Annotated in this window: 43 protein-coding genes and 1 pseudogene; 34 read left to right on the top strand and 10 right to left on the bottom strand. The window is 39.9% G+C overall.

Annotated elements, in window-relative coordinates:
- Nucleotides 1-466 precede the first annotated feature (466 nt).
- The 5 genes from CUU66_RS25120 (at nt 467) to CUU66_RS21525 (ending at nt 4,787) form a co-directional block, all read left to right on the top strand.
- Complete coding sequence (locus CUU66_RS25120) at nt 467-616, top strand: hypothetical protein (protein WP_257968099.1); 150 nt, start codon at nt 467-469, stop codon at nt 614-616.
- Between the two features lie 41 nt (nt 617-657).
- Entirely contained in the window at nt 658-1,014 is a 357-nt protein-coding gene (locus CUU66_RS21540; protein WP_257968098.1) for a hypothetical protein, read from the top strand.
- Nucleotides 1,015-1,184: 170 nt separating this feature from the next.
- Complete coding sequence (locus tag CUU66_RS21535; RefSeq protein ID WP_101645448.1) at nt 1,185-1,466, top strand: hypothetical protein; 282 nt, start codon at nt 1,185-1,187, stop codon at nt 1,464-1,466.
- Nucleotides 1,467-2,028: 562 nt separating this feature from the next.
- A complete protein-coding gene (gene brnQ / locus CUU66_RS21530; protein ID WP_101645447.1) occupies nt 2,029-3,369 on the top strand; it encodes a branched-chain amino acid transport system II carrier protein in 1,341 nt (446 codons plus the stop codon).
- A gap of 56 nt (nt 3,370-3,425) precedes the next feature.
- Nucleotides 3,426-4,787, top strand: coding sequence for an amino acid permease (locus CUU66_RS21525; protein ID WP_101645446.1), 1,362 nt, complete (start codon nt 3,426-3,428; stop codon nt 4,785-4,787).
- Nucleotides 4,788-5,368: 581 nt separating this feature from the next.
- Here the strand turns inward: CUU66_RS21525 and CUU66_RS21520 are convergent.
- On the bottom strand, nt 5,369-6,403 hold the full coding sequence (locus CUU66_RS21520; RefSeq protein WP_101645445.1) for a threonine aldolase family protein: 1,035 nt from the start codon (nt 6,401-6,403) through the stop codon (nt 5,369-5,371).
- Nucleotides 6,404-6,874: 471 nt separating this feature from the next.
- On the opposite strand from CUU66_RS21520, the gene CUU66_RS21515 reads away from it, so the two are divergent.
- From CUU66_RS21515 to CUU66_RS21500, 3 genes are all read left to right on the top strand, one after another.
- Nucleotides 6,875-7,519, top strand: coding sequence for a DsbA family oxidoreductase (locus tag CUU66_RS21515; RefSeq protein WP_101645452.1), 645 nt, complete (start codon nt 6,875-6,877; stop codon nt 7,517-7,519).
- A gap of 987 nt (nt 7,520-8,506) precedes the next feature.
- On the top strand, nt 8,507-8,848 hold the full coding sequence (locus CUU66_RS21505; RefSeq protein ID WP_101645443.1) for a hypothetical protein: 342 nt from the start codon (nt 8,507-8,509) through the stop codon (nt 8,846-8,848).
- A gap of 416 nt (nt 8,849-9,264) precedes the next feature.
- Nucleotides 9,265-10,704: a glycoside hydrolase family 1 protein gene (locus CUU66_RS21500; RefSeq protein ID WP_308302523.1), complete on the top strand. Its 1,440-nt coding sequence runs from the start codon at nt 9,265-9,267 to the stop codon at nt 10,702-10,704.
- A 60-nt stretch (nt 10,705-10,764) separates the two neighbouring features.
- Here the strand turns inward: CUU66_RS21500 and CUU66_RS21495 are convergent, their stop codons facing one another.
- Nucleotides 10,765-11,202 (bottom strand): Rrf2 family transcriptional regulator, encoded by a 438-nt coding sequence (locus CUU66_RS21495; RefSeq protein ID WP_101645441.1) that lies wholly within the window; start codon nt 11,200-11,202, stop codon nt 10,765-10,767.
- A 215-nt stretch (nt 11,203-11,417) separates the two neighbouring features.
- Here CUU66_RS21495 and CUU66_RS21490 point away from each other — a divergent pair, with 215 nt between their 5' ends.
- From CUU66_RS21490 to CUU66_RS21455, 8 genes are all read left to right on the top strand, one after another.
- Nucleotides 11,418-12,290, top strand: a complete 873-nt coding sequence (locus tag CUU66_RS21490; RefSeq protein ID WP_101645440.1) for an SDR family oxidoreductase — start codon at nt 11,418-11,420, stop codon at nt 12,288-12,290.
- A gap of 122 nt (nt 12,291-12,412) precedes the next feature.
- Nucleotides 12,413-13,021, top strand: a complete 609-nt coding sequence (locus CUU66_RS21485) for a transglutaminase-like domain-containing protein (RefSeq protein ID WP_101645439.1) — start codon at nt 12,413-12,415, stop codon at nt 13,019-13,021.
- Nucleotides 13,022-13,154: 133 nt separating this feature from the next.
- Nucleotides 13,155-13,904, top strand: coding sequence for a flavin monoamine oxidase family protein (locus tag CUU66_RS21480; RefSeq protein ID WP_101645438.1), 750 nt, complete (start codon nt 13,155-13,157; stop codon nt 13,902-13,904).
- A 1,133-nt stretch (nt 13,905-15,037) separates the two neighbouring features.
- Nucleotides 15,038-15,412 carry a PaaI family thioesterase gene (locus CUU66_RS21475; RefSeq protein WP_101645437.1) on the top strand — a complete coding sequence of 125 codons (375 nt, stop codon included), beginning with the start codon at nt 15,038-15,040 and terminating at the stop codon, nt 15,410-15,412.
- A gap of 157 nt (nt 15,413-15,569) precedes the next feature.
- Nucleotides 15,570-16,016, top strand: coding sequence for an SRPBCC family protein (locus tag CUU66_RS21470; protein ID WP_180955386.1), 447 nt, complete (start codon nt 15,570-15,572; stop codon nt 16,014-16,016).
- A gap of 854 nt (nt 16,017-16,870) precedes the next feature.
- Nucleotides 16,871-17,746: a DMT family transporter gene (locus tag CUU66_RS21465; RefSeq protein WP_101645435.1), complete on the top strand. Its 876-nt coding sequence runs from the start codon at nt 16,871-16,873 to the stop codon at nt 17,744-17,746.
- A gap of 217 nt (nt 17,747-17,963) precedes the next feature.
- Nucleotides 17,964-18,974, top strand: coding sequence for a DUF3231 family protein (locus tag CUU66_RS21460; RefSeq protein WP_101645434.1), 1,011 nt, complete (start codon nt 17,964-17,966; stop codon nt 18,972-18,974).
- A gap of 248 nt (nt 18,975-19,222) precedes the next feature.
- Nucleotides 19,223-20,254 (top strand): STAS domain-containing protein, encoded by a 1,032-nt coding sequence (locus CUU66_RS21455; protein ID WP_101645433.1) that lies wholly within the window; start codon nt 19,223-19,225, stop codon nt 20,252-20,254.
- 811 nt (nt 20,255-21,065) lie between these two features.
- On the opposite strand, the gene CUU66_RS21450 is transcribed toward CUU66_RS21455, so the two are convergent.
- The gene (locus tag CUU66_RS21450) at nt 21,066-21,251 is read right to left on the bottom strand and encodes a hypothetical protein (RefSeq protein ID WP_101645432.1); all 186 of its coding nucleotides are present in this window, start codon (nt 21,249-21,251) and stop codon (nt 21,066-21,068) included.
- A 157-nt stretch (nt 21,252-21,408) separates the two neighbouring features.
- Entirely contained in the window at nt 21,409-22,104 is a 696-nt protein-coding gene (locus CUU66_RS21445) for a Na-translocating system protein MpsC family protein (RefSeq protein ID WP_101645431.1), read from the bottom strand.
- Nucleotides 22,105-22,426: 322 nt separating this feature from the next.
- On the opposite strand from CUU66_RS21445, the gene CUU66_RS21440 reads away from it, so the two are divergent.
- On the top strand, nt 22,427-23,125 hold the full coding sequence (locus CUU66_RS21440; RefSeq protein WP_257968097.1) for a DUF2294 domain-containing protein: 699 nt from the start codon (nt 22,427-22,429) through the stop codon (nt 23,123-23,125).
- A gap of 196 nt (nt 23,126-23,321) precedes the next feature.
- A complete protein-coding gene (locus CUU66_RS21435) occupies nt 23,322-23,720 on the top strand; it encodes an anti-sigma regulatory factor (RefSeq protein WP_101645430.1) in 399 nt (132 codons plus the stop codon).
- Between the two features lie 138 nt (nt 23,721-23,858).
- Here CUU66_RS21435 and CUU66_RS21430 read toward each other — a convergent pair whose 3' ends face one another.
- Nucleotides 23,859-24,689 (bottom strand): STAS domain-containing protein, encoded by an 831-nt coding sequence (locus tag CUU66_RS21430; protein ID WP_101645429.1) that lies wholly within the window; start codon nt 24,687-24,689, stop codon nt 23,859-23,861.
- 405 nt (nt 24,690-25,094) lie between these two features.
- On the opposite strand from CUU66_RS21430, the gene CUU66_RS21425 reads away from it, so the two are divergent.
- Entirely contained in the window at nt 25,095-25,874 is a 780-nt protein-coding gene (locus CUU66_RS21425) for a Cof-type HAD-IIB family hydrolase (protein WP_101645450.1), read from the top strand.
- Between the two features lie 68 nt (nt 25,875-25,942).
- On the opposite strand, the gene CUU66_RS21420 is transcribed toward CUU66_RS21425, so the two are convergent.
- Nucleotides 25,943-26,122 (bottom strand): aspartyl-phosphate phosphatase Spo0E family protein, encoded by a 180-nt coding sequence (locus CUU66_RS21420; RefSeq protein WP_101645428.1) that lies wholly within the window; start codon nt 26,120-26,122, stop codon nt 25,943-25,945.
- Between the two features lie 413 nt (nt 26,123-26,535).
- Between CUU66_RS21420 and CUU66_RS21415 the strand changes: the two genes are divergently transcribed.
- Together CUU66_RS21415 and CUU66_RS21410 are read left to right on the top strand one after the other, a co-directional pair.
- Nucleotides 26,536-26,973, top strand: a complete 438-nt coding sequence (locus tag CUU66_RS21415) for a MarR family winged helix-turn-helix transcriptional regulator (protein WP_101645427.1) — start codon at nt 26,536-26,538, stop codon at nt 26,971-26,973.
- A 57-nt stretch (nt 26,974-27,030) separates the two neighbouring features.
- Nucleotides 27,031-27,792 (top strand): TerC family protein, encoded by a 762-nt coding sequence (locus CUU66_RS21410; protein ID WP_101645426.1) that lies wholly within the window; start codon nt 27,031-27,033, stop codon nt 27,790-27,792.
- A gap of 164 nt (nt 27,793-27,956) precedes the next feature.
- On the opposite strand, the gene CUU66_RS21405 is transcribed toward CUU66_RS21410, so the two are convergent.
- Nucleotides 27,957-28,295 carry a YmaF family protein gene (locus tag CUU66_RS21405; RefSeq protein WP_101645425.1) on the bottom strand — a complete coding sequence of 113 codons (339 nt, stop codon included), beginning with the start codon at nt 28,293-28,295 and terminating at the stop codon, nt 27,957-27,959.
- A gap of 1,080 nt (nt 28,296-29,375) precedes the next feature.
- Between CUU66_RS21405 and CUU66_RS21400 the strand changes: the two genes are divergently transcribed.
- From CUU66_RS21400 to CUU66_RS21355, 8 genes and pseudogenes are all read left to right on the top strand, one after another.
- On the top strand, nt 29,376-30,125 hold the full coding sequence (locus tag CUU66_RS21400) for a TerC family protein (protein WP_101645424.1): 750 nt from the start codon (nt 29,376-29,378) through the stop codon (nt 30,123-30,125).
- Nucleotides 30,126-30,243: 118 nt separating this feature from the next.
- Nucleotides 30,244-31,080, top strand: a pseudogene (locus CUU66_RS25115) (ATP-dependent DNA ligase).
- A gap of 689 nt (nt 31,081-31,769) precedes the next feature.
- Nucleotides 31,770-33,095, top strand: coding sequence for a M14 family zinc carboxypeptidase (locus CUU66_RS21385; protein ID WP_101645421.1), 1,326 nt, complete (start codon nt 31,770-31,772; stop codon nt 33,093-33,095).
- 308 nt (nt 33,096-33,403) lie between these two features.
- Entirely contained in the window at nt 33,404-34,162 is a 759-nt protein-coding gene (gene larB, locus CUU66_RS21380; protein WP_101645449.1) for a nickel pincer cofactor biosynthesis protein LarB, read from the top strand.
- Nucleotides 34,159-35,163 carry a LarC family nickel insertion protein gene (locus CUU66_RS21375; RefSeq protein WP_101645420.1) on the top strand — a complete coding sequence of 335 codons (1,005 nt, stop codon included), beginning with the start codon at nt 34,159-34,161 and terminating at the stop codon, nt 35,161-35,163. The genes larB and CUU66_RS21375 overlap by 4 nt, the downstream gene beginning before the upstream one ends.
- Nucleotides 35,164-35,493: 330 nt before the next feature.
- Complete coding sequence (larC, locus tag CUU66_RS21365; RefSeq protein ID WP_101645418.1) at nt 35,494-35,964, top strand: nickel insertion protein; 471 nt, start codon at nt 35,494-35,496, stop codon at nt 35,962-35,964.
- Between the two features lie 249 nt (nt 35,965-36,213).
- A complete protein-coding gene (gene larE / locus CUU66_RS21360) occupies nt 36,214-37,026 on the top strand; it encodes an ATP-dependent sacrificial sulfur transferase LarE (protein ID WP_101645417.1) in 813 nt (270 codons plus the stop codon).
- A gap of 146 nt (nt 37,027-37,172) precedes the next feature.
- Nucleotides 37,173-37,844: a LysE family transporter gene (locus CUU66_RS21355; RefSeq protein ID WP_101645416.1), complete on the top strand. Its 672-nt coding sequence runs from the start codon at nt 37,173-37,175 to the stop codon at nt 37,842-37,844.
- Nucleotides 37,845-37,937: 93 nt separating this feature from the next.
- On the opposite strand, the gene CUU66_RS21350 is transcribed toward CUU66_RS21355, so the two are convergent.
- Nucleotides 37,938-39,038, bottom strand: a complete 1,101-nt coding sequence (locus CUU66_RS21350) for a CdaR family transcriptional regulator (protein ID WP_101645415.1) — start codon at nt 39,036-39,038, stop codon at nt 37,938-37,940.
- A gap of 147 nt (nt 39,039-39,185) precedes the next feature.
- On the opposite strand from CUU66_RS21350, the gene CUU66_RS21345 reads away from it, so the two are divergent.
- The 4 genes from CUU66_RS21345 to CUU66_RS21330 all read left to right on the top strand — a co-directional run bounded on the left by CUU66_RS21345 (nt 39,186) and on the right by CUU66_RS21330 (nt 44,250).
- Complete coding sequence (locus CUU66_RS21345; RefSeq protein WP_101645414.1) at nt 39,186-40,352, top strand: glycerate kinase; 1,167 nt, start codon at nt 39,186-39,188, stop codon at nt 40,350-40,352.
- Between the two features lie 25 nt (nt 40,353-40,377).
- Complete coding sequence (locus CUU66_RS21340) at nt 40,378-41,349, top strand: 2-keto-3-deoxygluconate permease (RefSeq protein ID WP_101645413.1); 972 nt, start codon at nt 40,378-40,380, stop codon at nt 41,347-41,349.
- A 128-nt stretch (nt 41,350-41,477) separates the two neighbouring features.
- The gene (gene larA, locus CUU66_RS21335) at nt 41,478-42,761 is read left to right on the top strand and encodes a nickel-dependent lactate racemase (RefSeq protein ID WP_101645412.1); all 1,284 of its coding nucleotides are present in this window, start codon (nt 41,478-41,480) and stop codon (nt 42,759-42,761) included.
- A gap of 628 nt (nt 42,762-43,389) precedes the next feature.
- The gene (locus CUU66_RS21330; RefSeq protein ID WP_101645411.1) at nt 43,390-44,250 is read left to right on the top strand and encodes a LysM peptidoglycan-binding domain-containing protein; all 861 of its coding nucleotides are present in this window, start codon (nt 43,390-43,392) and stop codon (nt 44,248-44,250) included.
- A 227-nt stretch (nt 44,251-44,477) separates the two neighbouring features.
- Here the strand turns inward: CUU66_RS21330 and CUU66_RS21325 are convergent, their stop codons facing one another.
- Both CUU66_RS21325 and CUU66_RS21320 read right to left on the bottom strand, forming a co-directional pair.
- On the bottom strand, nt 44,478-45,095 hold the full coding sequence (locus CUU66_RS21325; RefSeq protein WP_101645410.1) for an FMN-binding negative transcriptional regulator: 618 nt from the start codon (nt 45,093-45,095) through the stop codon (nt 44,478-44,480).
- A gap of 326 nt (nt 45,096-45,421) precedes the next feature.
- Entirely contained in the window at nt 45,422-46,705 is a 1,284-nt protein-coding gene (locus CUU66_RS21320) for a sensor histidine kinase (RefSeq protein WP_101645409.1), read from the bottom strand.
- 338 nt (nt 46,706-47,043) lie between these two features.
- Here CUU66_RS21320 and CUU66_RS21315 point away from each other — a divergent pair, with 338 nt between their 5' ends.
- On the top strand, nt 47,044-47,424 hold the full coding sequence (locus CUU66_RS21315) for a hypothetical protein (RefSeq protein WP_101645408.1): 381 nt from the start codon (nt 47,044-47,046) through the stop codon (nt 47,422-47,424).
- Nucleotides 47,425-47,615: the final 191 nt, after the last annotated feature.

The following is a 47,615-nucleotide window of genomic DNA, read 5'->3' as shown; positions in this document are numbered from 1 at the left end:
TAGATGAAGGACAAAATAGAGTCCAAGGGCAGCGGAAAAGTCCTTCATAGGGGAAATGAAGGACAAAATGTAGTCCAAGGGCAGCAGAAAAGTCCTTCATAAGGGAGATGAAGAACAAAAAAGAGCCAAAGGGCAGCGGAAAAGTCCTTCATAGAGGAGATGAAGGACAAAATAGAGTCCAAGGGCAGCAGAAAAGTCCTTCATAGAGTAGATGAAGGACAAAATAGAGTCCAAGGGCAGCAGAAAAGTCTTTCATGACGGAATCCATGACATATATAGGTAAATAGAGTAAAGAAGGAAGTTCTCTCACCAGCGATATGAACTCCTTTGATAGAAAACTCTGCTAAAGAGTCGCCGCAGCGCCAAAGGAAACGGACTATTCAGTTAATTCTGGTTACTTTATCCTTATTTTGTTATCATGAGTTTAATAAAGCTCTGTAAGCGCTCCTGAAAGAGGGGAAATGTTTTGAAAAAGGTACTGTTACTGGGTGATTCAATTCGTATGGGGTATGAACCTTTTGTGAGAGAGGCCCTTGAAGGCAAAGCTGAAGTGACTGCGCCAGAAGAGAATGCCGATTTGCAAAATATACCTTATGGGGAGTCAATCTGTGGCTGAAAGAATTAGGAAAGCCTGATATTGTTCACTGGAATAATGGATTGTGGGACCTGCATCATGAAGCACCAATGATAGAGGCGTTAACACCGTTAAATGAATACCTTGAAACACTTGAACGGATTGTTAATGAATTGAAACGGACAGGTGCGAAAATTATTTTTGCGTCAACAACAAGCGTAGCAGAGGATGCCATTGGAAGAAGCAATACGGAGATTGCTCTGTACAATAAAGAAACGATTAAATTAATGCATCAGTTAGGTGTTGAGATCAATGATTTACACAAAGTCATCCAAGCTGATTTGTCAGCTAATCTATCTGAGGACAAGCTGCACTTAAATAATCGTGGCAGCCAGTTATGTGCGGCAGCTGTTGTAGATAAAATTAAAAAATACCTTTAAATCCTAATAGTCAGTGCTGTAAATGGCCTTTTGAAGGTCCTTTTTTTTCTTCTATTAAATAATGTACATATAGGAAGGCTCTTTAATCTTGGATAATGATATTTGCATAACAAGATAAGAATAGTGGTTTAGTAAAATAGTGGTCATATAAAAGAGGGGGAAGGTGAAATATGAAAACATTTAGTATATGGTCAATAGCCTTTATGGCGTTAGGTCTACTTTCGCTTGGAGTAAATTGGATAATGGAAGGATATTTTGAACCGATCATCCTAATAGGAAGTGTCTTTCTGTTATTAGGAGCTGTATGTAGTTTTATTGCCATTGCTAAAGGTGAGAAAACCAGTATTAAATATATACCCCTTGTTTCTTTTTTTATCATTCTATTGGTAGTAACTTGGTCTGATCCATTTCAAGTGATCCGTATGCTGACCTGGTTTAAAAATATAACTTAACTACTGTATAATTTTCGAAATGACGAATTCCAATAATTTACATTTTAAATAAAGGTATTTTTTTATAAAATATAGGTAGGATACCAATGTCCCGGTATCCTGCGCAGGAGGGGGATACCGAATTTTCGGTATCCCTTTTTTCATCTTTTTATTACAACTCAGGTAATGTTAAACTTTCAATAGCTCTCAGGGCGATGACTTTAAAGCAGCTGCCAAATGAAAAACCTCGTATGAATTCTGTAAATAGGTGCCTCGATCCTAAAAGGATGAAGGCATCTTTTTTCGTTCGGCCCAATTTGTATTGCTAAAAAAAGAGCATGCTAAGAAATATAGTTTTTTAGAAAAGCAAGTGAATTGTTGTAATTTCCTTAAATTTCCAGAAAAAAGTTTCAGCCTATGTAAACGTTACCTTAGCTCGAGGCATGTTATAATAAATTCTTTGTTGCAAGACAACTCACACTATTATGTATTTAAGGGTTAAAGACCGGATGAGTATGTCTGAAATTTTACTATTTTCTACAAGTGCCGTTATTTATCGTTGTTGTTTATGGGAGGTTTTATTATGGAAAATAAAGTACCGTTTTCCTTTGTAGTCATTATTGGCTTAATGCTGTTCGCTCTATTTTTTGGGGCTGGTAATTTAATTTTTCCTGCAATGCTTGGTCAATCGTCAGGAACGAATATTTGGTCAGCTAATGCAGGGTTTTTACTTACTGGAGTCGGGCTGCCGCTGCTTGGTGTATTGGCATTTGGCTTTTCTGGCAAGGAAGATTTGCAGTCCTTGGCAAGCCGTGTACATCCCGTTTTTGGCGTGGTATTTACAACCATTCTCTATTTAGCGATTGGGCCGTTATTTGCGATTCCGCGGACAGGAAGTGTTTCGTTTGAAATCGGTGTTAAACCGTTTATATCAGAAAATGCCAGTACTTTTCCTTTACTAGTATTTACACTGATCTTTTTTGGAATAACATGTTTCTTATCACTTAATCCGGCTAAAGTGGTCGATATTGTAGGGAAATTCCTGACCCCGATTAAATTAACGTTTATCGGAATATTAGTAGTTGTTGCCGTTGTTCATCCGATTGGGGCACTTCAGGCACCGATCGATAATTATACAAAACATGCTTTTACCAATGGTTTTCAAGAAGGGTATTTAACCATGGATACCCTGGCGTCATTTGTGTTTGGGATTATCATCATTAATGCCATCAAGGAAAAGGGGGCGAAAACTAAAAAACAAGTCATGACAGTCTGCTTGAAAGCCGTTGGAATAGCCGCTGTCATCCTTGCAGCTATTTATTCTGCTCTGACTTATCTGGGAGCTTCCAGTGTAGAAAAGCTTGGTTACTTAGAAAATGGGGGTGAAGTATTAGCACAGGTTTCCGATTACTATTTCGGGACGTACGGAGGGGTTTTTCTTGGGCTGATCATCACAGTAGCCTGCCTCACAACCAGTGTCGGCCTTATTACTTCATGTGCTGCTTATTTTCATAAACTATTTCCGCGTCTTTCTTATAAGACACTTGCCATCAGTTTATGTGTATTTAGTGCAGTAATCGCCAATATAGGATTAACTCATTTAATCGCTTTTTCTGTACCCGTTTTGACAATCCTATATCCAATAGCCATCGTGCTGATTGTCTTAACTTTCTTACATTCCTTATTTCAAGGCAGGCCTGAAGTATATCAAGGAAGTATATTATTGACGTTCGTCATAAGTCTGGTTCAAAGCCTAAAGAGTTTTGATCACACCCTTTCAGTGATTGATCAGTTCTTCGTTCGAAGTCTCCCAATGTACGACGTAGGGCTGGGCTGGGTTATTGCCGCATTGGCAGGCGGTTTTATTGGCTATGCAGCCAGTTTGATTAAAAATAAAGAAGGATTAATTTGGACAAAATCTTAGGAATAGCTGTAAGAACCTGAAAAAGAGACATCCGAGAAAGAGAGAGTGATGGACAAATGAACCAGGAAGAAACGTTAACGAGAGGATTAAAGAATAGGCACGTACAGCTTATCGCGATCGGAGGAGCAATCGGGACAGGTCTGTTCCTTGGGGCAGGGAAGTCCATTCAATTAGCGGGCCCTTCCATTCTCTTTGCCTATACAATCACGGGCATTATCTTATTTTTCATTATGCGGGCTTTAGGGGAAATATTATTAAGTAATTTAAACTACCATTCTTTTGTCGATTTTGTTCAAGATTACTTAGGCGATTTAACGGCATTTGTCACAGGGTGGACATACTGGTTCTGCTGGATCTCTATCGCTATGGCGGATTTAACCGCGATCGGTCTTTATATGCAATTTTGGTTCCCAGCAGTTCCACAGTGGATGCCAGGGTTAATTGCTGTCGTTATTTTGCTTATCATGAATCTTGCCACAGTAAAGCTTTTTGGAGAAATGGAATTCTGGTTTGCCTTAATTAAGATCATCGCAATCCTTGCGCTGATAATCGTAGGTATATATATGATTGTAAAAGGCTTTTCTACGGATGCAGGCACTGCAAGCTTTTCGAATTTATGGGAGCATGGTGGGATGTTTCCTCATGGCATGTATGGCTTTGTATTATCCTTCCAGATGGTTGTGTTTGCCTTTGTGGGAATAGAGCTTGTCGGACTTACAGCGGGAGAAACGGAAGATCCGGAAAATGTCCTGCCAAAAGCAATTAATAATATTCCCTTAAGGGTTTTCATCTTTTACATCGGGGCACTGCTAGTTATTATAAGCATCTATCCGTGGAATGCGGTCAATCCAAGCAAAAGTCCGTTTGTACAAGTATTCCTTGCTGCAGGAATTGCAGCCGCCTCTGGAATTGTCAATTTTGTAGTTCTGACATCTGCAGCATCGGCTTGCAACAGTGCGATATTCAGTACCAGCAGAATGGTGTTTTCACTGGCAAAAGATCACTATGCACCTGTTTCTTTTAGCAGGCTTAATCGTAAAAAGGTGCCTTCGAATGCGTTGTATTTCTCCATTGTTGTCATTTTGATTGCCGTACTTTTAAACTATGTGATGCCTGAAGGAGTATTTACTCTCATAACTAGTATTTCGACCGTTTGCTTTATCTTTATTTGGGCAGTTATCGTTCTAAGCCATTTAAAATACCGGAGAACCAGACCGGAGTTAGCCAGGAAAAATAAATTCAAGCTTCCTCTGTATCCTTTTTCCAATTACCTGATTCTTGTCTTTTTAGTTTTTGTCCTTGTTGTGCTGGGCTTGGCAGATGATACGCGCATAGCCTTATTTATAACCCCGGTATGGTTTATTTTAATAGTCGCAGCCTATTACATAAGAAATAAAAAAATCCAAAGTGAAATTTAATGGCTCTATTCTAAAAAAATGTTATTTTTTACTAAGTTCTGTGAACCTTTTCTATTGTTAAACAGGTTTGATTGGAACGTAAGGTGCGAGACTCCTTGATCCAGCTACAAGCTGAGACCCTCGAGTCATAAGCCAATCCGTCTATGGGGAGAAAAGCACTCCCCACAGCCGGCTCGTCTTATGCTTGGCTAACGCATAAGTGCGACTAGGCTTCTGTCTTCACTGTCGTTCGCCAATCAGCAAGTCTTCTTTATCGGGTCTCTGCCTGCCAATTTGTTTAGAATTTTATATCAATTGGGATTATCACTAAGCGTTTAATATTTATATGTTGGGCAGGCACCGCTTTCCGCTTTTCTGTACGGGAGCAGCGGGACAGGTGAGAACCCACAGGCGAAGCCGAGGAGGCTCAGCGCCCGCCCCGCGGAAAGCGAGCATCCTCACGTTCCAATCAACCCCCTTGTTCAATAACAACAAAGTTTACGAAAACAGCCAAATTAATAAGTATTCTGATAAAGGGGAAACTCCAAGCATAAAAAAATCATTGGGTAATGGTTCCCAATGATTTTTTTACTGTTGGAGTATTATATAGTCTTAATATCTTCTAAGAGCCTTTCAACATGTTCCCTTTTCGTAGCCCAGCTGGTACAAAAGCGAACAACACTGTATGTAGAATCGATCTTTTCCCATAAAGAAAAAGAATACTTTTTACCTAATTCAAGCAGGACGTCATTTGGCAGAATTGGAAACTGCTGATTCGTTGTAGAATCATAACGCAGGGAATATCCTCTCTTAACGAATGCTTCGCGTATCATCATGGCCAGTTCGACGGCATGATGGGAGATATCATAGTATAAACCATCTTCAAATAAAGTTTCGAATTGGATCCCTAATAATCTGCCCTTTGCCATTAATCCACCTCTTTGCTTGATCATATACCGGAAGTCCTTTTTCAGAGCATCATTTGTGATGACGACTGCTTCACCAAACAATGCCCCAACTTTCGTTCCGCCTATATAAAAAACGTCACAGAGCCGTGCTAGATCAGCAAGGGATAAATCGCTGTCCTTTGCAGCCAGACCATATCCCATTCTGGCGCCGTCGAGCATAAGGGGCAGGCCGCATTCCCTGCAAACCTTGCTTAAAGATTCCAATTCGGCCCTGCTATAAGTGGTACCATTTTCTGTCGGGTGAGAGATATAAATCATACCTGGCTGAACGATATGCTCATGTGTGGCATCATTCCAATGTGCCTCATATACTTCTTTCACCTGTTCTGCGGAAATTTTGCCATCATTACTCGGCAGGATAAGCACCTTATGACCGGTGGCTTCAATCGCTCCTGTTTCATGCCCGGCAATATGACCCGTATCAGCTGATACGACTCCCTGATGGGGCCTCAGGACAGACGCAATTATCGTCGTATTCGTTTGTGTCCCGCCGACTAAGAAATGGACATCTGCTTCAGGAGCATCACATGCTTGTCTGATATATTCTCTTGCCTTTTCACAATGTTCATCTGTTCCATACCCGGGGGTCTGTTCTTCATTTGTTTCCATTAATCGGTTCAGAATCCGATTATGGCAGCCCTCAGTATAATCATTCTCAAATCGAATCATTCTGTTTCCACTCCAAACTATCCGTATTTCTCCTGAGTTTCTTTTTCTCTCATATTCTTAGCCTGTGCTAAAAACGAACCTTTCTAGTGAACCAACAACACTAATCTAACCGTTTTTCGCATACTATTTATCTGATAGATTAATATCTACTATACCAAGTTATCTCTTAGTAAATCCATCCCCATTGTTATACAAATAATAGTTAATAATGATTAGATTAGCTGGGAGTTTCCCATTTTCTAGCTGAATTCTAAGGTGGATGGAACAAAGGGAAGGAAAGAGGACATATTGATTAAGTCATGGCTGTGCGCGGCCTAAGATTTATTTTTTGCCTATTAAGAAAGACACATTTACAATAGAACAAAATAATAAATCCGCCTTTTGATAAAACTATGACAGTTATTGTGTAAGGCGCCGGATTTAATACGATATGAGGAGAGGCTCACTCAAATCATGATTGGAGAGTTTGATGTGACAGTAAAGATAAAGGTTTATTCAGATTATGTATGTCCGTTTTGTTTCTTGGCCGAGCAGCCGCTTGCAGAGGCCATCAAAGGAAAAGATGCAGTAGTGGAATGGATGCCCTATGAACTGCGGCCTTATCCTAATGAAACGTTAAAGCCTGAAGGGCATTACCTGCAAAGTACTTGGAAACAGTCGGTATATCCAATGGCTGACCGAATGGGGATTCATATTGTCCTTCCAAAAGTATCACCTCAGCCATATACTCATCTTGCTTTTGAGGGCTATCAATATGCCAAAGAAAAAGGAAAAGGCAGCGAATACAATGACCGGATGCTTCGTGCTTTCTTTCAGGAAGAGCAGGATATTGGTGATATAGAAGTATTAACCAAATTGGCTGGTGAAGTGGGATTAGATGAAACCGAGTACCGTCAAGCACTTGAAACCAGAAGGTACAAAGAGGCCCACCAGAAGGCATTAGAACATGCCTATAATGAAGCAGATATCACTGCTGTACCTACATTCATTATTGGGGACACCAAAATTTCAGGAATTAGATCCAAAGCGACTCTGGAACAAATCATAAACGAAGAGATAAACAGACAGGACAGAGATTTTCCTGAAGGAATGGCCTGTGGTGTGGACGGCTGTTAGTCCGGCTGCCAAGATAAGGAAAATGAAGCCTCTGTAAAGGGTTATTCAGCTTGTGGGGAAAATAATTCTATCTGTACAGTGGTTCCTTTGGAATAGAGAAGTCTCGTTTCAATTTTAAATGAACAGGTTCCTTTCTTTCTAGATTATTACGAATGTAGTATCTCTTAACCGGTTCTACTCCCCACGGGAACTTATGATGATTCAGCACGATCTGCAAAAACAGCGGGAAAATAGTGGTCCATATTTTACCGGAAAATAGGTGTTTTTTTGCTGATAGAACCCTATCTTCCTTACATGTTTGCATCTTGACTACCCAACTCTGGAAAAACAGGCGTTTTGAAACAGGTTTTGTCTTATATGTAAGAGATTAGATAACTACAAATTGGTTTATGCTTACCTTTTATGGATATATGCTTATGTTTTGAAGGTGTATGCTTAAGTTTTCATAGTTTATGATTATCGCTCTGTTTCCAATGCTTAAGTTTGGTGCTTTATGCTTAACCCGGAGGCATTATGCTTATCCGTAACCCGTTATGCGTTTCTTTTCTGGAATATGCTGGGAGTGGAGTGATAATCCCTATTTCATGGCAGCGCCTTGATCATTTTCGGGAAGAAGACCAGGGAGACTCGGCAAAACCATGAACGAAACCGGATAATCGGTACCACGCTGGACCGATTTCTCGTATATCAGGACAGTATCAACTGCCAAGACTATCTGGACAGCCCGATCAGCCCCTTTCTAAAGGGGCTATTTTTTGTGGTTTTTTCTTTTCATTCATTAGCAAGGCTTTCTATAAAAACACACTGCTGCTATATCACTCCATACGTTTGCTTAGCTTACATTATGCTCTAAGTGGGGATGTACTTTTAACGTGGTCCAAAACTACTCTTAAAAAGCTTCTTTATTGAAAAATCCTCACATTTCACAGAACTATTTGCAGGATATGTAACAAAAAAATCGAAGAGGTATGTAAAAGGGGGATGTGAATGTTTATATCCGTTACCAGGATGCGATTAAAGAGAAAGAGAAATCTGCCTGCTTTTATTTGGTATACGCTAAGATCCGTAAGTCAATCTAAGAAAGCACCAGGCCTTTTGCATTCGAGTTTAGATAAAGAAGGATGGCATACGTACTGGACATTAACTCTATGGGAAAACAAAGACGATATGAAAATGTACAGGAACAAGGGTAACCATTTGAAAGCTATGAAAATTTCCAGAAAGATTGCAAGTGAACTAGAATCCTTGAATTGGGAAGGAGATCATCATCCTTCGTGGAGCGAATGTAAGGAACGGTTACATATTAAATATGGAAGAAAACAGAGTTAATACAAAGTTAGGTAATGTAATTTACAATGAGGGGAGCGGTTCACTTGAAACAGGCATTATTAGTTACTGTCTGGCAGGCAAACCTAAATTCGCATGAGACTCCATGCTTATTTAGGTTTTTTGTTTAAATTGGATTAACTTTTTTAAAGAAACTGTTGTGAGCGCCCTATTTTGCCTGCCGCATAAAACGGGATTCAGCCACTTAAAACCTTTGTTCAGCCACATAAAACCTTAATTTAGCCACATAAGATGCTGATTGGGCCACATAAAACAATAGTGCAGCCACATAAGATGCCCATTAAGCCACATAAAACCTGTTAGGCGGCTGCATATTTAAAAGTTTTGCTGGCATTTCAAATTAACTAAATCTTTTGAAAGAGAAAAACAAACTTATTACACGAATGGAGGAAAAGAAATTGAAACAAAAAACGTACAAGTTTCCAGCAGGTTTTTTATGGGGCGGTGCCACGGCGGCGAATCAAATGGAAGGCGGATTTCACGAAGGCAATAAGGGGCTTAATATTGCTGATGTGCTTCCAGGAGGCAAGGAGCGTCTTAAAATTCTAGCAGAACCAGGGTTCAACTTTGAAATTGATCCGGACAAGTATTATCCAAACCATGAAGGCATCGACTTTTATCACCGCTATAAAGAAGACATTGCTCTATTTGCAGAAATAGGGTTCAAAGCATTTCGTTTGTCCATAGCCTGGACCCGTATTTTCCCGAATGGCGACGAGCTCGAGCCGAATGAGGAAGGCCTTGCCTTTTATGATCGGGTATTCGACGAATTGCACAAACATGGGATCGAACCGGTTGTCACGATTTCCCATTATGAAATGCCATTAAATCTTGTTAAGGAATACGGCGGCTGGAGGGACCGGAAAGTGGTTACCTTCTTTGAAAGATATGTTGCCGCCATCTTCAATCGTTATAAGAACAAAGTTAAGTATTGGATGACCTTTAACGAAATTAACAGCGGCCTGGCATTTCCCATTATGAGCCTCGGTTTCTCCATTGAAAAGGAAGAAGATAAATTCAAACCGACTTTTCAGGCATTCCACCACCAATTTGTTGCAAGTGCAATGGCAGTTAAGCTTGGCCATGAAATCATCCCTGATTCGAAAATTGGGTGCATGATCATTTTTGCACCCACTTATTCGTTTGACTCTAATCCCGAGAATGTGATGCATGCCCTTCAGGAAGAGCGATTATTTAACAACTTCTGCGGCGACGTACAGGTTCGCGGTGAGTATCCGGCATTCATCAACCGCTATTTTAAAGAACACAATATTGAGCTCGACATCGAAGAAGGCGACCTTGCCCTGTTTAAGGAACATACAGTAGACTATATCGGATTCAGCTACTACATGTCCCGCACTGAGAAAAAGGAAAAAACACCAGAAGAAATCGGGGAGGGGAACATGATTGGCGGTGTGAAAAACCCGTTCCTTCAAGCAAGTGACTGGGGCTGGGAAATCGACCCTGAGGGACTGCGTATCGCTCTGAACAAACTGTATGACCGCTACCAAATTCCATTATTCGTTGTAGAAAACGGACTCGGGGCTTATGATAAGGTTGAAGAAGACGGATCGATACATGATGATTACCGCATTGATTATCTTCGTGAGCATATCAAAGCAATGGGTGAAGCGGTCGAGGATGGTGTTGGTCTTATGGGATATACTGCCTGGGGCTGTATCGACCTGGTCAGTGCTTCTTCCGGGGAATATTCAAAACGCTATGGGTTCATTTATGTGGACAAGCATGATGATGGGAGCGGAACAATGGATCGGAGCAGAAAAAAATCATTCTTTTGGTATAAAGATGTTATTTCATCTAATGGAGAACGGGTATGATCAATTAATGTAGAAATAGGGTGCCCAAACGTTCATGTTGGGGCACCCTATTTCACAATTTTAGTTTGTACACGAGTCTTTATCATGGATTCCCTTCACAACGTCCTCGATCGTAACACTGTCTAATACCTTTTCCATGGCGGCTTGAGCCGCTGAAAAAAGCGGGAGGATCGTTTCCTGGATATTCCTCCCAACAGGGCATTCCGGATTAGGATTACCATGTATACTGAATAGTTCTTTATCCTGGACTACATTCACGGCTTTATAGACATCAAGCAATGTAATATCTGTTATATTCCTTGCCGATTTTGCTCCTGCGACTCCTGGATGAACTTCAATTAATCCTGCTTTTTTAAGCATCCCCATGATTTTTCTGATTACAGCTGGATTGGTGTTCACGCTGTCTGCTAAATATTCCGACGAGCTTACCCCATCTTTATTAAGCTCAATAAGAGTTAGTATATGAATACCCACAGCAAAGCGGCTGCTTATGGACATAAAATAGTCACCTTCTTTGTTTCAAACTTAATAATTTCCTGATTATCTCATGTAATCAATTTGGCTACAAGTCTTATTATACCGCTAATTTCCTTCAAAATCGCATAAAAGTGATTTATTTTTTTAGTTGACAAAAAGCAAAGAAGTAATTAATATGATTACAAGTAATTAAATAAGTTACAAGTAAAAATGATGGACTACTGGAGGAATGAACTATGAAAATATTAGTCACAGGTGCGACTGGAAAACTGGGATCTAAAGTGGTAGAAGCATTATTAAAAACTGTACCGGCAAGCCAGCTTGCTGTCAGCGTTCGTAACCCTGAGAAAGCAGTGGGGTTACAGGAGCGTGGAGTGGAAGTCCGGCAGGGAGATTTTGACCATCCTGAAACATTGGATGCTGCTTTTGCAGGCATCGACCGCTTATTAATCATATCAGCGGATGGTGACAATGAAACGAGAATCCGTCAGCACACGGATGCAGTAGCAGCAGCGGAACGTGCCGGAGTAAAATTCATTGCTTATACAAGCTTAGGAAACGCAAGTGAAAGTAACCTGTTCCTGGCCCCGCCGCACCGTGCTGCGGAGGATGCTATCTTGAAAACGGGAATTCCCTACTCCTTTTTACGCAATAACTGGTATTTAGAGAATGAAATATCAAGTATACAAGGTGTAATTGCTGGCGCGCCTTGGATAACATCTGCCGGTTCTGGCAAAGCAGGGTGGGCTCTTCAGCAGGAATATGCAGAAGCGGCAGCGGCTGTTCTTACAGGAAACGGCCATGAAAATACGGTTTATGAACTTTCCGGCAAATTGCTGACTCAGGAAGAACTGGTTTCTGCTCTCAAGCTTGTTTTAGGAAAAGAAGTTTCTTTTCAGCAGGTGGATGATACTGCCTATGCGGAAATCATGAAAGGTGCAGGAGTACCGGATTTTATCATTCCGATGCTTGTAGAAATCCAGAAGGGTATTCGTGAAGGTGAATTGGAGGTCGAAAGCAGTGACTTTGAAAAACTGCTCGGACGTCCACTGACACCCATCCGTGAGGCACTGAGCCAAATCGTAAATCAAATCTCTCAAAACAAATAAACACATTAAAAAGCTGAGGCATAATGCTTCAGCTTTTGTTATGATATCCGATATAGGAATAAGTAATTGAAGGATCAATTGATGTTCCTAGGTGTGAATAACTGGTGAGAGGGATGCAGACGATGAACATGATTTGCGAGTCTCGTACATTGAAAGAGTATGTAACTGAATTAGAAGAAGTTAATTATTCTCACCCTAAAATCCTGGCAAAAGCAGGTGAAATTTTCACCCCTTCTCAAACACAAGTTGAAAAAGCCAAAACAGCATTCGAATTTGTACGTGATGAAATATCGCATTCCTGGGATATTCAGTCTACCCGGGTTACATGCAAGGCTTCGGACGTATTAACCTATAAAGAAGGAATCTGCTACGCAAAATCTCACTTGTTGGCGGCTTTATTGCGATCCCAAGGCATACCAGCGGGTTTTTGCTATCAACGGTTAATGTTATTTGATACGCCTGAAGAAGGCTACTGTATACACGCTTTGAATGCTGTATTCTTTAGCTCGCTTAATAAATGGGTAAGGCTGGATGCCCGGGGAAATAAAACGGGCATTAATGCCCAATTTTCGTTATACGAAGAAAAATTGGCGTTCCCAATAAAAGAGGATTATGGCGAAAGAGACTATGGGATGATCTATGTAAAACCACATCCCATTACAACAGCTGTATTAAATAGGCATGCCAATGCATTAGATATGTATAAAAGGCATTTACCGGAAAATTTATAGGAGCTTCAACATGCCTGGACAGGCAATAAATGAATAGGAACTATGTCTTTTCGACATCATTCATTAACATATATGCCTCCTCTTTTAAATATCTTTGAACAAGAAATGCAGATATGGAGTAGGAGGCTGCAGGATGATAACAATGAGCCAAATGCTTGGAATGATCAGGAATGGTCTCCCTAAGCCTGTGTATCCAAAGAAAGTCGTCATTGTGGGGGCAGGTATTTCGGGCTTAGTGGCCGCTTCCTTATTAAAAATGGCAGGACATTCTGTTCAGCTAATTGAAGGAAGTGACCGGGTTGGAGGCAGGATTTTCACACTCAGGAGACCATTTGTAGAGAATCAATTCTTGGAAGCCGGGCCTATGAGAATTCCAAACAGTCATCATCTGACACTAGAGTATATAAAAAAATATAAATTGACTGTCTCAGGGTTTATCAATAGTACGCCAAACGATCTGTATTATGTTAATGGAGTAAAAACACGCCTAAAACACATAGGTGTAAACCCAGATATCCTCAGGTTTCCTACTCAGGGCTGGGAAAAGGGGAAAACTCCGATAGAGTTAATAAAAATGGTCACAAAACCCATACAAGATTTCTTACGCCTGAATCCTGATGAAAATTGGAAGATCCTTGAAAAGAACTTTGATATATATTCATTTGAACTTTTTCTTAGATATAATCCGGTTGAGCGTTCGCTTTCAATAGGAGCGGTAGACATGCTGGAAGTCCTTTTAGCCTTAGAGGGTTTTCCCGAACTGTCCTTTCTGCACATTTTCAGGGAACTCCAATATCTCTTTGATCCAAATATGAAATTCTATGAAATAGCTGGAGGTTTAGATCGCCTCCCACATGCTTTCCTGCCGGAGCTTGCTATATAAGGAGGAATAGAATCAGGAATCAGAGCTGCCTTCGAAGTAAATAATGTCCCTTAATCTTTAGAGAGTTGCACCACAAAGAACGTAAATCATTTTATTCACTGTATTTTTGGTAAAATAGTCTGATTATTTAGTAAAATATATGTGCTATAATGTATGTCATACCTAATATATTAGGTGTAACAATCACTCAAGGAGGTTCTACTTAATGAAAACGAAGAAGAATGTACTTGAACGAGCGTTGAAGAAATTAAACAAAAATGAACTCAAGGAATCCACGCTGACCTATGGGACTATTTCAAAAGTGAAGATTTGACCTTAAACCATTAAATGTTCTGTAGCCTAGGCTTACCGCTCAGGCTATTCAAATGTATGGAAGGCTGCCGGGGCAGTCTTTTTTTTAGGCTCTTTTCTAAAAAGATTGTTGTTTTTTTAATAATTTCTGCGAACAAACTCTATTGTTAAACAGGTTGATTGGAACGTAAGGTGCGAGACTCCTTGATCCAGCTACAAGCTGAGACCCTCGAGTCATAAGCCGATCCGTCCATGGGGAGAAAAGCACTCCCCACAGCCCGCTCGTCTTATGCTTGTCGGGTCTCTGCCTACCAATTTGTTTAGAATTTTATATCTATTGGGATTTTCACTGAGCGTTTAATATCTATATGTTGGGCAGGCACCGCTTTCCGCTTTTCTGTGCGGGAGCAGCGGGAAAGGTGAGACCCCACAGGCGAAGCCGAGGAGGCTCAGCGCCCGCCCCTAAGGTCCGCGAGCATCCTCACGTTCCAATCAATCCCGTGTTCAATAACAACAAAGTTTGTGAAAACAGCCTTTTTTTATAAGCAAAGCTAAACTTGGCTGTTAATCTCCATTTCAGGCACTCACTTTCCCCGCAAGAGTCTCTCCTATCTGTTCCATTCAACATAGTGCTAAAATCAACAATGAACGCTAACATAGCTTTTATAAGGAAGCATTCTACCTGTAATATTTAGTGCAGGTGAATAAGAAGGATTTTGTAAGAGGATATCGTATTAGTTAATGTAGTAACTGAATATGTATGAACGGCTGCAGCTTGATTCAGATTTATAAGAATACACGATTTGGCAGCTTAGAAAAACAACATATAAAAGAGGTGACCTATGTTTATAAAGCAGCCATTTGACGAGTTTTTAGGTTTTGAATACAAGAAAATCGATGAAGACCATGTGCAGCTTCGATTGCCCATTCAAGATTTATTCTTAAATAGTGCCGGGGTGGTACACGGCGGTATCATTTCATCATTGGCAGATGTGGCCATGTCTAATTTGATTCCTGCTGATGCAAACGGTATACAACAAGCATTAACTGTCGATCTGAATGTTTCCTTTTTAAAAGCTGTAACAGGCTCATACTTGATTGCAGAGGCACACATTGAAAAACAGGGCAGGACATTAATTCATACGGATTGTTCGATTTTTAATGACAAACAGGAGTTGGTTGCTAAATCTAAAGCAATTCTATTTCGTAAACATTGAATAATCTAAAAGGAAGACAAAGTACGTGAATGTTCCTCTCTGAAACGATGGAGTAATGGGTGATCAAATAAGGAGTGGGTCTTACTGCATTTAAGATGTAGACACTTTTTAAAGTGATTTCCCGAGAATAAAATGAAATAAAGTCGAGAGGATGATAATGAATATGTCTATTACCCTTCCTGATCTTTCAACAAGACCATTTTCCCTCACAATAGAGCGAGCAATGAAATGCTCACGAGAAATCTTGTTCCAAGCATGGACGAAACACTTCGACCAGTGGTTTGCTGTACCCGGCAGCGTAATTATGCAGGGAGAAACCAATACGGCCTTCTTCTTTGAGACTTCTTTTGAAGGAAAACGTCATCCTCATTATGGCAGGTTCTTAAGGATAGAGAAAGACCAGCTTGTAGAAATCACTTGGGTTACCGGGGCAGGCGGGACAATGGGAGCTGAAACAGTTGTCACAGTCGAATTTGAGGCAGATGGTGCTGGAACTCTTCTGCGTCTTACGCACGCGGGGTTTCAAGATGACATTTCCCGGAACCAGCACAAAGAAGCTTGGCCGATGGTTCTTGAACATTTAGACAAGTGTATGATGAAATAGGATGGAACTGCATTTGTCTAAAAGCATCCATAAGTTCAAGAGGTTTTTGTTTCCTGTCATCCTTATGTTTGTTGGCTATACTAATATCTTTAACAACTGGGAACTTCCACTTTTGGCTTCAGTGAACTTGAAGATTTCGGGAGACTTTTGATTGTACTTGGCATAAGTGCTTGTGAAAGTGCTATTGTGACAGCATTTCTTTGGTGGGTAATACAATCTGGGAAGGAATTTCCAAAATAGCAAAATATATATTTATCTAAACAGATCTATAATTAAGGTCCATTATACTTTCCCGGGAATATCAACATAATCGTTTAACAGAGCATCTATATAAAAAAATCAATATTCCTAAGCACTTTGCTTTTGAATATTGACTACAATTTTTTTATTAAGTTTACAGCCGCACTGTTTGCATTCTAAATTCTTTTTGGATAAGCTCAAACAATTTGTACAATAAAATCTCTTCACCCAGAAACACCTCCTTTTTAATGATGCATTTATTGTAACTCTTAAATGTTTTCTCAGTATATGATTTATGTAAAGCTTCTTAATAAATGATCATCTCAAAAAGCGAGGTTTGCATGGTAGGTTCAATTAAAGGTAATGTGCATGACCGAAAGAAGCGTATAAGTAAGAATAGAAACGAAGGGGCATAGTCCTATGTAAACCAACAGACTGACTAATCAACATGTTGATTTCTGGAACTTTTTTCAAAGAGAGGTGAAACATATGTATTTGGCTCCATTATTTGAAAATGATGTACCTGAAGCTCTCTAGTGCCCTAGTGGAGTGAAGGTGACAACTCTCTCCGTTTGGGACAGTTTTGACCTAATGAATAAACGGAGGGTATAAAAATGAAAAAGTCTTGGATAGGTTCTATATATTTAGCTTTGGCTGCAAGCATTTGGGGTGGCATGTACGTTGTTGTAAAGGTGGTAGTTGCGGTCATACCACCGCTGGAACTCGTGTGGATGCGTTATGTGGTAGCAATAGCCACCCTATTGATTATCGGCTTAATTACCCGGCAAAAATGGTACATTCATAAACGGGATTTCCTGATCATTATTCTTATTGGGGTTATTGGAAATGTGATTTCCATTGTGACTCAGGAAACAGGTACAATGCTTACGTCCGCACAAATGGGAGCAATCATAACTTCTTCTACGCCAGCTTTTATGGCTATTTTTGCTCGTATACTGCTTAAAGAACGGTTTACCTTGAAAAAGGGATTCTCTGTTTGTTTAGCAACAGTGGGAGTTTTTCTCATTGTTGGAGTGGATCAAGTGAATTTTTCTAGTAAAATCGGTGGAATATCATTGGTTATCGCTGCTTTGACATGGGCCTTGATGTCGATTCTTGTAAAGCGTGTACCCACTGACTATTCGCAGATTGTGGTTACCACTTATTCGATATTAGTAGCGCTGATTGTATTAACACCTATTGTATGGGGGCGGTTACATTCCATTGATATGTCCCGATCAGCGGATCCGGTTATCTGGGGCGGAGTTTTGTATTTGGGAATTTTCTCCACAGCAGGCGGGTTTCTGCTATGGAACCGAGGGCTGCAGCTGGTTAATGCCGCCAGCGGAGGTCTATTTTTCTTCTTTCAGCCCGTGGTGGGAACATTGCTGGGATGGCTTATTCTTGGAGAGAAAATCGGGTTGTCATTCTGGGTGGGTTCCATGTTAATTCTATTGGGTGTTTTTATAGCCATCAACGAGAATAAATAGTTATTTTATGTCCTCAGCAATTGAAAATGGAAGGTCACAAGATGAGGCTGCTTTAGCAGCCCTTTTTTCGATTTTGATTTTGAAATATCTGTTCAAGGATTCAAAAATAAATGGCGTAATTTTTTCTTCAGGCTAATTGGCCAGACTTTTTCCTCATATAGATATGAGTAAATGGTTATAATACCTCTAACATCCATAACTCAGAGGAGGTATTTACATGGAAGCAAATAACCATCGCACCAAATTGACCATGTCTGAATTAGGCAACCTTTGGTCGCAATACATGAATGATACAATGGCAGTATGCGTCCTGCGTTACTTTTTGTCCAATGTACAAGACGAAAAAATCAAGGAAATACTTGCATTTGCACTTGGATTATCTGAACTTCACATAAACAAGATCAAACAGTTTTTATCTGATGATGAATACTCTATTCCCGTAGGGTTTACCGATGAAGATGTGAATCCTTCGGCACCGCCATTGTTCAGTGATACATTCTTTGCCTTTTATTTACATATTATGGCGATACACGGTTTAACTAGATATTCGGGATCATTCGGAAGCACTATGCGGGAGGACCAGAGAAACTACCTTAGTGAGTGTATAACCGAAACGCTCGATTTGTACAATAGATCAACCGCTCTTCTTCTGGAAAAAGGCATCATAAGCAAACCACCGACTCTTAATGGTGATTATAAACCAGAGTCCGTGAAAAAGGAAAATTGGCTTACAGGCTGGTTTAGTACCAAGCGGCCGATTAATGCGATTGAATTAGGTGGAGTGTATCTTAGTCTGCAAAAAACAATGATGAAAGAGGTTCTCCAATTAGGCTTCAGTCAGGTTGCACAATCCAAGGAGGTCAGAGAGTTCTTACAGCGTGGTTTGAAACTTTGCCGCAAACATAATACTGTTCTTTCATCTTTTTTACAAGAGGAGGATTTACACGCTCCGCGCTCATTTGCATCTGAAATTACAAAATCTACCATTCCACCTTTTTCAGATAAGCTGATGCTTAATCATGTCAGTCTGCTGATCGCGTTTACGATTGGTTTCTATGGGGAATCTCTCTCGGTTTGCCAAAGACGTGACTTGTCTGTTTCCTACGCACGAATGGCAACAGAAGTAGGATTATATGCTGAAGATGGAGCAAATATATTAATTGAAAATGGATGGATGGAACAGCCGCCTTTGGCGATTGACCATCAAAAATTGGCAAGAGAACAGTGATGTATGGGCTTTCTAGCCTAATCGTCTACTGAAAATATAACTGTTAAAAATTGATCCTATCTGTTAAAGCCGTTAATTTTTAACGGTTTTTTTGTATGTCTTTATACTTGGTCTGTTTTATATGCTGGAATCTTAACTTGTCAGGTTACCAAATCAAAAAAATAGTATCTTTCCCTTATATTTTGTAAAATAAGCATAAGTGTAAGTATAAGCAAAGAATAAATTCTGTTACAAATGAGGTTAAATAGATGTCTAAAAACAATGTCAAGATCCAGGTGAGTAACAATGAATTCATCTGGGATTCAGAAAAAGGTTTATTTTCTTTTGACGGGGCTCCTGCACTTCTATTCTGGGACTCTGCAATTGAACTATTCTTAAAGACGATAGAAGAAGTTTCAGGCAGTGATGTCTCAAAAACCGTATTCGAGGCTACTGGATATCGTATGGGTCATCTGGTTAGTTCCTATTATCAGGGTAGAAATGATCTTGAACAACTGCTTAGTGAATACAGTCATATTTACAGAAATGCAGGCTGGGGTAACGTCGAAATTCCTTTTTATTCCTTTGATGAAAAAAGAGCACTAATTCGATTAACGAACAGCTGGGAGCATCGGATCTTTAATAATACCAGCAAGGAAAATGCAGGTGTCGTATTGCCTAGTCACTGGGCGGGAGTGTTTACCGGTTTATTTAAACAGAATGTTTGGTATAAAGTGAATAAAAGCCAGCTAAATGGTCATGAGTATGATGAGATTGAAATCTTTCCTTCAGATACTACAGCTGCAAGTAATATTCATGAATTATCCAGGCAAAAAGAGCAGGAAAATATCCTGGAGCTGGAACGGAAAGTAAAAGAAAGGACGGAAGAGCTGTCCTCACTTGTAATGGAACTCTCTTCTCCTGTTATACCGGTTTTAGAAGGAATATTGGTAATCCCCTTGGTGGGAAGGTTCAATGAGGAACGTTTATCTATTATGATTGAAAGAGCCCTGTCTGAATTATCTACTCAAAAGGCTGGATTCCTTCTCATTGATGTAACGGGTCTTTCGCATTTCGATACTTATACCATCCATGGTATGCAGCGATTAATCCGGGCCATCCGGCTGCTGGGCGGGGAATGCTACCTTGTTGGCATTTCTGCCGAACTCAGCATTCAGATTATAAATTCTAATCTAATCGACATGGCAGGCATTAACACATTTTCGAACCTGCAAAAAGGTGTAGAATTTGCGATAGGCGAAAACGGCTATGAACTAGTAAGAAAAACGCAACAATCGTAAGCTGCCATACTGGCAGTTTTTTTATTTGGACCAACTGTTACAGGTTTTAAACTGTTTCCAGCAAATCAATATCTGGGCTTTGATATTAAACTATGTTTTTACGAACCTACAGTACAGTCAAAGTTATTTAATATGAAATGATTGACAAGATCAATAGAAGAGAAAATAATCCGCAAATTCAGTGGCTTTTTTACTTTTACATAGGCTCTGTTAAATGAGGTGTTGATTTTCGCTGCAGGGACTCGCTTCCCACAGGGCGGTCCGGGAGCCTTCTCGGCGTTTATGGCCTGTGGGGTCTCCCTTGACCCGCTTTTCCCGCAGGAGTCTTGCCTATCGGCTACAATCAAAATTTTCAAAATCAATAATGAAATTTAAGATAAACTTTACATAAATCGTCCATCCGAAGCTATGGCATTATCATATCGGGGTCTTCATAATCCAAATGGAAACCCCTCAAAGACCAGTTTGAGGTCTGGATAACCCGGATGAAGAACTTTTCTCAATCCAAGATACCAGTTTGGGGTCTTCATAACCCCGATGAAGGACTTTTCACAACCCCAAAGACCGGTTTAGGTTCTTCATAACCCGTATGAAGAACTTTTCTCAATCCAAAAGGCCACTCCAGGGTCTTCATAACCCCGATGAAGGACTTTTCTCAACCCTAAAGACCGTTTTAGGTCCTTCATAACCCCGATGAAGGACTTTTCTCAACCCCGAAGACCGGTTTAGGTCCTTCATAATCCCGATGAAGAACTTTTCTCAACCCCAAAGACCGGTTTAGGTCCTTCATAACCCGGATGAAGAATTCTTCTCAACCGAGGAACAAATCTTCTGTTATTTCTTTAACGCCATTAATGCTCTTTTTTTCATTAATTACTTCAATTAGTAAGTAAATATCTATTAAAATTTCCTCTTTATAGTAATGATTATCACAAGCAAGATAATCTTGCATCAGCCTGCTAAGTTCTTTTAGGAATAATTCTTGGTCATTTTGCATGTAAAAAATCCTTTCATGGAATGTTTGAATACGACTGGGGGAGAATGGTAAGATTTCACTGCCAATTTTCGACAAATAAAAAACCGGAAGAATAGGGGGTGCCTATTCTTCCGGTTTATGTCTGGCACAAACAGAATGTCCAGTTCAATACTACCGTCTATGCATTTGGTTGTAATATGAGTGTTATGACACTGTTATCTAATTTAAAGTCCCAATCAACAAAACTGTCGAGAATGGCGGCGTTAAGGATAGAAGGGAAGTGAGTATTGTTGTGAAGCATACCTCCTTCCAGCTGCCTTTTGGCAACTCGTAAAGTTTCATCAAATCCAAGAGTGACCAGCTGCTTCTCAATAGGTACCAATATACCTTTTCTTAAAATAACCAGGGCTCGAGGGCTAAGCAGATAAGAATATATTTCGTCTGGTGCTTTTTCTGCTTGTTCACTGATCATGTTAATTTCTTGTTCAATTTGGTCTTTTTGTTTGTAGTTGTACTGTGAAAGTTCTTCAGAATTAAAGCTGTCAGTGGTAACCCCGACAAAAATTCCAGTTTCTTTGGGCAAATTCCAGTCATAATAGATATGATGTATGTCCATATCTGTGATTCCTTTCATTTGCCCCCGTATTTCAGAATCAATTGTTTTCATTAAGACTTCGCGTGTAGTTTTAACGGTTAGCTCCTGATCTTGTTCAAGAAGAATCTGTTCCATAGGAGAGATAAAACCGCGAACATATATTAAGATATAAGGTTTAGAAACAGTTACGTATATTGAATGTGGACCTTTACCAAACTTATCACGCAGCAACTTTCCTAAGTTATTTGCTAACTTTGTCTGCTGTGCTTTTATATCCATATTCTCACCCTTTTGAAGAAAGAAGCAACGTATCTTCTTTCCTTTTTAGATTTTATCATTTTTATGTAAGAAGATAAATAGGTAATGTTTATATACATTTTTCCTCAATTTGAATAATACAAACTGCTTTTTGTTATAAATTGACGGTTTTAAAACATGTACTGAACATTAATTTCAAATTTTATCCTCATATAGAAGGAATTATGTTACTACTTGAAGAATAAAGAATATAAAGTTATTTATATCTGTATATCATATTCTAGTTAATGAAGTGCAAATAGGGAACGTAGATACATTGCTAGGTTCTTAAAGGATGACGTTCATGTTAATGGAGAAACAGAAGAAGGAAAAGGAATTAGGAAGTTTTGTGGGCCGATTGCTTCGTGAACATTTTGGCAAAGGGCCGGGGGCAGTATATGCTACCATTTCAAATCCCTATATTACAATATATTTAAAAGATTTTCTTACTCCTGTAGAGAATAAATTATTAAACAAAGATCAAAGCAGTTACGTGCAAAAAATCAGAGACATGTTAATGGAAACGTTAATTAACGATATCAAGACATTTATTATGGCGAACACCGGGATTGAAATTGAAGAATTCTATTATGACTGGAATTTGGAAACTCAGTCGGGAATGTTTATCGGTATAAGTTCTAAAGAAGGTGTCAATGTTCTCGGCAGTACGTATCCCAACCAAAAAGAAGTGCATAAAGAAATGATACTGGTGAGTGAGGAAGCGGAAAAGAAACCCGGAGAAGTTTATTCTTATTTATTAAACCCGAGGACTTTAGTCATAGTTCGAGATGAAATACTTATTAGCATTGAAAAAGAACTAATATTTTTAGAATTTCAAGAAACCCTTACCTTAGCAAAAAGAAACCTTGAAAAGCGATTATTACAAAATCACAAAAAACAATTTGAATCTTATTTAAATGCTAAGCTTGAAAATACATTTGTTACGTGGAATTTCGAACTAGACAAAAGTGAGACTGTTTTTATACTACAGCCCCGCAAATAACGGCACGAATGTTCCAGGCGATAGGATTGGACGTAGGCCAAAAAGAAGACCCTATTCTTCTTTTTGGCTTTTTTATTGAAGTTTTTAAATTACAAAGTCAAAATTATTTTTTTGGAGGATTTCATGAAAATATATCAAGTAAATAAACGGTTTCTGTTAATAAGAAAATCTTATTATTTTACGGTTGAAATAGAATATGAAAAAAATTTTATTTATTGATATTCAAAATGAAGGTGACCTTGTATTAGCCCGAAAGATGGGCAGAGAATTATCCAAGTCCCTCCATTTTACTTCTGTTAATCAAGCCAAAGTCATTACAGCCATTTCTGAATTAGGGAGAAATATGTATTATTATGCAGGTTCAGGCTCCTTTGTCTTTGAGATCCTCGGTAAGAATCCCAAAGTAGGAATAAAAATTACCGCCACGGATAACGGTCCGGGAATCGAGAATATTAACAAGGCATTAGAACCAGGATATACTACCTCTGGAGGTCTCGGAGTGGGTTTGTCTGGGGTAAATAAATTAATGGATGAATTTTTTATAGAGTCAGCTGTGGGGACAGGGACATCTATAACCGTTACTAAATGGCAATAATGCTGCGCCGTACAATTTAATACACACACTCCATGTATGGGTCTATAAAAGATTTGGGGATACCGATTTTTTTGGTATTCCCTTTTACTTTAGAGCGCTTATACTTTGTAGATAGAAAAAACATCCTAACTAGGATGCTCAGGCATTTCTCTTTTCAATCATTTTAATGGCTTTATGCAGACTTGCGAAGGTTGATACACCTTCAAGTTTTATTCCCAGGTGGACCATCGTTTGTGAAATTTCTGGTCTTATACCCGTCATTATGGGAACGACTCCTACCAATTTAAGTGCGTCCATTACCTGGAAAATATGATTTGCAACCATCGTATCTATGATTGGCACCCCTGATAAATCAATAATAATATAACTTAACTGTAGATCGGATGCACCCCGCATGGCTTTATCCATCAATTCCTGGGACCTCTTGGTATCAATATCTCCGACAAGAGGAAGGACCCCAACTTCATCCGAAATCTGGATTACTGGAATGGAAAGCTCCAAAGCAGTTGCCTCTGCCGCAAGCAATCTTGTAGAGAAAGTTCCGGAATAAGACATACTGAGCCAATGAACGGCCCGATCCAAAACGGAGTCAAACTGTGATATGATTTTATAAAATTCTTCAAGGGAAAACTCATATTTTATAGCCTCGTCTTTAATGATTTCACCAATTGTGTCTCTGTAAAAACGAACCTCCTCGATGGCTAAATCCAGCGGTAAATCTAAATTGACCAATAGGTTGACACTATCGGTTCCCCAGTTCTTTAAATGTTGATAGGTTAAATCTATATCATCACAGATGGATTGAGCAAAAATACGAATGATATTCTCCCGCCAATTCCGTAATGAAATATCGACGTTTCCGCTATAAATGGCTGAATCAGCATGATATCTTTGCTGTGCCAGTTCTGCTGTCTGAGACTCTATTTTTTGAGAAATTGTTTTTAAATTAGGATTAATAACAGTCTTCATGATGCACCTCCTGGATTTTCTAGTTTATACTCTTAGAAATATCATAGCAAGAAAAAGCCTCGAACGAAATGACTGAAAAAGGTCGAATCATGGAAAATTTAAGAGATAGGATCAAGGGGATGAAGGATAAAAAGGTATTGTATGATACTAAAAACACTAAGGGATGAGGGGAAATAATCAGTAGAGATCAGCAATAGTCAGCAGTAAAAGACGAGACGAGGAAACTTTATTGGGACATATTAAATCGTAGTTTTGTTCCGCTATTTTAAAGGGGGTAAAGGCAGAAAACACAATTTCCGTTCAAATCTACTCCATCATGATATAATAGGAAAATTAAATGAAAGAGGAACCCTATGCGGAACTTCATTGAAACATTTTAATACATCTATGAAAGTAGGAATAATCGTGACAAACCAAAGTGTAATATTTTTTGATATTGACGGAACATTGCTGAACCATGAGAAAGAATTGCCTCTTTCAACAAAGAAGGCAATATTTAAACTAAAAGAAGAGGGACATATAATAGCAATAGCAACAGGGCGAGCCCCATTTATGTTTGAGGATTTGCGGAGAGAATTAGATATTAACACGTTTATCAGCTATAACGGCCAATACGTCGTTTTGAATGGAGAAGTATTATATACCAATCCGCTGAACATATCATCACTTGAGAAATTGACAGAGGCAGCACTGCTTAATAACCATCCGGTTGTTTTCATGGACCACGAGGATATGAGAGCTAACGTACCAGAGCATGAATACATAAAGGAAAGCATTGATACATTGAAAATAGGACGTTTCCCTACTCATGATGCACTTTATTACAAAGGGCGGGACCTGTATCAGTCACTTCTATTTTGTCCAGTAGGGGCCGAGAATCAATACGAACGGGATTTTAAAGACTTTGACTTTATCAGATGGCACCCCGTTTCAGTGGATGTTCTGCCCAGAGGAGGATCAAAAGCAAAAGGTATTGAAAAGATAGCTGAAAAACTTGGGATTCCTGAAGAAAACCTATTTGCCTTTGGAGATGGATTGAATGATATGGAAATGCTCTTAACTGTAAAGAATAGTGTGGCCATGGGGAATGCAGAAAAAAAGGTAAAAGAAGCCGCTAGATACGTGACAAAATCTGTTGAAGATGACGGGATCTATCATGGTCTTCAAATGGTTGGCCTGCTGTAACCAAATATTTTTTATCCCGTAAAATAGTAAAAACCACGCAGAACTAAAGCGTGGTTTTTTTGTATTCATTAACAGCTTTTTTTGACCACTTCATATTTATTTAGACAAGCATCAAGCTGCTGACTGATTCTGATTGTATTAGAACTCAGGAGTCCCTCTTTTATGCCGGTATGAATGAGCTCAACCCGAAGTTGATCCATTCTCTCATGTATTTCAGCGGCAGTGCTGCAAACACATTGGTAATTCATATAAAAATCTCCCTTTTCAAATTGTTACCAAGCAGCAGTATCTCTCCAATTAATACAGTCCTGTATATTTTCATTTTCATTCCTTATATCGGTTAAAAAGAAATACATTAAAGTCGTATTTTTAGGGAATAGAAACAGCTAAAATAAGTCTTTGGTTTAATAAGCAATGAACTGTCATCCAAATTTCTACCTGATTTTGTATAAACATATTTCAGCAATCATCTCCTCCTAAAAATAAAACGTGTTACAATGTAACGTTCACGTCAACGAAAAAGAGTTGACTCAGTCCGTTTAGTTAAAACTACGTGAAAGGAAGAGTCATGCAGGCAGAGAATTGGATAAATAAAGGAATATGATCTATAATACATATAGGCTATATATATTATAGATCATATTTAAGCAGGGGGATCCTTATGGTCGTAATGGACTTCAAAAATACTCTATGGAATTATACGAGGAAGATCAGTGAAAATACGAATACGATCATTGCCTCTCTTTCCGATCGGTATGGATTAACGAGCCTCCAGGTACGAATTTTGGTGGAAATCCGGGAGCAGGGTTCACATACGATTGGCACGCTTGCTTCCAGGCTCAATATGGCGGGGACGAATATATCCACCATGTGCAAGAAGCTTGAGAAGGAGGGCTTTTTGGAACGCGCAAGGAATCCAGAGGATGAACGAGTTGTGAAGGTCATGCTTTCAGATCAAGGGATGGCTGCCGTTACAGAAATCAATAAGGCGCTGCTTGAGAAGATTTCTTCTTCTATAAAAGAGGAATCTGAAACGGCACTGAAGGACATGATAGCGGGCCTTGAAAAACTGAATGAATTATTGGAGAAAATGAAATAGTTCTTAGGAATCTTACCGAGGACATCTAGTCATACACAGAAAAGGAGTTAACAGAGAATGTGGCAGGATATTTTAGCAACATACGCTTCAATGTTTGACGGGCATATGTGGGCAGAGGTGCTTACTTCATCAAAAGCATGGGGGTTAATCCTTTCCCTGGCTGTACTGGAATGTATTCTTTCCGCGGACAATGCGCTGGTGCTGTCTGCTTTCGTGAAGCCGCTGCCGAAGGAACAGCAAAAGAAAGCCTTAATTTATGGATTATGGGGAGCTTATGTATTCCGGTTTATCTTTATCGGACTGGGAACCTTCCTCATCAAGCTTTGGTTCATTAAACTAATCGGTGCGCTGTATCTATTATGGCTTGCGGTCAAATTTTTTATGGACAAGTTCAAAAGCACAGATGGCGGAGAAGAGGAAGAAACACATAAGCCAAAGGGCTGGCTCGTGTCCACTTTCGGCTTTTTCTGGGCTACCGTTATATCTGTCGAATTAATGGATTTAGCTTTTTCGGTAGACAGTATCCTTACAGCCCTTGCCGTATCTGAGGAAGTGTGGGTGCTCCTATTGGGCGGCATGATCGGGATATTATTGATGCGTGGAGTCGCAACCTTCTTTATCAGCTTGATGAATCGAGTGCCCGAGCTTGAAACGACAGCCTACGCACTGATCACATTCATCGCTGTCAAAATGGGTCTTACCCTCATTGGCATCCATATACCAAATGAGATATTCATCGGGATCATGATACTGGCGTTTGTCATTACTTTCATCATCCATGCAATCCGAAAGAACAGGGCTGAGAAGTTTTCACATTGATGATTGCAGTGTCTGGTTTTTGCATTGTGGTGCAGAGGCCGGCACTATTTTTTTGCGTTTTTAACAGCAGTTCGGTATGTAGGCTTTTAGGCTGATCGGGGGCATAAAAATGTGAATCAGTAATAGGGATTGGAGTAGTGGTCCAGCCCCTTTTACTATTTATCTTATTTGGAACCAGGAGCTGGCTGATCAACGCCTTTGACCCTGTGCCGGTGTCCATTGGCTTCAGTCGTATAAAAATCATAATAATGAACATGCATTCCATTCCCAACGGGTATAGCGGGACCTGAGTACGCCTTATAATGATGGGTGTGTCCATCCTCAAACACCACATAACCTTCAGTATAATGAACATGCGTACCATCCTGGGTCTGGATGGCTGGATGAGTCACATCCAGGCATTGATGGACATGACCTGCATCTACAGATGTATAATCGACAGAGCCATGATTATGGTGTGGTACAAAACCAGGAACAAACTCGTCTTTTCCGACCCGTTTCACTCGAATCACTCCTTATTATGAATTTATTCTCAGGTTAATGAATGCTCAGGTAAACAGCTGTTCCGTAAGCGGCTCAGGTTTTGCTCCAAAAGAACCAGGCGGGTAGTAACATATTAAACGGATCAGCTGGTATGTGACCGGGTATTTGGTCTATCTGTGCATAGGTTACCCCCTTTGATTTGTTACATTTCCTACTCTCAGTGTATTAAAGGTAAGGCATGTTTCATTCATAAGGAGATATAAATCAACAGATCCTTATTTGTGAGTTTGCGGGTAATTTCTCTATATGTAGAAAGTTCATTGGCATAGAAGAAAGTGGGCGACCCCGGCAGGTTTACGGAATACAAGGAGGAGACAAAGCGTGAACCAAGGTAAGCGAAGGAATTGGAATTGAACCAGTTCCTGACAAGATAGAGCAGGAGCGGGCAGTCTATCTAAACCAAATGTACGGAGTGGATGGAGTTCATCAGTTTTACATCCTTTTTTCCAAAGGCTATGTTAAAGGTCATTGTTGAATTTTGCACGATGTTGATTGGAACGGATATGCGAGACTCCTCCCGGAACGCCCCGCGGAAATCGAGTGCCTGCTAGCTGCAATCAACAGCCATGTTTAACAGAGCTTTTCCAAAAAAGAAAATGAACAATTTGTGTACAAGTTATCAAATGCGTTTAGTCAATTCAGATTAGGGTTTATAATTAATATTTGGTTTATGTAGATGGACTGGTTATGGATCTTGTTCTTGAGTCAAGTCTAATATGATTTCTTTATTACTGGCATCAAAAGCTCTGTATAACACATAGCATTGATTGTCACGAATTACATTCCCTTCGATCCATCAAGGGTATCCCGGGAATTAAAGAATCTATCGATAGTTATTAAGAAAGGTCCATATACTATACAAACCATGAACCATACATGTAGAAGCCTGAAAGGAACAAGAAGGAGAAATCTCCAGCGAGAGATCATCAGGAGAAATGAATGAACCGGCTCGGAATTGTTCATGTGAAGGTATACAAAAATTAGCCGGTCATGTAATATTTTACTATTGCTCAGGGAGCATCATCATAAAGGGGGTCAATATGGAGGTATCTTTACTATTAGAATACGGCTGGGTGTTACTTATTTTGATTGTTCTAGAAGGTTTATTATCTGCTGATAATGCATTGGTGCTGGCGATCATGTCCAAGCATCTGCCGGCCGATCAGCAAAAAAAGGCTATTAATATTGGGTTGTTACTAGCCTTCATTTTCAGGATAGGTGCCATTTTCGCCATTTCTTACCTTTTTCATGTATGGCAGATTCAGGCGATTGGTGCCGCTTATTTAATTTTCATCTCTTTAAGGCATTTACTTAAAAGAGATCATGGAGAGAAAAATAAAAAAGACAAAAGTTATCGTATGACTGTTATGCAGATTGCCTTAGCAGACATTGCATTCGCTGTGGATTCAATCTTAGCAGCAGTAGCCCTGGTTTTGGCATTGCCGGATACGCCGATGGTTGAGATTGGCGGTATGGATGGCGCCAAATTTATTGTGATTCTATTAGGCGCCATTGCCGGATTAATTGTCATTCGTTTTGCAGCAGGATTTTTTGTCAGGATATTAACAGAACGTCCAAGTATAGAAAAGGCCGCCATGCTGATCGTCGGCTGGGTCGGGGTAAAATTATTAATGCATACCCTGGCGCATCCATCTCTACATATCATTTCTCATGATTTCGTCGAAGGTCCGATCTGGAACTCCATTTTCTGGGGAGTTATGCTTCTCATCGCTATCGGTGGATGGTTTTTATCGAAGGAACATGCAGAGGAAAGCAGTAAAGCCGAATAAAATTCAGTTGCTGCACCACATTGTCAGCACGCAGGACTAAGTGGTGCAGTTTTTTTGTTCCCACTCATTCCCTCTATTTCCGCTCTGTTTATGCTGGTAGAATTGAGTTGGTGATATTATGATTCATACCCCTATAAAACCCATGCTATTGCATAAATCGAATACCCCGCCCAGTGGGGATTATATACATCAAGTAAAGCTGGACGGATTCCGCTGTATTCTTACCTCAACAGCTGAAGGCATAAAACTCCATACAAGGCATCAGAATGAATGTACCCTGCAGTTCCCGGAGTTACAGATTTCTTTACCCCCTGAAATGGTTCTTGATGGGGAAATGGTAGTCATGAGGGAGGGCAGGCCCTGCTGGGAGTCTGTGATGCGAAGGTTCCAAGCGGGTCAGAGTTCTGTAAACCAGCTGACTGAAGAACTGCCAGCTCAATTTTCCGCTTTTGATATGATCTATGTGGATGGCCAAGATGTAACATAGAAGCCATTGGAGGAGAGGTTAGCTCTGCTTGATCAGGCTGTTGCAGATTCTTCTGTCATTTCAAAAGCGAAATCATTCGAGGATGGAGAGGCACTTTTTCAGGCAGTGAAAGAAATGGAACTCGAAGGAATCGTGTCGAAACGGAAAGGCAGTGTCTACAGAACCAACACCCGAAGCCAGGACTGGCTGAAGGTGAAGAACTATAAGTTTGATACAGTGTTCATCACCGGGATCCGGAAAGACAAATTTGCCTGGTCCCTCATGAAGGATGGAAAACATGCCGGCATCTGCGAATTTGTTCCGCCTGCTGAACGATCAGCATTCCGGAAAATTGCTGAACAAATGGCAGCGGGTGAGGACCAGCAATGGATCTATCTCAAGCCGGTCATTCAATGTAAAGTTAAGTTCCAGGACTATACACGCGCCGGAATGATGCGGCATGCAAGTTTTGTAGAGTTCATGCTATAAACATATATATGGGAAACGCCGATATTTTTCGGCGTTTTTTTATTGTTTTGTAATAATAAAAGGCTGTTTTCGCAAACTTTGTTGTTATTGAACAAGGGGCTTGATTTCCACTACAGGATGCTTGCTATCCGCGGGGCGGGCGCTGAGCCACCTCGGCTTCGCCTGTGGGGTCTCACCTGATCGAAAAGCGGAGGACGGTGCTTTCAAGAAAAGATCCGTCCAAAAGCTGAATGATTTCTTTTATTAGAGGCAAGACGCTAAAAGAAAAGCAGACACCTGACCGGCATAAGACTAGCGGCAGTAAAAGGCCGATTTTGCCTTTTAATGGCGATTGCCTTATGACCGAAGGTGTCAGTCCGGAGCTGGACATACCCGCTGATCCCGCAGGAGTCTCGCACCTTACGTTCCAATCAACCTGTTTAACAATAGGATGGTTCACCGAACTATTAAAAAACAACAATCTTTTAGAAAAGAGCCTAATAAAAAGTAGGAATTAAATATACCATCTGCCACTACAGCAGGGAAAATAGGTTTTTTATCCCATTCTAAATGTATTTATTTAGGCTGTAAGCCCAATTTTACTCCTTATTTGTTTCATGTGAAATTTAACTTAGATGTTTAAATTTTCAAACTATTCAGGTTAGCACCTTTCACCCGATCCGAAACCTAAAAACCAAGGAGGATACGAAATGAAGAAGTTTTCAAAGATCATGATTCCTACAGTCATTGCATTATCGGCTGTTACATCAACGACCGCATTTGCAGACCCCCAGTCCAATCCGAACGGCCCGTACATAGAAAATGAGCAAAACATCTCACTGGCCAGCTATATGAGCAATGAAGATCTATTTAAAACTCTTCAGAAGCTGGAAGAGTCGTCAAAAGGTAAAATGAAACTGGATATCGCAGGCTATTCAAATCTGGCTCCTCATGGGTATGCTACAGAAACCGAAAAAGGGAGCCCTCTTTATGTAGCGAAGTTTGGCAGTGCCGACCCAGATAAAAAGAGAGTGCTCATAACCACTCAGATTCATGGCAATGAGCAAATCGGCACTGAGGCAGCCATCGATATGATCCAGAAGCTTTCTTCAGGCGGAAGAGAAGTCGAAGAAATATTGGATAAGGTTTCAATCTGGATTATGCCGCGGATTAATCCGGAAGGAGCAGACAATCAGTTCGAAGATAAATGGTATCCGACCCGTTATACGCATCAAACCTGGGATCCAGCAGCAATCGGCCTTCCGACAGGAACGGCTTTCCCGTGGTATTACAATGCAGATGGAAGTGAGCGTGCCCAGAACAATAACGGCCGGGTAGTGTATGGTATTCCGGGCTATGACCAAAACCGTGACTATAACCCAAATCTCGATTTCCGGGTTGAAGACCAGGACAAGACAGAAGTAGCCGCTTTCTTAAACAATAAAGCAGCCAACAACAGCAAAAATGGCGGCCTTTTCGTCACGGCAGAATCAAGGGCCGTTTCAAGTGTATTCAAAGAATTCAAGCCAGATGTATATGTAGATGTCCACCACCGCGGCTTTAATACGGTATCAGATAAAGATAACCGCTCAGTACCTGTCCAGCTGGCAGCTGTCGTAGCCACTCAATCCTACAAGGATCCTTTCAGCGGGAAAACATATGAAGTAGACGCAGATGCCCTGAAACTTGGGAAACAGGTAAACGCTCTATCTTACCTATCACTGCAGCGAGGGTTCTCACATTTTGGCGCTATCCAGAAGTATCCAGATGTGAACCTGCCGGGAACCGCTCTTGGTGCATTCGCATTGAATGACGCAGCCATCATGCTGATAGAAATCAAAGGACAAAGCCAGACACTTGGGCAAAAGCAGAGCGGGATGCTGAAGGAAACCGTAAAAGCACCTCTTTACGATGTATTCAAGGCACTGGCGGATGGAACCATTCATAACATTGATACGAAAATCTATGACGACATTCCGGAAGCTTCCAACTCAATCAGCGATCCTACTACAAGGGAAGCGGATAATGGGTTTTAATAGGAGTAACCAGGTCCTTTATGCACTTGCATAAAGGGCTTTTTACTATGACTTTTACTAGTCTTTCTTCCATAGTTTTCTTCTATCATCCGTATAAGCAGCTAACAATAAGTATAAAACTGCCAAACCTAAGCTTTAAATAGAAAAGGCAGACTTTTTATAACATAATGTTTCAAAATTGATAAACAGAATACGAGCCTTGCATTTATATTATATTATTTTATAATTGGAAGGGTTAACATGTTAGAATTTTAAAACATTTAAGTAAATAGTAAGCCAAGAAGCTTTTAAGGTGTGTGAAATCGATGATGTTAGAAGATGTATTGCTGGAAGTACAAAACGGAAATTTAAGTGTTTCAGAGGCAAAAGAGAAACTAGCAACCTATGAGAGTTTAGGTTTTGCAAATGTGGACCATCACCGAAAAAATCGTCAAGGGTTCCCAGAGGTTATTTATGGGGAGGGGAAAACAAAAGAACAGATTCTCTCCATCATAAATGCAATCAGATCAAAAGAACATGATGTATTAGTTACAAGAATATCTAAAGAGAAAGCTGATTATATCCTTCGGGAGCATCATGAATTTATTTATAATGAAATTGCACAAATTCTTTACTGGAAGAACCACACGAATGCTAAGGAAGATTATAAAGGATATATTGCCATTATTTGTGCCGGCACATCCGATCTGCGAATTGCAGAAGAAGCGGCAGTTACTGCAGAGGCTCTAGGAAGTGAGGTTCGCCGATTTTACGACGTAGGAGTTGCAGGCATTCACCGTTTATTTGATCATATAGAACAAATTCAAAGGGCGACTGTCTCCGTAGTAATAGCAGGAATGGAAGGGGCTCTTCCAAGTGTAGTTGGAGGGCTTGTATCACATCCAGTTTTAGCCGTGCCTACAAGCGTCGGATATGGTGCAAACTTTCATGGTTTGTCAGCATTGTTAACCATGTTGAATTCGTGTGCATCAGGTATTAGTGTGGTCAACATCGATAATGGATTTGGTGCTGCATATAATGCTGTACTGATTGACAATATAGCAAAAAAAGGAGTGGGCATGAAGTGAAAACGCTTTACATTGACTGTTTTTCCGGGGTAAGCGGCGATATGTTTATTGGTGCACTAATAGATGCAGGCGCAGATCCCTCTGTGTTAGAAAATGAGTTGAAGAAGCTTCATTTTGAAGATGAGTATCAACTAAACTGGAAGAAAATCGTAAAGAATGGCATTACAAGTACTAAGTTTGATGTAATTCTTGAACAAACCGAACACCAACATGCACATAAACTTCACCACGAACATGAGCATCATGAACACGATCACCATCATAATCATGAGCATACACACAATCACGGCCATGAACATCACCATACTCATGATCACCATGACGGCCCTGAACATCACCATGCTCATGATCATCATGCTGGCCCTGAACATACTCATGATCATCATGACGATCATGAACACAACCATACACATGAACTTCATCACGATCATGAGCACCATCATGCGCATGAACACCATCACGCACATGATCATCATCACCATCATGAACATAGTCATCGCTCATACAGTACGATCGTAAATATGATCGAATCATCCGAATTGGCAGATGAAGTTAAAGCTATTTCCTTGAAAATCTTCAAGAAGATTGGGGAAGCGGAAGGACATATTCACGGTGTACCATTGGAGGATGTTCATTTTCATGAAGTGGGAGCAGTTGACTCAATTATTGATATTGTAGGTGCTGCTATTCTTATTCATCAGCTGGAAATAAAACAAGTGAAATCTGCACCAGTTGTAGTAGGATCAGGAAAAATACATATCGATCATGGCATTTATCCAGTTCCAGCACCAGCCACATTAGAAGTATTAAAAGGTATACCGATTGAACAAAGTAATATTAGGTTTGAACTTACAACACCTACAGGAGCAGCAATTGTTGCAGTACTTGCAGAAGAATACTGTACAATGCCGTCAATGAAAGTGCATTCAATAGGGTATGGTGCCGGAACGAAAACCTTTAAAGACCAGCCCAATGTACTTCGTATTGTCATTGGGGAATAAGGTGAAATAATGGCTGTTTTCACAAACTTTGTTGCTATTGAACAAGAGGTTGATTTCCTCTCCAGGATGCTCGCTTTCCGCGGGGCGGGCGGTGAGCCTCCTCGGCTTTGCCTGCGGGGTCTCACCTGTCCCGCTGCTCCCGCAGGAGTCTCGCACCTTACGCTCCAATCGACCTGACTGAACAATAGGGTGCCGTAAAAAACTTTAAAAAATCAACAATCTTTTAGAAAAGAGCCAAAATAATAGACGATTCATTTTGGAGAAGACTTTATTTAATAAAACATTTTAGTATCTTTAGTACCCTTTTTTATATATAGGAGGAGAATAAAAATGGTTTCTCATCCTCATAACCATGAACATATTGACGATGAAATGATCAAGATTGAAGTTAATATCGATGATGCGCCGGGTGAATGGCTTGGTTATGTCATGGACATGCTGTTTAAAGCAGGTGCGAATGATGTATTCTATATACCTATTTTTATGAAAAAAAACCGGCCAGGGGTTATGCTTCAGCTTCTTACCTCCAAACAAAGACTTGCTGGAATGAAAGAAATCTTATTTAAAGAAACAACAACCTTAGGCATCCGCTATTATCCATTAACCGTTCATAGGCTAGAAAGAAAGTTCAGAAGTGTCGAAACCATGTGGGGAGCCGTGACAGTTAAGGAAGGATACTTTGAGGGTGAACTAGTACAAAGAGCTCCAGAGTATGAAGAGTGTAAAAAAATTGCGGAAGCAAATCAAATACCGTTAAAAAGAGTTTATGAGCAGGTTTGGGTGATCGCTAATCAGGAGTAAGAATGAAATTTTTGATAGATTAATATCTTAATTGTAAATTTGGTGTCATGACTATAGTGAATCAATAGTAGAACACATAATTTCAATAACTTCTTATATTAGTAGAAATCTGCTTTGATTTATATTTTTCCATAATACAATACATAGGTTTCTAATAGATTTAATCAAAAAATGAATAAAAATAGTGCGCGTTTTTCCCTGAATCATCCATGCGAGAAGGATAAAACATAGGAATAGGTGGAATGCAAGATGAAAGAAAAGTATGAACGATTAAAAGAAATCTTAACAGAGATGGAAAATGTAGTTGTTGCTTTTTCTGGCGGTGTGGATAGTACTTTTCTATTAAAAGTTGCGGTGGATGTTCTGGGGAAGGAAAATGTCCTGGCTGTTACAGCAGATTCGGAAACCTATCCGTCCAGTGAGTTAGAAGAAGCCAAGGAACTGGCTGAACTGATTGGTGCAACGCACCTTATCATTGAAACCTCAGAATTGAGTATACCAGGATATACCGAAAATGATCGAAATCGATGTTATTTCTGTAAAAATGGGCTATTCGAAGAGATAGTTCCCATTATGCATCAAGAGGGTTTCAACAATGTGGTATATGGCCTAATCGCTGATGATATGAGTGAACACCGCCCTGGAGTTCGTGCTGCAAAAGAACATGGTGTTCGCGGTCCGCTTCAAGAGGCTAATCTATTTAAAGAAGAAATTCGTGAACTCTCGAAACAATTCAACTTGCCTACTTGGGAAAAGCCATCTTTTGCCTGTTTATCTTCTCGTATTGCCTATGGGGAAAAAATAACCCAAGAAAAATTAACAAAGGTTGAGAAGTCTGAGGCATATATTAAAGCATTAGGAATCAGACAAGTGCGGGTCCGGACACATCATGATATTGCGCGCATTGAAGTAGAACCCAAAGATATGGAACTCGTACTGTCAAACCATCATTCTATTTTAGAAAACCTTCAACGATTTGGATATAAATATGTCACTCTGGATCTGCAAGGGTATGTAAGCGGAAGTATGAATAAAGCGTTAACAGCCTTAACTAAAATATAAGAGGCGGACGCCGGAGCAAGGAAGACTGTTGTGACAGGCGTGAATATGGATGATGTATCTACATTTCTTATAAATTCAATATTTGAAGGTCTCCAGGAATGGGAGAATGAATTTCCTCCTAGTTGGAGATATTTGGAGGTACCGTGATGAGTATAAGCTTTTTATCCGTTTTGGCATTAGGATTTGTATTAGGAATCAAGCATGCAATCGAACCAGATCATGTGATAGCTGTCTCTACAATAGCCAGTCAAAGTAAAAAGCTGATCCGCTCTTCGCTTGCAGGAGTGTTTTGGGGAATCGGTCATACAGCAACATTATTTATCGTTGGAATCATCTTGCTGTTAATGAAAGGTGAAATACCGGAGAAGTGGTCAATGTCACTTGAATTCCTGGTAGGGATTATGCTGGTTGTTCTTGGAATATCAACGATACGTTCATTAAAAAAGAAGCACAATCCTCATCATGCCCACAATAAGGAATCAATGAATTCCGGGTATTCTGTATCCTATTTAAAATCAATGGTAATCGGCCTTGTACATGGACTCGCTGGAAGCGGTGCCATGGTGCTATTAACCATGAGTACCGTTGACAGTGTATTAGAATCAGTCATTTATATCTTGATTTTTGGCTGTGGAACCGTGCTTGGAATGCTTTTCTTTACAACCATCCTAGGCATCCCGTTTGTTTTCAGCAGCAAAAAATTCAAGCTGAATCATACACTTACACAAATTACTGGAGTGATTAGTTTAGTATTTGGTATCTACTATATGTATAACTTAGGGGTTTCAGAAGGATTATTTAACATGTGGCTGCAATAATAGAAAAGGGAACTGATCCTTATGGGACAGTTCCCTTTCTTATTGCTAGAAAAGTATTCTTATAGCTTACAAGCAAAAAATGATTGGGGTTTACTAGAGGATATCACTTTGCAGTCTCTTAACGGACCAAAGAGCGAGCTGTAATCTTATTGCATCTTTAAATTTTCTGGGGTCGTACCCTGTATCATTTTCAATTTTGGTTAACCGGTAGATGAGTGTGTTACGGTGGAGGTATAATTCATCAGCGGTCTGCTGAATATTTAGATTGTTATGAAAAAAGGCTTCCAACGTGTCCGCATATTTAATCAACGTTTTGTTCATCATCCTATTGGTGAATCTCTCCAGCCATCCACGATCTATATTATAAATTAATGCCTTTGGTTCTACCTCGGCGAATGAGACGAAATCCTCATCCTTCTTACTGATTTGAAGGGCAAGATCACACTCCATGTAGGATTGGTTGAACATACTCGTTGATGTGAATGGAATGCTGAATGCAAGTTGAAACTTTACCTTCAGCTTTTTCAATTCATCATATACGTTTCGCAGTTTTCTGTCTGTCTCTTGCTGAGTTAAACCAGAAAAGGCGATAAATATTCGGTTAATATTGATAAAGCCTGCAAGAGCATGTTTCTCCCCTATGATCTCTTCTATTTTGCTGGTTAATTGTTGATTTGTGATCGTGCGATCAGTCATTTGGATCAAAGCGGTCGTGAATGGAGCCAAAAGATTCTTGCCTATTAGGTGAAGCATACGATCAATATTGGTGTAGTCAGGAGAACTTTTCAACAATTCTTCAATAATCATAACTTTTGTGAGCTGTTTCCATTCCAGCTGAGAAGTGATAAATTTCTCCCTAATCATCAGCTCCGTAATCATTTTAACGATGCCGCCAAACTCCATTAAGTCTTCTGGATTTCCCGTAATGCCAATAACTCCCACAATTTTATGTTGAAATTCGATTGGCAGGTTGATACCGGGATGAGAACCTCGCCAAATCCCTTCTTCATCAAACCGAATAATAAGTGTTTCACCGGTTTTAAGAACCTCAAGTGCTCCCTCATGAATGTCATCTATTCTTAACGGATCACCAGAGGCAATAATAATGCCTTTTTCATCCATGATATTAATATTTCGATTTAGGCGCTGTGTAGTTTCCAATACAATGGTTTGTGCAATTTCTCTGGATAACATCCTTTTCCTCCAAAATTGGTCGTACCATACGAAAATTCTGAATAATTCGCCGATATTTTTATATGGTACGTACGATGTTTTCTATTATTGAGCATAGTATAATGAAAATCATCAATAATGTAAACGTTTTCTGCGAGGAGGGATTAAATGAAGATAGTCATAGCCCCTGATTCGTTTAAGGGGAGTTTAAGTGCACCTGATGCCGCAAAGGCGATTGAAAGAGGGGCAAAAAGGGCATTTCCTGAAGCCGATACTATTTGCATCCCAGCTGCAGATGGAGGAGAAGGTACATTAGATACTTTAGTAGCAGCTACTAATGGACAAAAAATTCCCGTCTCTGTCACTGGACCTCTTGGAGAAAAGGTGAAAGCTGAATATGGAATATTAGGTGATGGCAAAACATGCGTTATTGAAATGGCGAAGGCTTCTGGGATACCGCTCATTCCCCGGGAAAAATTAGATCCCTTAAAAGCCACTACCTTTGGTACAGGGGAACTAATCAAAGAAGCTTTGGATGATGGATTTACTACATTTATTCTGGCGCTTGGCGGGTCAGCTACAAATGATGGTGGTGCAGGTATGCTTCAGGCACTAGGATTATCGTTATTAGACGATAATGGTGCTGAAATTTCCCTAGGTGGTGCCGAGCTTGCCCATATTTGTTCCGTCGATTTAAGCAAGCTTGACGATAGAATAAACAAATGTCAGTTTCTGATTGCTTCTGATGTAGAAAATCCACTAATTGGTCCAAGCGGCGCATCCTTTGTGTTTGGTCCCCAAAAGGGAGCGACTAACGAAATGGTCAAGAGACTGGATGCATGCCTCACTCATTGGGCGGATGAAGTGGAGAAGGTAACGGGTGTACACCTTCATGACCGTCCGGGAGCAGGAGCAGCAGGTGGAATTGGCGGAGCATTTCAAGCTTTTTTCCCGTCTGTTATGAGACGGGGAATCGATGTGATTATCGAATATACTGGCTTTCAAACAGCTCTAGAGGAAGCAGATCTTGTTATTACAGGAGAAGGACAAGTAGATTTTCAAACAGCATCAGGAAAGACTCCTATGGGAATTGCACAGCAGGCACAAGTTAAGAATGTTCCAACAGTGATTCTTGCTGGATCAGTAGGAGAAGGTATCGAAGCGCTTTATCAGCATGGGGTTGTAAGCGTTACCAGTATTATAAACAAGCCCATGGATTTAGAAGAAGCCATTGAAAATGCGGGTGAATTGCTGGAAAAGGCAGCCGAGCAAGTTGTTCGTTCCTTTTTTTATCAACCAAAAAAAGGACAACTTCTAAGTTTATCAAATTGCTAGAATTATAAAGAGGAGAAAAAACGATATGAAAATAAAAGCTACAATGGATAAAATTCCTGGTTCAATGATGTTATTTCCACTTCTCATCGGTGCGACACTTAATACGTTATTTCCTGAAACGCCAACATTCTTTGGATCGTTCACTGGCGCACTTTGGACAGGTGCGATGCCAATTTTAGCTGTTTTCTTTTTCTGCATGGGTTCAACATTAAGCTTCAGAGCTACTCCTTATATCTTAAAAAAGGGTGGAGCATTATTAATAACAAAAGTTGGAATAGCGGCAATTGTCGGCATTATTGCTACACAGTTTATTGGGAATGACATGATTCTTGGGGGATTGTCTGTGCTGGCCATTGTTGCGGCCATGAACGATACGAATGGCGGTATGTACATGGCTTTAATGGGTCAATTTGGGAAGCCTGAGGATGCTGGCGCATACTCTATCATGTCTCTTGAATCTGGTCCCTTTCTTACAATGGTTACATTAGGGGCAGCTGGTCTTGCTGGTTTCCCTTGGCAGGCAATGGTTGGAGCCATTCTTCCTTTAGTTTTAGGAATGATTTTAGGTAACTTAGATAAAGATCTCCGTGACTTTTTGGCGAAAGCGCCTCCAGTACTTATTCCTTTCTTTGCTTTTGGTTTAGGATGTGGACTAGATTTCACAAAGGTTGCCGCTTCAGGTTTAACAGGTATCCTTTTAGGAGTTTTTGTGGTGGTCGTTTCTGGCGCAGCATTATTCCTTGTAGACCGATTGACAGGTGGAAATGGCATTGCAGGATTATCTGCAGCAACTACTGCTGGCAACGCTGCTGGGGTTCCGGCTGCTGTTGCAGCTGCAAATCCGGCTTATGCGGCAGTTGCAGGAAATGCAACCATAATGGTTGCAACAAGTGTTATTGTAACAGCCATTTTATGTCCAATCGTAGTATCCTGGTATGCTAACAGACTGCAGAAAAAAGAGAAACCACTCCTGAAGCAGCAGGAGGCAACGTTATAATTCCCGAAATCCCTTGGGGTTACTCCCGAGGGATTGTTCCTCTTTAATGGATAGAAAAATTGTATAATACGTTTATACCGGCAGCTATGAAACATTACATACTAAATGAATGAAAGTGAGTGATTGAAATGAAAACACAACTATTATACGGAAAAAATGGACTTGAAGTGGAAGTGCCTGATCACGCTTTTATTGTGGAGCCAAAGGATTTGCCAGGATTAGACGAGGATTTGGAAGAGCTGAAACAGGCATTGAGAAATCCAATCGGTACTCCTCCTTTAAGAGAAATGGTAAAAGCAACAGATAAAGTAGCCATTGCTATTAGTGATATCACGAGACCAACACCTAATCATAAATTGGTTCCTGTACTAATCGAAGAGCTGAATCATGTTCCGATTGAAAATTTTGTCATTATTAACGGAACGGGCACCCATCGAGACCAAACAAGGGAAGAATTCGTGCAAATGCTTGGCGAATGGGTCGTTGATAATGTAAGAATCATTAACAACCAATGCCAAAATAAAGAGACACTCGTGAATATCGGAAGAAGTAAATTTGGCTGTGATGTCTATTTAAATAAAGAATATGTGGAAGCTGATTTTAAAATTGTAACTGGTTTTATTGAACCGCATTTCTTTGCAGGATTTTCTGGCGGTCCAAAAGGAATTATGCCGGGAATCGCAGGCTTAGAAACCATCATGACCTTCCATAATGCAAGAATGATTGGTGATGCACGTTCTACGTGGGGAAATATGCAGGACAACCCTGTACAAGACATGACACGTGAAATTAATAGCATGTGTAAAGCGAATTTCATGCTGAATGTTACCTTAAATAAGGAAAAGGAAATCACATCTGTATTTGCTGGTGAACTATTTGAAGCCCACGACAGAGGATGTGAATTTGTGAAAGAACACGCCATGATCAAATGTGAAGATCGATTTGATGTGGTGATCACTTCTAATTCCGGTTACCCGCTTGACCAAAACCTGTATCAAACTGTGAAAGGAATGAGTGCAGCACATAAAATCGTAAAAGAGGGCGGTACCATTATTATTGCATCTGAATGCTCAGATGGCCTGCCGAATCATGGGAACTACTCGAAAATATTTGAATTCGCGGATAGCCCGCAGGCACTGTTGGATTTAATTAATGATCCCAATTTTAAAATGTTCGATCAGTGGCAGGTTCAGAAACAAGCAGTAACCCAAGTCTGGGCTGATGTGTATGTATATTCCACACTAAAAGATGAACAAGTTGAAAGTGCCATGCTGAAACCTACCCACAATATTGAACAAACATTAGTGGAATTGAAACAAAAATACGGGGAAGACATGTCAATCGCCGTATTACCATTAGGACCACTGACCATTCCTTATGTCGATGAAAAAGTGCCAGTGGCAGGCAAGTAGGAAGCGTGGAAACGGTTCTTGTGCTTCGTTTTGGATACGAAGCGCAAGGACCGTTCTTTGTTTCCGGGAATAGGGATGTCATCTGCAAAAAAAGTGTGGAAGGGGTTTAAAATTCCATAACGCCGCAGCGTTTTACCTGAATCATTCAATCTACAGAAGCTTTCACCAATTCAGAAGTCCAAGGATACCCAAACCCTCTTACTGTTTCCGCTTCCTTTTATCACCAGCATAAGCATAAGCAGCTGACAATAAGCATAACTCCCTTTCTGTAAGCATAAATGGCATAAGATAAGCATAGCCGGAGAGCAGATAAGCATAAATCATTGAAATCTAATCATAAAGCCCCCAAACCTAAGCATAAACCATGGAAACATAAGCATATACCTCCTAAACCTAATCATAAGCTTGTCACCAGTCTTTAAAACCCACAGAAATCAAACCAAAAGTACGTCATCTAGTAGAGAAGCACTGTTTCCAGACTGATTTTTTCGGCAGATAAATAGATTTTTATCCGAAAAGAGAAGAATATTTTACCAGTATGATAGCGTTTCCTACATGTGATATTCTGAAGGAGGAATAACATTCCAGACTTTTTAAAAATACACAATTAAGGGGAATCCATACAGTCATGACGATTAAAAAAGGACTTACTGCTTCGGTTCTTGCAACCACTTTACTATTTTCAGGAGCGGCAGCCTTACCAGCTTCAATAACCGCTTCTGCTGCTGTTCAGGTTTCAAAATACCAGACAGAGTTAAACACATTTGCTTCCCACTATGCAAAAATATTCCGGACTGTAGAAGCCTACACTAAACAATTGGATGCGGCAAAGACTGAAGAACAGGCAATCAACATTCATGATAAATACATGACATATTTCAGTTCTGCCCTTGATGAAGATGCGAAGTTCGTCAAGTACAATCCAGAGATCCAGCAGCTTGATGAATATATTTATAACAGTTTAGTAGAAATGTTTAATTTTGAATTATATACGATTCATTATTTGAATGGAGAACTGTCCAAAGCTGCTTATGATAAAGAGTATAAGAGCATGACTAAATATGTGGATTCACAGGATGCCCTCTTCAAGAAAGCAGCAGCTGCCTATAAGACCAAACATAAAATTACGTTCAGTAATGACATGCTGTATCTATTAGATGCGGAACAGAGTGAAACGGTTAAGACTGCCGTTTATACGGTAAAAAAGGGAGACAATCTCTACCGGATTGCCATTAAGTATAAGACAACGGTTGCGGCTCTTAAGAAGCTTAATAACTTAAAGAGTGAATCTCTTAAAATAGGACAAAAATTAAAGGTACCTGCAGCAGCAAGCAGTACGGTAAAATCTTCGACCTATACCGTTAAAAAGGGCGATACCTTATACCGCATCAGCAAGACCGTAAATGTTTCTGTTTCAGACCTTAAGAAACTCAACAATATGAAAAGCGACAGAATTTATGTTGGACAGGTATTAAAGATAAAGAAGTAGAATGAAAAACTCGTAAAAAATCCCTGCGTTATAGGTATACGGCAGGGATTTTTTACGTCCTTCCATGAAAGGGAAAGGGGGGAAGTGCAGGTTTCATGTCCATTATCATCCCGAGTTAATTGTAAGACTTCCATATAAAACACCCAGGCACAGACTATTCGAACGAAAGTTTTCTTTGCAGTATGAATTTCCGCTGTTTATATTGCAACAGACACAATAAAAGTTGATTATTTTTCCATATTCTTTTTCATCACTTCTGCCATTTGACTGGAATCGTAATGTCCTTCCTTTTCTAAGCGATCCACGATGTTAAGGTAATCGGTTTCATTTCGATTTTGGCTTAATTTATAGGCTGCTTGGATCTCTTGTACTTTAATCTTAAATCCAACAATGCCTTTTAGTTCTTTTTCCAGAAGCTTAGGAGACAGCTTTTCCCATAATACAGGATTTTCACGATGATTTTCGTATTTTTGCAGCAGCAAGGTAAGGTCTTGTTTTAGTTCTTGTTCATTCAACAAGCTGGCTGTCCCATAAATATGTACAGACTGATAATTCCATGTGGGTACATTTTCATGTTCATACCAAGATGATGAAATGTATGCATGTGGTCCCTGGTAAATAACCAATACATTCTCACTGGTTTCTAATGTCTTCCATAGAGGGTTCCCATATGCCAAGTGTCCGGTTATGTAATAATCTTCTCCTTGCTGATTAAACAAAAGAGGTACATGTGCAGCGATTGGCTTGCCTTGTACTGTGGTTACAATCGTTCCAAAGGAATTTGTTTGAACGAATTCCGTTATTTCATTAATATCTGTTACTTTATAATATTTGGGAATATACACAGCTGTTCTCCTTCCTTCAATTACATGATATTTTACCGATTGATGATCGACTCTTCCGACTCTTCTTCGGTTCAACTGCCGCAGCAGCTAAAAAAGTCTATTGAAAACAATTAATAACTACTAATAAAATCCAGCAATAATAACATATAAAAAACAGTTACGTTACCAATTCCGCCGTTGATTCGAATAATTCCGCCTTAACCGCGTCAGTCATGACATCATCCACTGCTTTAACATATCTTATATATGCTTTTTTGAAGATGGATATTCCAGAAGGTGGACGGTTTAAAAATTTATTAGTAGCCATTTCTCTAATAATGTTCTGTTTAAACCGGTAGACTCTGATTGGGATCATTAGTGTTGTGGCCTTGCAAATACGCAGGGAAGGTGACTAAAAACTCTGCGCCTTTACCGATCTCACTAGTAATTTTTACGGTGCCTTTTAACTCACGGATAATACTAAAAGAGACCATAAGGCCGAGACCGGTTCCTTTCTTACCTTTAGTGGAGTAATATGGCTCTCCTAATCGCTTCACCTGGTCAGCTGACATACCAATTCCTGTATCAGTTACACTGATATGGACTTCCTTATTCTTAACCTCTGTGTAAAGGGTGAGAATGCCCCCATTTGGCATCGCTTCAATACAATTTTTCAAAATGTTAAGGAAACACTGCCGAAAACGGATTTTATCTCCCAGCAAAAAACATGCATCATGATTAACAGTTACAACCTCGACTGAATTCATGTTAGCCAGTGGCTGCAGCGTTTTTATAATCGACTGAAGTTCTGTACCTGCGTTGAATGTTTCCACAGTGCTCATAGAGGGCTGGGCAAACGTTAAATAATTTTTAATAACATGCTCAGCCTCGTTTAATTCAGTTAAAGCAATATCAATATATCCCTTTGTTGTTTTCTGGAGGTTTGGATCTTCTGCTGCAAGCTGTAAAAAACCCTGCACTGCAGTCAGAGGATTACGGACTTCATGAGAAATAGCTGCACTCATATGACTGGCTAATTCGATTTTTTGTGCCTGCACCATCTGCTCGCGGAAGAACACATTTTGTTTCATTTCTTCCAATAAAAAAGAAATCATACATATCCCAATACATTGAATAGAGAGGGTAACCAGTACCACCTTAAGTTCACTTATGGAGTGACCTGTAAACAATAAGCCGGTAAAGATTATGAATCCGGTAAAAGCAGCAATAATTAGCGAGATGGAAAGACGTTTTTTAGAAGATTGTCTTAGGAACCAAGGATGAGCATACTTCAAAAAAATTCCTAAAGAGACATAGATGGATAATACGGTCCAAAAACTATTGTCAGTACCATAAAGCAGTACTCTTATTAGAATAGATGCAAAAGTCAATAATAGGCCAAATCCAAAGTAAAGCCCGCCGATTATAATAGGAATCAGCCGTAAATCTATCATTACTCCATAGCGGGGAGTGGAGAAGGAAAGGCATACTAAAAGGGCTAGTAAAAGTCCGATCATACTGAGGACACGCGGCACAGGCTCTTTATTGTAACGTTCAGCCCAAAGATTAAAGATAAACATCAAAAGAATGAGGAGTGAAAGATTGAAACATAAATCTTTTACGAGAGCCACGATAACCACCGTCCAAAACTATAAATTATATATAGTGTATTACTTTGCAGACATTTCGACAATCAGGCTTTCAAAAAAATTTAGAAAGATTCCTAGATAAATGGTACATAGAATCCGAGTTGGAGAATGGGATCCGCGAGATAAACTTGCCATGTGCATGATTTTTTGCACATTTTCTATCAAATTTGCTCACAATAATGATCTATTCTCGTAAGTTAAGAATGTTAAACCCTTGCTTCGGGCAGCTTCTATCTAAAAAAGGCTGTACATTAGAAAGTTTGTTCACACCTTTTTTTACGCCTGCATTTACTCATACAAAAAAGGTGGGGGTCATTATAATGGAAGAAATCGTTTCTATTGGTGCAACTTGTAGGGTTAGGATAAGGGGAAGATTTTTTCTCTTAGTAGAAATTGAGGTAGAAGCAGGCAGCGTAGAAATCGAGGGATTTGTGTTTAGAGAATTATCAGAAGCTGAGGCTTGGACATTGAGTAGAGCAGGCATTCCACGTTGTCAGATTAGTAGAGCTATCCCTCGATCCAATGATACAGAAGCAGAGCTTATTTGTATTTTCATTGTGGATGGACAGGCATTTGCTGCCTTTGATGTAGAGGATGATACCGATGAGGCAGTTCTGTTCAGAATCAGACTCAGGGAAGCACTAAGGTTAATCACTAGCGGACGAGAAAGGCTCTGCCCAATCATCAGAAGGCATCACTGATACAATAGATCTGTTTTATAAGAAGGCTGTTTTCGCAAACTTTGTTGTTATTGAACATGGGGGGTGATTGGAACGTGAGGATGCTCGCTTTCCGCGGGGCGGGCGCTGAGCCTCCTCGGCTTCGCCTGTGGGGTCTCACCTGATCGAAAAGCGGAGGACGGTGCTTTTCAAGAAAAGATCCATCCAAAAGC

Origin of the sequence: Peribacillus deserti (assembly GCF_002863585.1) — a bacterium.
In the GTDB taxonomy this organism is placed as follows: domain Bacteria; phylum Bacillota; class Bacilli; order Bacillales; family DSM-1321; genus Paraperibacillus; species Paraperibacillus deserti_A.
This window is presented reverse-complemented; position numbering and strand designations above follow the sequence as displayed.

What these genes read in the sequence shown, in the direction of transcription:
- CUU66_RS21420 (WP_101645428.1), bottom strand. Translation starts at nt 26,122, where the DNA reads ATGAATTACCAATGTGTTTGCAGCACTGCCGCTGAAATACATGAGAGA.
- CUU66_RS21445 (WP_101645431.1), bottom strand. Translation starts at nt 22,104, where the DNA reads ATGGATATAAAAGCACAGCAGACAAAGTTAGCAAATAACTTAGGAAAG.
- CUU66_RS21450 (WP_101645432.1), bottom strand. Translation starts at nt 21,251, where the DNA reads ATGCAAAATGACCAAGAATTATTCCTAAAAGAACTTAGCAGGCTGATG.
- CUU66_RS21525 (WP_101645446.1), top strand. Translation starts at nt 3,426, where the DNA reads ATGAACCAGGAAGAAACGTTAACGAGAGGATTAAAGAATAGGCACGTA.
- CUU66_RS21455 (WP_101645433.1), top strand. Translation starts at nt 19,223, where the DNA reads ATGTCTAAAAACAATGTCAAGATCCAGGTGAGTAACAATGAATTCATC.
- CUU66_RS21520 (WP_101645445.1), bottom strand. Translation starts at nt 6,403, where the DNA reads ATGATTCGATTTGAGAATGATTATACTGAGGGCTGCCATAATCGGATT.
- CUU66_RS21535 (WP_101645448.1), top strand. Translation starts at nt 1,185, where the DNA reads ATGAAAACATTTAGTATATGGTCAATAGCCTTTATGGCGTTAGGTCTA.
- larC (WP_101645418.1), top strand. Translation starts at nt 35,494, where the DNA reads ATGGTTTCTCATCCTCATAACCATGAACATATTGACGATGAAATGATC.
- larB (WP_101645449.1), top strand. Translation starts at nt 33,404, where the DNA reads ATGTTAGAAGATGTATTGCTGGAAGTACAAAACGGAAATTTAAGTGTT.
- CUU66_RS21475 (WP_101645437.1), top strand. Translation starts at nt 15,038, where the DNA reads ATGTTTATAAAGCAGCCATTTGACGAGTTTTTAGGTTTTGAATACAAG.
- CUU66_RS21385 (WP_101645421.1), top strand. Translation starts at nt 31,770, where the DNA reads ATGAAGAAGTTTTCAAAGATCATGATTCCTACAGTCATTGCATTATCG.
- CUU66_RS21495 (WP_101645441.1), bottom strand. Translation starts at nt 11,202, where the DNA reads ATGTCCATAAGCAGCCGCTTTGCTGTGGGTATTCATATACTAACTCTT.
- CUU66_RS21350 (WP_101645415.1), bottom strand. Translation starts at nt 39,038, where the DNA reads ATGTTATCCAGAGAAATTGCACAAACCATTGTATTGGAAACTACACAG.
- brnQ (WP_101645447.1), top strand. Translation starts at nt 2,029, where the DNA reads ATGGAAAATAAAGTACCGTTTTCCTTTGTAGTCATTATTGGCTTAATG.
- CUU66_RS21315 (WP_101645408.1), top strand. Translation starts at nt 47,044, where the DNA reads ATGGAAGAAATCGTTTCTATTGGTGCAACTTGTAGGGTTAGGATAAGG.
- larA (WP_101645412.1), top strand. Translation starts at nt 41,478, where the DNA reads ATGAAAACACAACTATTATACGGAAAAAATGGACTTGAAGTGGAAGTG.
- CUU66_RS21470 (WP_180955386.1), top strand. Translation starts at nt 15,570, where the DNA reads ATGAATATGTCTATTACCCTTCCTGATCTTTCAACAAGACCATTTTCC.
- CUU66_RS21415 (WP_101645427.1), top strand. Translation starts at nt 26,536, where the DNA reads ATGGTCGTAATGGACTTCAAAAATACTCTATGGAATTATACGAGGAAG.
- CUU66_RS21490 (WP_101645440.1), top strand. Translation starts at nt 11,418, where the DNA reads ATGAAAATATTAGTCACAGGTGCGACTGGAAAACTGGGATCTAAAGTG.
- CUU66_RS21460 (WP_101645434.1), top strand. Translation starts at nt 17,964, where the DNA reads ATGGAAGCAAATAACCATCGCACCAAATTGACCATGTCTGAATTAGGC.
- CUU66_RS21505 (WP_101645443.1), top strand. Translation starts at nt 8,507, where the DNA reads ATGTTTATATCCGTTACCAGGATGCGATTAAAGAGAAAGAGAAATCTG.
- CUU66_RS21330 (WP_101645411.1), top strand. Translation starts at nt 43,390, where the DNA reads ATGACGATTAAAAAAGGACTTACTGCTTCGGTTCTTGCAACCACTTTA.
- CUU66_RS21465 (WP_101645435.1), top strand. Translation starts at nt 16,871, where the DNA reads ATGAAAAAGTCTTGGATAGGTTCTATATATTTAGCTTTGGCTGCAAGC.
- CUU66_RS21400 (WP_101645424.1), top strand. Translation starts at nt 29,376, where the DNA reads ATGGAGGTATCTTTACTATTAGAATACGGCTGGGTGTTACTTATTTTG.
- CUU66_RS21435 (WP_101645430.1), top strand. Translation starts at nt 23,322, where the DNA reads ATGAAAAAAATTTTATTTATTGATATTCAAAATGAAGGTGACCTTGTA.
- CUU66_RS21345 (WP_101645414.1), top strand. Translation starts at nt 39,186, where the DNA reads ATGAAGATAGTCATAGCCCCTGATTCGTTTAAGGGGAGTTTAAGTGCA.
- CUU66_RS21410 (WP_101645426.1), top strand. Translation starts at nt 27,031, where the DNA reads ATGTGGCAGGATATTTTAGCAACATACGCTTCAATGTTTGACGGGCAT.
- CUU66_RS21430 (WP_101645429.1), bottom strand. Translation starts at nt 24,689, where the DNA reads ATGAAGACTGTTATTAATCCTAATTTAAAAACAATTTCTCAAAAAATA.
- CUU66_RS21340 (WP_101645413.1), top strand. Translation starts at nt 40,378, where the DNA reads ATGAAAATAAAAGCTACAATGGATAAAATTCCTGGTTCAATGATGTTA.
- CUU66_RS21480 (WP_101645438.1), top strand. Translation starts at nt 13,155, where the DNA reads ATGATAACAATGAGCCAAATGCTTGGAATGATCAGGAATGGTCTCCCT.
- CUU66_RS21355 (WP_101645416.1), top strand. Translation starts at nt 37,173, where the DNA reads ATGAGTATAAGCTTTTTATCCGTTTTGGCATTAGGATTTGTATTAGGA.
- larE (WP_101645417.1), top strand. Translation starts at nt 36,214, where the DNA reads ATGAAAGAAAAGTATGAACGATTAAAAGAAATCTTAACAGAGATGGAA.
- CUU66_RS21485 (WP_101645439.1), top strand. Translation starts at nt 12,413, where the DNA reads ATGAACATGATTTGCGAGTCTCGTACATTGAAAGAGTATGTAACTGAA.
- CUU66_RS21440 (WP_257968097.1), top strand. Translation starts at nt 22,427, where the DNA reads ATGTTAATGGAGAAACAGAAGAAGGAAAAGGAATTAGGAAGTTTTGTG.